The 57,671-nt window shown below is 62.5% G+C and carries 45 protein-coding genes (1 of these 45 running past the window's edge); 25 read left to right on the top strand and 20 right to left on the bottom strand.

Annotation, left to right across the window (positions count from 1 at the left end):
* Together ABD919_RS13375 and ABD919_RS13370 are read left to right on the top strand one after the other, a co-directional pair.
* On the top strand, positions 1 to 461 hold the 3' portion of the coding sequence (locus ABD919_RS13375) for a DUF1990 domain-containing protein (protein ID WP_345236526.1). It extends 262 nt beyond the left edge of the window; only the last 461 of its 723 coding nucleotides appear in the window; its start codon lies off the left edge, out of view; it ends in the stop codon at positions 459 to 461.
* Between the two features lie 189 nt (positions 462 to 650).
* Positions 651 to 1,694 (top strand): NAD(P)-dependent alcohol dehydrogenase, encoded by a 1,044-nt coding sequence (locus ABD919_RS13370; protein WP_345236525.1) that lies wholly within the window; start codon positions 651 to 653, stop codon positions 1,692 to 1,694.
* A 50-nt stretch (positions 1,695 to 1,744) separates the two neighbouring features.
* On the opposite strand, the gene ABD919_RS13365 is transcribed toward ABD919_RS13370, so the two are convergent.
* On the bottom strand, positions 1,745 to 3,283 hold the full coding sequence (locus tag ABD919_RS13365) for a serine hydrolase (protein WP_345236524.1): 1,539 nt from the start codon (positions 3,281 to 3,283) through the stop codon (positions 1,745 to 1,747).
* A gap of 37 nt (positions 3,284 to 3,320) precedes the next feature.
* Complete coding sequence (locus tag ABD919_RS13360; protein WP_345236523.1) at positions 3,321 to 4,145, bottom strand: 3'-5' exonuclease; 825 nt, start codon at positions 4,143 to 4,145, stop codon at positions 3,321 to 3,323.
* Positions 4,146 to 4,238: 93 nt separating this feature from the next.
* Between ABD919_RS13360 and ABD919_RS13355 the strand changes: the two genes are divergently transcribed.
* The 4 genes from ABD919_RS13355 (at position 4,239) to ABD919_RS13340 (ending at position 8,633) form a co-directional block, all read left to right on the top strand.
* Entirely contained in the window at positions 4,239 to 5,150 is a 912-nt protein-coding gene (locus tag ABD919_RS13355) for a hypothetical protein (protein WP_345236522.1), read from the top strand.
* A 41-nt stretch (positions 5,151 to 5,191) separates the two neighbouring features.
* Complete coding sequence (locus tag ABD919_RS13350; RefSeq protein WP_345236521.1) at positions 5,192 to 5,497, top strand: helix-turn-helix domain-containing protein; 306 nt, start codon at positions 5,192 to 5,194, stop codon at positions 5,495 to 5,497.
* 99 nt (positions 5,498 to 5,596) lie between these two features.
* Positions 5,597 to 5,968, top strand: a complete 372-nt coding sequence (locus ABD919_RS13345; RefSeq protein WP_345236520.1) for a hypothetical protein — start codon at positions 5,597 to 5,599, stop codon at positions 5,966 to 5,968.
* Between the two features lie 175 nt (positions 5,969 to 6,143).
* A complete protein-coding gene (locus tag ABD919_RS13340) occupies positions 6,144 to 8,633 on the top strand; it encodes a TonB-dependent receptor (protein WP_345236519.1) in 2,490 nt (829 codons plus the stop codon).
* Between the two features lie 101 nt (positions 8,634 to 8,734).
* Here ABD919_RS13340 and ABD919_RS13335 read toward each other — a convergent pair whose 3' ends face one another.
* Entirely contained in the window at positions 8,735 to 9,478 is a 744-nt protein-coding gene (locus tag ABD919_RS13335) for a LytR/AlgR family response regulator transcription factor (protein ID WP_345236518.1), read from the bottom strand.
* Positions 9,475 to 10,572 carry a sensor histidine kinase gene (locus tag ABD919_RS13330; protein WP_345236517.1) on the bottom strand — a complete coding sequence of 366 codons (1,098 nt, stop codon included), beginning with the start codon at positions 10,570 to 10,572 and terminating at the stop codon, positions 9,475 to 9,477. Before ABD919_RS13330 ends, ABD919_RS13335 begins: the two co-directional genes overlap by 4 nt.
* 173 nt (positions 10,573 to 10,745) lie before the next feature.
* On the opposite strand from ABD919_RS13330, the gene ABD919_RS13325 reads away from it, so the two are divergent.
* The 3 genes from ABD919_RS13325 (at position 10,746) to ABD919_RS13315 (ending at position 16,307) form a co-directional block, all read left to right on the top strand.
* Entirely contained in the window at positions 10,746 to 11,213 is a 468-nt protein-coding gene (locus tag ABD919_RS13325) for a peptidase associated/transthyretin-like domain-containing protein (RefSeq protein ID WP_345236516.1), read from the top strand.
* Between the two features lie 356 nt (positions 11,214 to 11,569).
* Positions 11,570 to 12,469 (top strand): ABC transporter ATP-binding protein, encoded by a 900-nt coding sequence (locus ABD919_RS13320; RefSeq protein WP_345236515.1) that lies wholly within the window; start codon positions 11,570 to 11,572, stop codon positions 12,467 to 12,469.
* Between the two features lie 187 nt (positions 12,470 to 12,656).
* Positions 12,657 to 16,307 carry an ABC transporter permease/M1 family aminopeptidase gene (locus tag ABD919_RS13315; RefSeq protein ID WP_345236514.1) on the top strand — a complete coding sequence of 1,217 codons (3,651 nt, stop codon included), beginning with the start codon at positions 12,657 to 12,659 and terminating at the stop codon, positions 16,305 to 16,307.
* A gap of 268 nt (positions 16,308 to 16,575) precedes the next feature.
* Here the strand turns inward: ABD919_RS13315 and ABD919_RS13310 are convergent, their stop codons facing one another.
* The 4 genes from ABD919_RS13310 to ABD919_RS13295 form a co-directional block, all read right to left on the bottom strand.
* On the bottom strand, positions 16,576 to 17,052 hold the full coding sequence (locus ABD919_RS13310; RefSeq protein ID WP_345236513.1) for a peptidase associated/transthyretin-like domain-containing protein: 477 nt from the start codon (positions 17,050 to 17,052) through the stop codon (positions 16,576 to 16,578).
* 246 nt (positions 17,053 to 17,298) lie between these two features.
* A complete protein-coding gene (locus ABD919_RS13305) occupies positions 17,299 to 17,679 on the bottom strand; it encodes a hypothetical protein (protein WP_345236512.1) in 381 nt (126 codons plus the stop codon).
* A gap of 103 nt (positions 17,680 to 17,782) precedes the next feature.
* Positions 17,783 to 18,394: an RNA polymerase sigma factor gene (locus ABD919_RS13300; RefSeq protein WP_345236511.1), complete on the bottom strand. Its 612-nt coding sequence runs from the start codon at positions 18,392 to 18,394 to the stop codon at positions 17,783 to 17,785.
* 371 nt (positions 18,395 to 18,765) lie between these two features.
* Positions 18,766 to 26,460: a T9SS type A sorting domain-containing protein gene (locus ABD919_RS13295; protein WP_345236510.1), complete on the bottom strand. Its 7,695-nt coding sequence runs from the start codon at positions 26,458 to 26,460 to the stop codon at positions 18,766 to 18,768.
* A 412-nt stretch (positions 26,461 to 26,872) separates the two neighbouring features.
* Here ABD919_RS13295 and nuoK point away from each other — a divergent pair, with 412 nt between their 5' ends.
* From nuoK to ABD919_RS13280, 3 genes are all read left to right on the top strand, one after another.
* The gene (nuoK, locus tag ABD919_RS13290; protein WP_345236509.1) at positions 26,873 to 27,205 is read left to right on the top strand and encodes an NADH-quinone oxidoreductase subunit NuoK; all 333 of its coding nucleotides are present in this window, start codon (positions 26,873 to 26,875) and stop codon (positions 27,203 to 27,205) included.
* A 111-nt stretch (positions 27,206 to 27,316) separates the two neighbouring features.
* Positions 27,317 to 29,266: an NADH-quinone oxidoreductase subunit L gene (gene nuoL / locus ABD919_RS13285; RefSeq protein ID WP_345236508.1), complete on the top strand. Its 1,950-nt coding sequence runs from the start codon at positions 27,317 to 27,319 to the stop codon at positions 29,264 to 29,266.
* Positions 29,267 to 29,593: 327 nt separating this feature from the next.
* Complete coding sequence (locus tag ABD919_RS13280) at positions 29,594 to 31,174, top strand: OmpA family protein (RefSeq protein ID WP_345236507.1); 1,581 nt, start codon at positions 29,594 to 29,596, stop codon at positions 31,172 to 31,174.
* 216 nt (positions 31,175 to 31,390) lie between these two features.
* Here ABD919_RS13280 and ABD919_RS13275 read toward each other — a convergent pair whose 3' ends face one another.
* A complete protein-coding gene (locus ABD919_RS13275) occupies positions 31,391 to 32,110 on the bottom strand; it encodes a DUF72 domain-containing protein (protein ID WP_345236506.1) in 720 nt (239 codons plus the stop codon).
* Positions 32,111 to 32,482: 372 nt separating this feature from the next.
* Positions 32,483 to 33,655 (bottom strand): extracellular catalytic domain type 1 short-chain-length polyhydroxyalkanoate depolymerase, encoded by a 1,173-nt coding sequence (locus tag ABD919_RS13270; RefSeq protein ID WP_345236505.1) that lies wholly within the window; start codon positions 33,653 to 33,655, stop codon positions 32,483 to 32,485.
* A 211-nt stretch (positions 33,656 to 33,866) separates the two neighbouring features.
* On the opposite strand from ABD919_RS13270, the gene ABD919_RS13265 reads away from it, so the two are divergent.
* On the top strand, positions 33,867 to 35,204 hold the full coding sequence (locus tag ABD919_RS13265; protein ID WP_425556415.1) for a pectate lyase family protein: 1,338 nt from the start codon (positions 33,867 to 33,869) through the stop codon (positions 35,202 to 35,204).
* Positions 35,205 to 35,602: 398 nt separating this feature from the next.
* On the opposite strand, the gene ABD919_RS13260 is transcribed toward ABD919_RS13265, so the two are convergent.
* Together ABD919_RS13260 and ABD919_RS13255 are read right to left on the bottom strand one after the other, a co-directional pair.
* A complete protein-coding gene (locus ABD919_RS13260; protein WP_345236503.1) occupies positions 35,603 to 36,154 on the bottom strand; it encodes a hypothetical protein in 552 nt (183 codons plus the stop codon).
* A 40-nt stretch (positions 36,155 to 36,194) separates the two neighbouring features.
* The gene (locus ABD919_RS13255; RefSeq protein ID WP_345236502.1) at positions 36,195 to 37,766 is read right to left on the bottom strand and encodes a glycosyltransferase family 39 protein; all 1,572 of its coding nucleotides are present in this window, start codon (positions 37,764 to 37,766) and stop codon (positions 36,195 to 36,197) included.
* 189 nt (positions 37,767 to 37,955) lie between these two features.
* Between ABD919_RS13255 and ABD919_RS13250 the strand changes: the two genes are divergently transcribed.
* From ABD919_RS13250 to ABD919_RS13230, 5 genes are all read left to right on the top strand, one after another.
* Entirely contained in the window at positions 37,956 to 40,433 is a 2,478-nt protein-coding gene (locus ABD919_RS13250; protein ID WP_345236501.1) for a prolyl oligopeptidase family serine peptidase, read from the top strand.
* Positions 40,434 to 40,559: 126 nt separating this feature from the next.
* Positions 40,560 to 40,955, top strand: a complete 396-nt coding sequence (locus tag ABD919_RS13245; protein WP_345236500.1) for an NUDIX hydrolase — start codon at positions 40,560 to 40,562, stop codon at positions 40,953 to 40,955.
* Positions 40,956 to 41,023: 68 nt separating this feature from the next.
* Positions 41,024 to 41,560, top strand: coding sequence for a hypothetical protein (locus ABD919_RS13240; protein WP_345236499.1), 537 nt, complete (start codon positions 41,024 to 41,026; stop codon positions 41,558 to 41,560).
* A 128-nt stretch (positions 41,561 to 41,688) separates the two neighbouring features.
* Positions 41,689 to 43,029: a PQQ-dependent sugar dehydrogenase gene (locus ABD919_RS13235; protein ID WP_345236498.1), complete on the top strand. Its 1,341-nt coding sequence runs from the start codon at positions 41,689 to 41,691 to the stop codon at positions 43,027 to 43,029.
* A 200-nt stretch (positions 43,030 to 43,229) separates the two neighbouring features.
* Positions 43,230 to 45,419 (top strand): prolyl oligopeptidase family serine peptidase, encoded by a 2,190-nt coding sequence (locus ABD919_RS13230; protein WP_345236497.1) that lies wholly within the window; start codon positions 43,230 to 43,232, stop codon positions 45,417 to 45,419.
* A gap of 69 nt (positions 45,420 to 45,488) precedes the next feature.
* On the opposite strand, the gene ABD919_RS13225 is transcribed toward ABD919_RS13230, so the two are convergent.
* Complete coding sequence (locus tag ABD919_RS13225; protein ID WP_345236496.1) at positions 45,489 to 46,322, bottom strand: ion transporter; 834 nt, start codon at positions 46,320 to 46,322, stop codon at positions 45,489 to 45,491.
* A 155-nt stretch (positions 46,323 to 46,477) separates the two neighbouring features.
* On the opposite strand from ABD919_RS13225, the gene ABD919_RS13220 reads away from it, so the two are divergent.
* On the top strand, positions 46,478 to 46,669 hold the full coding sequence (locus ABD919_RS13220; RefSeq protein ID WP_345236495.1) for a hypothetical protein: 192 nt from the start codon (positions 46,478 to 46,480) through the stop codon (positions 46,667 to 46,669).
* Positions 46,670 to 46,695: 26 nt separating this feature from the next.
* Here ABD919_RS13220 and ABD919_RS13215 read toward each other — a convergent pair whose 3' ends face one another.
* Together ABD919_RS13215 and gntA are read right to left on the bottom strand one after the other, a co-directional pair.
* On the bottom strand, positions 46,696 to 47,292 hold the full coding sequence (locus tag ABD919_RS13215; RefSeq protein ID WP_345236494.1) for a DUF1989 domain-containing protein: 597 nt from the start codon (positions 47,290 to 47,292) through the stop codon (positions 46,696 to 46,698).
* Complete coding sequence (gntA, locus tag ABD919_RS13210) at positions 47,255 to 47,977, bottom strand: guanitoxin biosynthesis heme-dependent pre-guanitoxin N-hydroxylase GntA (protein WP_345236493.1); 723 nt, start codon at positions 47,975 to 47,977, stop codon at positions 47,255 to 47,257. The genes ABD919_RS13215 and gntA overlap by 38 nt, the downstream gene beginning before the upstream one ends.
* Positions 47,978 to 48,240: 263 nt before the next feature.
* Between gntA and ABD919_RS13205 the strand changes: the two genes are divergently transcribed.
* Positions 48,241 to 48,810 (top strand): class I SAM-dependent methyltransferase, encoded by a 570-nt coding sequence (locus tag ABD919_RS13205; protein ID WP_345236492.1) that lies wholly within the window; start codon positions 48,241 to 48,243, stop codon positions 48,808 to 48,810.
* Positions 48,811 to 48,826: 16 nt separating this feature from the next.
* On the opposite strand, the gene ABD919_RS13200 is transcribed toward ABD919_RS13205, so the two are convergent.
* From ABD919_RS13200 to ABD919_RS13185, 4 genes are all read right to left on the bottom strand, one after another.
* On the bottom strand, positions 48,827 to 49,339 hold the full coding sequence (locus ABD919_RS13200) for a DUF2243 domain-containing protein (protein WP_345236491.1): 513 nt from the start codon (positions 49,337 to 49,339) through the stop codon (positions 48,827 to 48,829).
* Complete coding sequence (locus ABD919_RS13195) at positions 49,323 to 49,547, bottom strand: hypothetical protein (protein ID WP_345236490.1); 225 nt, start codon at positions 49,545 to 49,547, stop codon at positions 49,323 to 49,325. The genes ABD919_RS13200 and ABD919_RS13195 overlap by 17 nt, the downstream gene beginning before the upstream one ends.
* Complete coding sequence (locus ABD919_RS13190) at positions 49,547 to 49,930, bottom strand: hypothetical protein (RefSeq protein WP_345236489.1); 384 nt, start codon at positions 49,928 to 49,930, stop codon at positions 49,547 to 49,549. The genes ABD919_RS13195 and ABD919_RS13190 overlap by 1 nt, the downstream gene beginning before the upstream one ends.
* Positions 49,931 to 50,270: 340 nt before the next feature.
* Positions 50,271 to 51,191, bottom strand: coding sequence for a pirin family protein (locus tag ABD919_RS13185; RefSeq protein ID WP_345236488.1), 921 nt, complete (start codon positions 51,189 to 51,191; stop codon positions 50,271 to 50,273).
* Positions 51,192 to 51,339: 148 nt separating this feature from the next.
* Between ABD919_RS13185 and ABD919_RS13180 the strand changes: the two genes are divergently transcribed.
* Together ABD919_RS13180 and ABD919_RS13175 are read left to right on the top strand one after the other, a co-directional pair.
* Complete coding sequence (locus tag ABD919_RS13180) at positions 51,340 to 51,486, top strand: hypothetical protein (protein ID WP_345236487.1); 147 nt, start codon at positions 51,340 to 51,342, stop codon at positions 51,484 to 51,486.
* Between the two features lie 15 nt (positions 51,487 to 51,501).
* Positions 51,502 to 52,245, top strand: coding sequence for an arylamine N-acetyltransferase family protein (locus tag ABD919_RS13175; protein ID WP_345236486.1), 744 nt, complete (start codon positions 51,502 to 51,504; stop codon positions 52,243 to 52,245).
* Between the two features lie 38 nt (positions 52,246 to 52,283).
* Here ABD919_RS13175 and ABD919_RS13170 read toward each other — a convergent pair whose 3' ends face one another.
* Positions 52,284 to 53,186 (bottom strand): hypothetical protein, encoded by a 903-nt coding sequence (locus ABD919_RS13170; RefSeq protein ID WP_345236485.1) that lies wholly within the window; start codon positions 53,184 to 53,186, stop codon positions 52,284 to 52,286.
* 103 nt (positions 53,187 to 53,289) lie between these two features.
* Between ABD919_RS13170 and ABD919_RS13165 the strand changes: the two genes are divergently transcribed.
* The 3 genes from ABD919_RS13165 (at position 53,290) to ABD919_RS13155 (ending at position 57,476) form a co-directional block, all read left to right on the top strand.
* Entirely contained in the window at positions 53,290 to 53,823 is a 534-nt protein-coding gene (locus tag ABD919_RS13165) for an NUDIX hydrolase (RefSeq protein ID WP_345236484.1), read from the top strand.
* Between the two features lie 277 nt (positions 53,824 to 54,100).
* On the top strand, positions 54,101 to 54,667 hold the full coding sequence (locus ABD919_RS13160) for a hypothetical protein (RefSeq protein WP_345236483.1): 567 nt from the start codon (positions 54,101 to 54,103) through the stop codon (positions 54,665 to 54,667).
* A gap of 181 nt (positions 54,668 to 54,848) precedes the next feature.
* A complete protein-coding gene (locus ABD919_RS13155) occupies positions 54,849 to 57,476 on the top strand; it encodes a TonB-dependent receptor (RefSeq protein WP_345236482.1) in 2,628 nt (875 codons plus the stop codon).
* The last annotated feature ends 195 nt before the right edge of the window (positions 57,477 to 57,671 follow it).

Below are 57,671 nucleotides of genomic sequence, written 5' to 3'. Positions count from 1 at the left end.
TCTTCCAGCCCGAAGGGCCGCTGGAGAAACGTATTATGCTGCTGCGGGCGCGGTTTCTGTTCTTCACCTTCTGGTTTGGGGTGCGCGTGAGTGGCGTGACCGACGAGCCTGCCCGCGACACGCCCGCCGGCCCGGAGCGGGTGTGGGGCTACGGCTACCGCACCCTTACCGGCCACTTCGAGCGCGGGCAGATTGACTTCACCATTCACAAAAACCTGAACACCGGCGCCGTCGAGTTTCGCATGCACGCCGTGTCGCAGCTGGGTCAGATTCGCAACCCGTTCTACTGGCTGGGCTTTAAGCTGTTCGGGCGCATGCTGCAGCGCCGCTTTGCCCGCGAGTCGCTCCGGCGCATGCGCGAGCAGGTTGATGCCATTCTGCTGGAAGAGCATGGAATGCCCCAACCAGCTGCTACTGGCGCGAGTTTAGCGCAGCAAAGCGTAACTCGTGCCAATTCATGATGCGGGTTTTCAACTCGCCCGCGAGAACTGTTGTCAGAACGGCTGGTTGTTAATCGGTCCAGCGGCGCCGACGGCGGAGGCGCAGCCTCCGGTCATGCAGGGCACGACTTACACTCCACTTCGTCGCGTAAAACTCGCGCCAGCCCCGGCAGAACATCAATAACTCATAATTCATAATTCCCTTCCAACATGCTTCCATCCAAAGCCTATGCGGCGCCCGCCGCCAACGTACCCCTGGCCCCATTCAGCTTCGAGCGCCGGGAGCCAGGCCCCCACGACGTCCACATTGAAATCCTGTTCTGCGGCGTGTGCCACTCCGACATTCACCAGGTGCGCGACGAGTGGGGCGGCTCCATGTTTCCGATGGTGCCGGGCCACGAGATTGTGGGCCGCGTGCGCCAGGTAGGCGCAGAAGTAACCAAGTTCAAGGAAGGCGACCTGGCCGGCGTGGGCTGCATGGTGGACTCCTGCCGCACTTGCCCCAGCTGCCAGGAAGGCCTGGAGCAGTACTGCGAAGTAGGCATGGTGGGCACCTACAACGGCCGCGAGCGCGATGGCTCGCCCACCTACGGCGGCTACTCCAACCAGATTGTGGTAGATGAGCAATACGTGCTCAAGGTCTCGGAAAAGCTGGATTTGGCCCGCGTAGCGCCTCTGCTCTGCGCCGGCATCACCACCTACTCGCCCTTGCGGCAGTGGAAGGTGGGCCCCGGCCACCGCGTGGCGGTAATGGGCCTGGGTGGCCTGGGCCACATGGCCGTGAAACTGGCCGCCGCCATGGGTGCCGAAGTAACCGTGCTCAGCACCTCGCCCAACAAAAAGGCCGATGCCGAAGGCCTGGGCGCCCACAAGTTTGTGGTGACCAAAAACGCCGAGGAGCTGAAGAGCGTCCGCAACTACTTCGACTTCATCATCAACACCGTATCAGCCCCGCTCGACCTGAGCCAGTACGTGAACCTGCTGCGTCGCGACGGCACCATGATTCTGCTGGGTGTGCCCCCGGAAGCGCCGGAGCTGCACGCCTTCGCCCTCATCGGCAAGCGCCGCCGCATTGCCGGCTCCCTTATCGGTGGCATCGCCGAAACCCAGGAAATGCTGGACTTCTGCGCCGAGCACAACATCATGTCCGACATTGAAATGATTGACATTGCTGACATCAACGAGGCCTATGAGCGAATGATGAAGGGCGACGTGAAGTACCGGTTTGTGATTGACCTGGCGACGTTGAAGTAGTAGGAATGATGATGGCGCGGGGCAGAGCCCCGCGCCATCATCATTCCTACTTACTGCTTGCTGAACACATACGGGTCCTGCTCCAGGAACTCATTCACCTTGATTTCCATGGTCTTTACCTGCCCATTCTCCACAGTGAAGGTGGCGGGGTAAATGCCATAGGCCGGGTTGGAGTAGGTGCTGCGGAAGCTTTCGCCGTCCATGTAATCCAGGGCGGCGGTGAGCTTGGGGTGGTGGGAGAAGCGGATGAGCAGCTGCTTGCCTTTGGCTTCCACGGTGACGGGGCCATACACCGGGTTCTGGTAGGTGCCGGCGTAGTCCTGCAGCTTGCGGGCGGGCTTTTTCTTCTGGGCCACGCGCTTGGCTTGCTCGTCTACAGCTTTGTAGGTAGCCAGGTCGCCGGGGTGGGCGATGTTGTAGAGCTGCCGGCTGCGGTCCACGTAGGGCACGCCCAGGTAGGCGTCGAGCAGCTGGTAGCGCAGGGCCTCGAAGAAGCTCTGGTTGTCCTGGTTGGTGAGCACGCTGATGCCCAGGCGCTCCTCGGGCACGAAGCACACGTTGGTGACGAAGCCGTTGGCGCCGCCGGTGTGCCAGTAAATCTGCTTGGCGGCGTAGTCGGCCGTGTACACGCCCAGGGCGTAGATGCGGAAGTGGATGGGCAGGATGGGCGACTTGGTGGTGCTGCTGATGGTGTTGCCCTCGCGGGTGCGGCGCAGCGTGGCCCAGGGCAGCACCTGCCGGCCCTGGTACTTGCCCGAGTCGAGCTGAAACTGCAGCCAGTGGCTCAGGTCGTTCACGCAGGAGGTGAGGCTGGTGGCCGGGCCCAGGTTGTCGATTTCATCGAAGGGCAGCTGCACGGGCGTGGTGCTGTAGGTGGTGGAGTAGGGCAGGGCAATATTCTGGCGCTGGCCGAAGCCGGCCGTGAGCGGCGAGCTGCGGCTCATGCCCAGCGGGGTGAGGATGCGCTGCTGCACGAAGGCTTCCCAGGTTTGGCCATTGTTCACCACCGGAATAATTTCGCCGGCGGTGAGGAAGCCGGCGTTGAAGTAGCCGTACTCCTGACGGTAGGACTGGCTGGGCTTGAGGGTGCGCACCTTCTGCACAATCTCGGCCTTGCTCAGGTTGGAGTCCCAGAAGGTGAAGTCGCCCTGAAAGGTCTTGGTGCCCACGCGGTGGCTCAGAATGTCGCGGATGGTGGCCTGGCGCGTGGTGGTGGAGTCGTAGAGGCGGAAGTCGGGCAGGTACTTGCGCACCGGGTCGTTGAGCCGGAGCTTTTTCTCTTCTTCCATCTGAGCCAGGGCCGTGCCCGTGAACAGCTTGGAGTTGGAGGCAATCATGAACAGGGTGTTGGCATCCACTGGGTCGGGCTTGCCCAAGGCCTTCACGCCAAAGCCCTGGGACACCACCACCTGCCCGTCTTTCACTACCGTCACGGCCAGGCCGGGAATGTTCCAGAGCCGAAGGCCGCGCTGCACGTAGCTGGCCAGGCTGTCGCGGATAAAGGCAGGACCAGTGAGGGTGGGTTGCGTTTGGGCTGCAGCGGGCAGTGCAGCAAAAAGGCTGAGTATGGGCAGGAATCGACGTTTCATGCCGTAATAATACGGCGACCTCTGCCACCCTTGGGTCCTACGCCAGCACCCGCATGGCGGGCACGGCCAGCGGGGGCCAGGGCGTGTGCACCACGGCCTCGTCGCTCCACAGGTCTTTCTGCCCGCTGAAATGCAGGTAGATGCGGGCGGTGGTGATGACGTCCTTCTCGCAGTAGGTGACGATGCGCTTGAGGTTGTTCTCGACCCAGAAGGTGTGGCCTACCTGCGAGCCATCGATGTCGTCTTTGGGCGAGGGAATGCCGAAGATGCCGGCCAGCAGGGGCAGGCTGATGTAGCCTTTGCCGTCGCCGAACTTCCATAAGTCCATGGTGTCGAGCAGGTGGGGCAGGTCCCAGGGCTTATGGCCAGCCACGTCGAGCATGGGCGGAATGCCCTGCCCGCAGATGAGCATGCGCCGGCCCAGGTAGCCGTAGTCGAACTCGCGGCCGTTGTGGGCGCAGAGGTAGAATCCTTCCTTGGTAGCCGTGCTCAGCTTGGGGCGGTACTCGTGGCTGGCCGGGGCAAAGCGCTCCAGAAACTTGCCGAAGCCGCGCAACACCTCGCACTCGTCGGCATCGGCAAAAGACTTGACGCGGAACTCCAGGGTGTCGTCGGTCAGATAGCGGAAAAAGCCCACCGAGATGCACACCACTTTGCCAAACTCGGCGTAGAGGCCGGCGTTGGCATACAGCTCGTCGTGGGTTTTGCCCTCGGCCAGCTCCTTGGCGTGGCGCTTGCCGCAGAATTTTTCCCACAGCGGGCGGTGCGGCTCGGGCAGCTTATCGTGGGTGGCGTGGCCGGGCACGGTTTCGATGTCGACGAAAAAGACGCGGGTAAGGTCGACGTGGCGGAGAATGTGCATAAGGCGGCTGGCGGTAGGGAAGAAGCAGGGCGTTGTTCAAAGCTAAGGCAAAATAGCGGGGCTGCCAAGGCCGCTCCGTGTACTTTCGTGGTCATGGTCTTCTCCTTTGGCCCCCATACTGCGCTGCTGCTGCCCTTTGTGGTGCCGGGCCTGGTGGCGACGGTGTGGCTGCTCGCCCGGGCTGTATGGCGCAGCCAGCTGGCCGATGCGCTACTGGCCCAGCTGGTGCTGCTGCCCACCCTGAGCGTGGCGCAGTGGCTGCTGGGCTACGCCGGCTGGTACGACAGCCACGACGGCTTCACCACCCTAATGTTTTACGTGCCCTGGCAGCTGGGCCTGGCGTTGGGGCCGGCCTACTACCTATACTTCCGCAGCCTCACCAATCAGGCATTCAGCCTGCGCCGGCAGTGGGTGCACCTGCTGCCCGCCCTGGGGCAGGTAGGGCTGTTTGCCCTGGCGGCGGCCTACGACCTGCTGTGGCTGCGCGGGGCGCGGGGGCTGGCTCTGCCCGACCATTTTGGCACCAAAGGGCGCGCCTCGGGCTGGCTCGACCAACTCAATCCGGCGCTGGAGGCGCTGGGCTACGCCCTGCTGCTGGGCTATGGCCTGCGTATGCTGGCCGACTACCGCCGCTACCGCCGCTACCTCAACGACAACTTCTCCGACCCCGAGCGGCTGCGCTTTGCCGGGCTGCGGCAGCTGCTGGTGCTGCAGCTGCTGGCCCTGGCCCTCAGCCTGAGCGTGTCGGGGCTGGAGGCGCTGCTCGGGCCTTTCAGCTACGACCAGGCCTGGAATGCCTTTGCCCTGCGCGGCATCCTGATTTATGGGCTTATCGTGGTGGGCCTGCAGGCCAACTACGCGGCGGCGACCAGCCCGCTGCGGTTCGAGGAGGCGGGCCCGGCGGCCCGGTCTGAGGCCGAGGAAAGCACGGCCGCCGCAGTCCCGGCGCAGGCATCGGCTGAGCAGGAAAGGCTGGCCGACGAAAAGCCCGGGCCCGCTCCCTGACGCCCGAGCTGCTGGCCCTGCGCGACAAGCTGCTGGCCCTGATGGGCGACGAGCAGCCCTGGCTGGAGCCCGAGCTGACCCTGACCGAGCTGGCCCACCGCCTGCGCAGCACGCCGGCCGCGCTCTCGCGCACCATCAATGCGGGCTGCGGGCAGAACTTCAACGACTTCGTGAACGGCTACCGGGTAGCCGAAGCCCGCCGCAAGCTGGCCGACCCGCGCTTTGCGCACTACTCCCTGCTAGGGGTGGCTTTAGAAAGCGGATTTAACTCAAAGTCAACGTTTAACCGAGTGTTTAAAAAGCTGGATGGGCGGGCGCCGGGGGAATTGGAGCGGCTCAAAACATAATCTGGGACGTCCCAGGCCATAAGTTGGAGCGACGTGGATGGGGTGAAAACAGACCTTTGGGCCATTCATCGCACATCACTTAGTCCTCCGCTTACACGCATGAAAAAACGCTTGATAGCCGCCCTGTTTTGCTTGGCCCTGGCCCTGCCTGCCGCCGCACAGTCCAACCTCAAATCGCACCTCCTGGTCGATGCCGGCAAGCAGTTTGCGCTGGGCGGAGGCCAGCCGGGAAGCTTCACCGTGGCGGGCCGCAACAGCGGGCCCGTGCCCGTGGAGGTGGCAGAGCGGCCCCGCAGCGGTGCGGTGGTGTCGCGGGGCACCCTGGCGCCCGGCCAGCGTGCCCGCCTGCGGTTTGCCGAGGGCTCTACGGCCCTGGTAGTAAACCGCAGCGCCCGCCAGGCCGTGCTCGACCTCACGGTGCGCGGCGACACGCGGGCATTACAAATGGTGTACGAACCCGCTTCCCGCTAGCTGGCAGGCGCTGAGTGCGGCCTCCGCTGAGTGCGCGGGTAGGGAATAAAATGCGCTGCCGCCCGTTAGCGCCCTGTATAAGCCTGATTATTCTTTCATGAATTATGTCGGGCGTAAGCAACCCCATGGCACCAAGGGCTATCTACTCTTCAATTCGCCCTTCTTTCCACCTTACATGACGCATTCTACTCGCTGCCTTCTTGGCGGCCTGCTGGGGCTGCTGGCTGGCGCCGGCCAGCCCGCCGCAGCCCAGGCTCCCGCTGCCCCGGTTACCCCGCCCGTAAGCACGGGCAGCCTCAATGGGGCAGTGCTCGACTCGCTGGGGCGGCAGCCAGTGGCGTATGCCACCGTGGTGCTGCTCCCTGCCGAAGGCGACAAGCCCATTACCGGTGTGGCGGCCGATGATGCCGGCAAGTTTACCTTAACCAAGCTGGTGCCCGGCAGCTACCGCCTGCGGGCCAGCTACGTGGGCTTTGCCACCCGCACCCGGGCCGTGACCGTGACCGACGGCGCCAGCCAGGTGTCGGCCTTCTACCTGCCCACGGCGGCCACCGCGCTGGGCGAGGCCGTGGTGGTGGGCACCAAGCCCGTGGTGGAAGTGCGGCCCGACCGCCTGGTGTACAACGCCGAGCAGGACGTGAGCAATGCCGGAGGCACCGCTGCCGACGTGCTGCGCAAAGCCCCGCTGCTGAGCGTGGACGGCGACGGCAACGTGAAGATGCGCGGCTCGGGCAACTTCAAGGTGCTGGTGAACAACAAGCCCTCGCCCACCCTGGCCAGCAACCTGGCCGAAGCCCTCAAAGGCATTCCGGCCGAGCAGATTCAGAGTGTGGAAATCATTACCACGCCGCCGGCCAAGTACGACGGCGAAGGCACCGCCGGCATCATTAACATTGTGCTGAAGAAAGGCGTGAACCGGGGCCTGAACGGGCGCCTGAGCGGCAGCACCGGCAACCGGAACAGCAACGTGAATGCCTCGCTCAACTTCAAGAAAGGCAAGGTGGGCATGACGTCGTCGCTGGGCACGGGCCGCTGGTACGGCCCCCAGGCCTCGGAGCGGGAGCGTACCGACTACTCGGCGGCCGGCGTGGGCCGCCTCACCCAGCTGGGCGAAGGGGAGTACGGCGGCGGCTGGTACTACGGCAACGTGGGCTTCGACTTCGACCCGGCCGAGCACCACAGCCTTTCGCTTACCGGCTCGGTGAGTGGCTACGGCGGCGACAACGAGCAGAACATGGTGAACCGCTACGTGGCCCCGGTAGCGGCACAAAACCAGCTGTTTACCCGCCGCACCACCAGCTTGTTCAGCGGCTACACTGGCGAGCTGACGGGCACGTATACCCGCACCTTTGCCCAGCCCCGGCGGGAGTGGAGCGTGCTGGGCCAGTATGCGTACCGCGACGGCACCTTTGGCTACGACTTCGACCAGTTTGAAAACAGCGACCGGGCGCTGGATACCCGCCTGGCCAGCTACCGCGAACGCAGCCGCGGCCGCACACCCGGCAGCGAAACAACCCTGCAAACCGACTTCACGCAGCCTTTCGGTGAGAAACAAACCCTGGAAGTGGGCCTGAAAGGCATTTTCCGGCGCACGACCTCCATTGCCGAGGTAGATGCCTTCCGGCCCGGCAGCACGTCCGACTTCGTGCGCCTGCCCGGCCGAACCACCGATTTTGCGTACGACCAGGACGTGCAGTCGGCCTACGCCACGTATTCCTTCGCGCTCAGCAAAAAGCTGAACCTGAGCCTGGGCGGCCGGGCCGAGCGCACGGCTATTACTGCTGATTTTCGGACCACGGAGTCGGGCTTCCGGCGTTCTTTTCTTACGGTGCTGCCCAACGGCAGCGCCCAGTACGGCATCAGCGAGGCCAGCAGCCTGCGCCTGGCGTACAGCCGCCGCATCACCCGGCCGTTTATCGACTTCCTCAACCCGTTTGTGGACCGCTCCGACTCGCTCAACATCAGCTACGGCAACCCGGCCCTGGACCCGGAGCTGACCGACTCCTACGAGCTGAGCTACAATACCATGGTGAAGAGTGCCACGTTGAGCGTGTCGGGCTCGGTGCGGCGTACCGACAACGCCATTGAAGGCATCCGCCTGCCCGGCGCCCGGCCCGGCATCACGGAGCAAACCTTTGCCAACGTGGCTTCGAATGTGTTTTACCAGCTCAATATCTACACTTCGCTCAAGCCCCTGCCCGACTGGGAGCTCAGCGGTGGGCCCGACGTGCAGTACGTCACCCGCCGCAGCCCGATGCTGAATACCGAGCGCCGCGGCTTCACTGCCGGCCTGAACTTCAACACCTCCTATAAGCTGTCGAAAAGCTTTACGGTCAATGCCTTTCTGTATTCGTCGCTGCCTTCGCCCGACCTGCAGGGCCGCGGCTCGGCCAATCTGTACTATGGCTTTGGCGCAAAAAAGAAGCTGTTCAAAGACAAAGCCGACCTGACCCTGAACATTGCCAACCCCTTCAACGACTACTGGCCCTACCGCAACACCATCAGCACGCCCCTGTTTGAGGAGCGGCAGGAATACCGCGCCTACCAGCGGGCGTTCCGGCTGTCGTTCAGCTACAGCTTTGGCCAGGAGCAGCAAGGCAAGCGGCGCAAGTCCATTTCCAACGACGACGTGAAAGGCGGCGGCAGCCGGCAGGGCGGGCAGTAAATTTTGAGACGTCAGACCTTAGACGTTAGACATGAGAAAGTTCTTCTGTCAGAACTATTCTAACATCTCATGTCTAACGTCTAAGGTCTGTTTAAAAGGCTTTACCGCAAATGCAGCTGGCGCAGCACTTCCTGGCGGTAGGTACTGCCGACGGGCACTTCGCGGGCGCCCACCCGCAGCACGTTGCCGCTGAGGCGCTCCACGCCAGCCAGGTTTACCAGGTAAGACTTGTGGGTGCGCATGAACTGGGCGGCGGGCAGCTGGCTTTCCATGTGCTTCATGGTTTCGGCCGTGAGCAGCACCCGGCCCGTGGCCAGGTGGCACTTCACGAAGTTGCCGTAGCCTTCCACCACCAGCAGGTCGGCAAAGCGCACGCGCTCGGTGCCAGCGTCGGTTTTCAGGAAAAGGGAATCGGTGGCGGGAGCCGCGGCCGGTGCGGCGGGCGGCGGAGGCAGAGCCGGGGCGGGCGTGCTGCTGCCCGCGTGCAGGCGGTTGACGGTTTTGATGAAGCGCTCGAAGCGGATGGGCTTGAGCAGGTAGTCGACCACACCCAGGTCGTAGGCGTCGATGGCGTGGGCGGCGTGGGCCGTGCACAGCACCACGGCCGGCGGCTGGGGCAGGGCCCGCAGCAGCTCCAGGCCGGTCAGCTCGGGCATGTCGACGTCCAGAAACAGCACGTCGACGGGCGTGCTGCGCAGGAAGGTGAGGGCCTCCACGGCGCCGTAGCAGCTGCCGGCCCAGGTTACCAGGCCCGGCAGGCGGTCGAGGTAAGTGCGCATTACGGTGTGGGCCAAAGGCTCATCGTCGACCAGCAGGCAGCGTAGGGGAGCAGAAGCGGAAGTCATAAAACCAGCTGAAGCGTGGCAGTGTAAGACGTGTCGGTGGCCTGTACCATGAACTGATGGCGCTTGTTGGGGTAGAGCTGGGCCAGGCGGGCCCGCAAGTTAGGCAGGCCCAGGCCCGAGGGGGCCGGCCGGAAGTGCGGCGGAATGCTGTTGTGGGTGCGCAGGCTAAGGCCCACGTCGGTCTGGGTGAGGCGAATGCTGATGGAATTCTCCCCGCTGGGGCCAATGGCGTGCTTAAAGCAGTTTTCCACCAGCGGCAGCAGCAGCAGCGGGGCCAGGGGCTGCTCGGGGTAGGGTAGGTCCACGGTGAACTCCACCTGGGTGTTCTGGCGCAGGCGCAGCTTTTCCAGGCCGATGTAGTTGCTCAGGTACTCGGCCTCGGTGCCCACCGTCACGGTGCGCTGCCGGGAGCTGTCGAGCTGGTAGCGAATGAGGCCGGCCAGCTGCAGCAGGGCCTCGGGCATCTGGTCGGGGGAGGCCAGGCTCAGGCCGTAGAGGTTGTTGAGGGTATTGAACAGGAAGTGCTGGTTTACCTGGGCTTTGAGCAGGCTGAGCTCGGTTTCGAGCTGTAGGGCCCGCAGCTCCTGCATCTGGATGTGGCTCACGATGCCGCGGCGCAGGTAGCGCACCACGGTAGAAGCGAATAGGACAAACAGTATGTTGGCCCCGCTTTCCAGCCAGGGAGCGGGCTTGTCTTTGTTGCCCACCCCCATTCCTACCTGTGTGCCACTGTCAGGAGGAACTATCCTGGGTTTGTCGCCGCCGGGTTCCAGCTGCACCGTGCCCAGCTTGCCATAGTCGCGGGCTGCGTAGAGCAGCCCTGTGCCGGTGGCGAGCACGGCCGCCAGGCCCAGCACGTAAGCCAGGTAGCGGCGGCGCTCCAGCACATACGTGAGCAAGGCATAGTGCGCATAGATAACGGCGGCGGGTATCAGCAGGAGCAGGGTAGAGTAGGGCACGCCCAGCACCTGCAGGTTGCCCTTGGGCGTGGCCTCCTTCAGCAGGTTGAAGGTGCTGATGATGAATATCCAGGCCAGGACGTGGCGCGTAGCGCGGTGCCGGATAACGGTGCGAAAATGGTGGCTCCAATTCATGCTGCAAAGCTACTGGCCGGCCCCAGGCAGCTAAAATGAAAATGACCAACGCCGTTGGTCCGCGGTTGAAGCGTGTTCGTCACAAAAGGTCCTGGGGTAGTCACAATGATTGGGAGGCCGGGCCGGGGGTGGATGAATTTTGAGCCATCAAACCACCTCACACTCATCTGCTCATGAAATCATTCCGTACCCCCCAGCTCTTTGGCGCCGCCCTGCTCGCCACCACCCTGTTTGCCCTGCCCGCCCGGACCCAGGCCCAGGCCAGCCAGCCCGGCCCGGCCTCGCTCGTAACCCAGATTGTGGACGAGCTTACCCACGCACCCCTGGCCTACGCCAGCATTGGGGTGCTGCACCAGCCCGTAGGGACGGCCGCCGACGACCAGGGCCGGGTGCGCCTGGCAGTGCCCGCCCGGTACGACCAGGATTCCCTGCGCATTACGCTGGTTGGGTACGCCCCCATCACGGTGAAAGTAGCTGCGTTTCGGCAGCAGCTGGCCCGCAACGGGGGGCGGGTGCTGCTGCGGGCCGTGCCCGTGCAGCTGCCCGAAGTGGTGGTGACGGCCCGAAGCACACAGCGCGGGCTCATCAGCAAAATCACCCTGCCAGCCCCGCAGCAGCAGGGCCTGCCGGTGGCAAACTAGGCAAGAGGCTGCCAGCGCCCCCAGGCCGGGCTGATGGCTGAGGCAGCACGCCACCCATTAGTCCCGTCATATGGCAGCCGCCGGCGCGTTATTGTCGCAGGTGCTCTGCTACTTATATATGGGAATAATTTGCCTGCGCGCATTCAGCTTATGCATGATTTGCCGGAGCTTCAATATCAATAGTTTGCAAAGCCACCGTGGAACTTCTTACTATTGCTGATTAGGCAACCCGGGCACTGTTTCTTTCATCTGTGGAAAGACTTTGTAATGCCCGAAAGCTTCCCGCGATTTAACCCGTGTACGGCTCCATCCCTTAAAAACAAACCATCAATCCTTCACCAAACCACCGCTTCTGTATGGCCTTAGTAATCGACAACCTCTCCAAAACCTACGCCAATGGGACGCAGGCCCTGAAAAGCGTCAGCCTGACCATTCCCAAAGGCATGTTCGGCCTGCTCGGGCCCAACGGCGCCGGCAAAAGCTCGCTGATGCGCACCATAGCCACGCTGCAGGATGCCGACACGGGCAGCATTTTCCTGGACGACCTCGACGTGCTGCGGGAAAAGGAGGCCGTGCGCCGCGTGCTGGGCTACCTGCCCCAGGAGTTTGGCGTGTACCCCCGCGTGAGTGCCGAGGAGCTGCTCGACCACCTGGCCGTGCTCAAGGGCATAGCCAACAAGGGCGAGCGCAAGGCCATTGTGGAGGCCCTGCTGCAGCAAACCAACCTCTGGAATGCCCGCAAGAAAAACCTGGGCGGCTACTCCGGCGGCATGAAGCAGCGCTTCGGCATTGCCCAGGCCCTGCTCGGCAACCCCCGCCTCATCATTGTGGATGAGCCCACCGCCGGCCTCGACCCCGCCGAGCGCAACCGCTTCCACAACCTGCTGAGTGAGATTGGCGAGAACATCATCGTGATTCTGAGCACCCACATCGTGAGCGACGTCACCGATTTGTGCCGCAACATGGCCATCATCAGCCAGGGCCAGGTGCGCCTCACCGGCGACCCCCTCACCGTGATGGAGCAGCTGCGCGGGCAGGTGTGGTGCAAGCTGGTGAGCAAAGACGAGGTGGCCGCCCTGCAGGCCCAGTACCACGTCATCAGCTCCCGCCTGTTTGCCGGCCAAACCATTGTGCACGTGCTCAGCGACTACCGCCCGGATAGCGGGTTTGAGGAAGTAAACCCCGATTTGGAAGACGTGTACTTCGCCCAGATTTCTGAAAGTAATAAGAAGAAGGAATTAAGTACAGGGTACTAGCGCGCTGCCGGCGCAACCCCACCCCCGGCCCCTCCCCGATGGGAGAGGGGTGCGTTCTAGAACAGCAGTCGTCTGGCTCCCCTCCCCCGGAGGGGAGGGGCCGGGGGTGGGGTAAAACGACTCCGCCGACTGGCAAACACACCAAAAGTTGTTTCACTACTCACTACTGAGTACTTACTACTAACCCATGTTCTTACCAATATTCCTCTTCGAGCTGAAATACCGCCTGCGCCGGCCGGCCACGTGGATATACTTTGGGCTGCTCACCCTGATGGCCGGTTTGCTGGTGTTTGGCGCCGGCGGTGGCTTTGGCTCCGGCACCAACATCAGCCTGGGCGGCGATGGTGGCCGGGTGCACATCAATTCGCCAACTTCTACCATTGTAACAATAGCCCTGCTCAGTGCGCTGGGCATGCTCATCACCTCGGCCATCATGGGCAACCCGGTGTACCGCGACTTTGAGCACCGCACGCATTCGCTGTTCTACACCACCCCCATCACCAAGTGGGGCTACCTGGGCGGGCGCTTTTTCGGCTCGCTGGTTATCTGCCTGCTGGTGTTCAGCGGCGTGGTGCTGGGCTGCTGGCTGGGCGCCATCATGCCCGGCGTGGAGGCCGATAAGCTGGGGCCTTTCCACTTCAGCTACTACGCCTGGCCGTTTCTGCTGATGGTGCTGCCCAACCTGCTGTTTTCGGGGGCCATCTTCTTCACCCTGGCCACGCTCACGCGCAACGTGCTCAGCATCTACATCGGCTCGGTGCTGCTGCTGATGGTGTACCTTATTGCGCAGTCGCTGATTGGCGACCTCGACAACAAGCTGCTGGCCGCCGGGCTCGATGCCTTTGGCATGACGGCCATGCGCTACACCGCCCGCTACTGGACGGCCGCCGAGAAAAACACCCAGCTGCTGCCCCTGAGCGAGTACATTCTGCTCAACCGCGCCATCTGGCTGAGCTTCGGGCTGGGGCTGCTGGCGTTCTGCTACGCCCGCTTCCGCTTCTCGGCCTTTGCTTCGGACAAGGCACCTTCCAAGGCTAAGAAAGCTGCCGCTGCGCTCGAGGTACCCACGGCGGTAGCCGGCATGGGCGGCCGGCTGCTGCTGCCTCGCGTGGCCCAGCTGTTCACGGGCGGCATGCACCTGAGCCAGTGGTGGAGCCTGGCCAAGCTGGAGTTTCTCAGCATCGTGCGCAGCACCTACTTCGCGGCCATTGCGGGCGCGGGCATCATCTTCGTGCTGGTGGTGGGCTGGCAGGCCGGCAAAACCTATGATACCGAAACCTACCCCGTCACCAACGAGATGGTGGGCATCATCAGCGGCAACTTTGCCCTGTTCATCCTCATCATCATCACCTACTACTCCGGCGAGCTGGTGTGGCGGGAGCGCGACGCCGGCGTGGCCCAGATTACCGATGCCCTGCCCGTGCCCAACTGGGTGCCTTTCCTGAGCAAGCTGGCCGCCCTGGGCGGCGTTCAGGTGGTGCTGCTGGGCGTGGTGATGCTGTGCGGCATGCTGCTGCAAACCCTGAAAGGCTACTTCAACTACGAGCCCGGCCTGTACCTGACCACGTTGTTTGGCCTGCAGCTGCCCGACTACCTGCTGCTGTGCGTGCTGGCCATGCTGGTGCAGGTGCTGGTGAACAACAAGTACCTGGGGCACTTCGTGATGGTGGTGTACTACGTGGCCAACATCTTCAAGGGCCAGCTGGGCATCAACCACAAGCTGCTCGACTACGCCGGCAACCCCGAAGTGCAGTACTCCGACCTCAACAAGTACGGCCACTTCCTGGAAAGCTTCAGCTGGTTTAAGCTGTACTGGGCCGCCGGGGCCCTGCTGCTGGCCCTGGTGGCCAACGTGCTGTGGGTGCGCGGCACCGAAGCCCGCTTCGCCCACCGCGCCAGCGAAAGCCGCCGCCGCTGGGGCCGCCCGGCCTGGACGGCCCTGGCCACCGGCCTGGTGATTATGATGGGGGCCGGTGGCTTTATCTTCTACAACACCAACGTGCGCAACCAGTACATCACGCCCAAGCAGCAGGAAAAGCTGCAGCTGGCCTACGAGCAGAAGTACCGCCGCTTCAAAGACCTGGCCCAGCCCCGCATCGTGGCCGTGAACCTGAAAACGGACATCTACCCCGAAACCCGCGGCGTGCACCTGGCCGGCACCTACTGGCTGAAAAACAAGCACGCCCGGCCCCTGGATACGGTGCTCATCACCCTGGCTCAAAGCCCCCGGGTGCGGCAGCTGAGCCTGGGCCAGCCCGCGGCCACGCTGATGCTCAACGACAGCACCGCCCGCCTGCGCATGTACCGCCTGGCCCAGCCCCTGGCCCCCGGCGACTCCCTGCTGCTCAGCATGGCCCTGGACTACCGCGAGCTGGGCTTCCCCAACCAGGGCTCCAACACCGACATTGTGCAGAACGGCACCTTCTTCAACTCCAGCTACCTGCCCGGCATCGGCTACAGCGACGCCGGCGAGCTCAGCGACGACGACGTGCGCAAGCGCAACGGCCTCAAGCCCAAAGAGCGGCAGGCGCCCGCCACCGACCTGAAGGCCCGCCAAAGCAACGGCCTGAGCGGGGGTGCCGACTGGATTCGCTTCGAAGCCGTGGTGAGCACCAGCCCCGACCAGTTGGCCGTGGCCCCCGGCCGCCTGCTGAAGGAGTGGAAAAAAGACGGCCGCCGCTACTTCCACTACAAGATGGAGCAGCCCATGCTCAACTTCTACACCTTCCTCTCGGGCCGCTACGAGGTGTACAAAGACCAGTGGCAGGATTCGGCCGGGCAGCGCGTGGTGCCCATCGAAATCTATTACCAGAAAGGCCACGAGTACAACCTCAAGCGCATGGCCGCCGCCGTGAAAGAGTCGTTCGACTACTACACGGCGCACTTCAGCCCCTACCAGCACACGCAGGTGCGCATCATCGAATTTCCGAAATACCAGAGCTTTGCCCAGAGCTTTGCCGGCACCATTCCCTTCTCCGAAGGCATTGGCTTCATTGCCAAAGTAGACCCCAACGACCCCGAGGACGTGGACTACCCGTTCTACGTAACGGCCCACGAAATTGCCCACCAGTGGTGGGGCCACCAGGTGGTGGGCGCCGACGTACAGGGCAATACCATGCTGGTGGAAACCATGGCCCAGTACTCGGCCCTGATGGTGTTGAAAAAGCACTACGGCGCCCACATGATGGGTAAGTTCCTCAAGTACGAGATGAACAGCTACCTCATGGGCCGGTCAATCGAGCGCAAAAAGGAAGTGCCGCTGGTGAAGGTAGAAGGCCAGGGCTACATTCACTACCGCAAGGGCTCGGGCGTGATGTATGCCCTGCAGGACTACATCGGCGAAGACAAGGTAAACCAGGCCCTGCGCAGCTTCATTACCCAGCACGCCTACGAGTCGGCGCCCTACAGCATTGCACCCGACATGGTGAAGGAGTTCCGCAAGGTGACGCCCGACTCGCTGCAGGGCCTTGTCACGGACCTGTTCGAGCGCATCTCGCTCTACGAAAACCGCCTCACCGACGCCACCGCCACCAAGCTGGCCGATGGCCGCTACAAAGTGAGCCTCACCGTGCAAAGCAAGAAGCTGGTAGCCGACAGCCTGGGGGCCGAAAAGCCCGTGGCCCTCAACGACTACCTGCCCGTGGCCGTGTTTCCGGAGCAGGGCAAGGACAAGAGCAAGCCCGTGCCTCCGCTGCTGCTCACCAAGCAGCGCCTGCAGGCGGGCACCAATAAGCTCGAGTTTGTGGTGGCCCAGAAGCCCGCCCGCGTAGCCGTAGACCCCTACAACGAGCTGGTGGACCGCGTGCTTGATGACAACAGCAAGGAGGTAGAGCTGTAGCCTTTGCTTGTCGGGAAAGAAGCTCCGCTCTGGCCAGGGCGGAGCTTCTTTTTTTGAATGGCGGCTGGACTAGGAATGCCCTTGCTCCCGTTGCTGGGGTATGATTTTATGCAATAAGCCCCAGCCTGTAAGGGCCGGAGCTTATTGGTTTTCATAGCTCGTGCAGAAAAAGGTGCTAGGCAGAAAAAAGGTGGATTTGCAGAATAAAAGGGAAAAGCATGGCGGGCAAATGAGGATAGGGCAGGGGCGCTTGTGGAAAGTGCGCTGCTTACTGAGCGGGGTTCGGTACTTTCTTCACGGTCAGGCCGTACCGCTCTTTGAAGGTCAGGTCCGACACGAAATGCTTGCCTTTGGGCGTCTGGGCCCGGAGCAGGTACACGGTGTTGCTGGGTTCGGCTACGGGTAGGGTCAGCACTTCCTCCTGCAGGCCGGCGTAGCTGCAGGTTATTTCTACTTCGGTGGCGCCCGCAGGCACCGGCAGCTCAAACACCCCATCGGAGTTGGCCACGGCTACGGTGCTGCTGCCATGCAGCCAGACCGTGGCGCCGGGCAGCACGCCGCTCATGCCCTGCACCACGCCGTACATCACCTTGGGGCCTACGGGGCCGGCTGCCACGTTGATATTAGCTGAGAGAAGAATGTCTTCGGGCATTACCACGCGGGTACAGGCCAGCTGGGCCTTGCCAGGGTGGTTCACTAAAAAAGTGGCTGCGAAAAAGAAGGCGGAGGTCAGCAGCGTTTTCATAGCTAATTGTACTTAGGCGTGATTGATTTTAACGATGCAAACATAGGCGGTTATTTTGATTTTCACTCCGTGTGTTCCTAGTAAAGTCAATTTAAATCTGTGATAAGGTCAATAAACAATGCTTGTTATTGCTGGGGTCTTAACCGAAAAAAGCCCCTTCACGTGTAGTGAAGGGGCTTTTTACTGCAAAGTGAAGTGGGGCGCAGGCAAAAAGGCGCTGCTGTAAAATCACCCTTTTATGCGATGTCAGCTCACCTTGCTGGCCGCGCTTTCCGGAGCCTGCTGGCGGTGCATCCAGCCCATGCCGCAGCGGGCCTGCATCTGCTGGCGGAACTTCTCCCGCTCTTCGGGGCTGAGGTGTTCCATGCGGCCGGCCATGCGCTGCCGCCAGGCCTTGCGCTGCCGGGCCCAGTGCTTGCTCCGGCGCCCGCTGCCAAACCCGCCAAACAGGATGCGGCTGAGCAGCAGCAGGCCAAAGGTTTGAGCCAGGGTTATGCTCGGCCCCTTAAAAAGCTCGGGTACCAGCCAGTTCCACAGGTACATGGTCAGGAAAGCAGCGGCGGTAATAAAAAGCGCCGCGAAGAATACAAAGCGAAGGCCGCGCAGCAGCCAGAATTGACGGTCCATGATGGTTACTAGTTAACGGTTTCTAGTTGCTGGTTTCTCGCTTCGGGTTTGGCGTCTGAACGACAACCAGGAACCAGAAGCTGGAAACCAGAAACAGCTTAAATCAATCGGTGAACAATTCGTTGTACAGTTTCTGCAGGCGCTTACGCAGGTGCAGCACGGCGTAGTGCTTGCGCGATATCAGGGTTTTGAGGGGCACGCCGGTTTCTTCCTCCATCTCGCGGAAGGACTTATCCTCCAGCTCATGCCACACAAACACCTGGCGCTGGGCTACTGGCAGCTCGGCCAGGGCGTCGGTGAGGGCTTCCATGAGGGTTTCGCGCAGCAGGCGGTTTTCGGGCGAGTCGTCGGAGGCCGGCAGCAGGTCGGCCAGCAGCAGGCCTTCGCCGTCGGCCTCGGCTTCGGCCGCGCCGAAGGCGGCTTCCAGCGACACAGGCTTTTTGCGCCGGTACAGGTCGGTGATGCGGTTGCGGGCTACGCGGAAAAGCCAGGCGGCGGCCTGCTCCACGGGCTTGAGCACGCGGTAGCTTTCCACCAGCTCGGCAAACACGTCCTGCAGCAGGTCTTCGGCTTCGGCTTCGTCGGGAATGCGCCGCCGGATGAACTGCAGCAGCCGGGGCCGCTGCTGGCGCACGGCTTCAATAATCTGCCGGTCCTGCTGGCTGGCCGTCATCGGGGCGAGGGGGTGGGGGAGCGTAAGGGCTAGGGGTTCCATGCTGGGCAAGCAGACGAAGCCGCTAGCAAAATACTTTAAGTTATCCGTTGGTGGCTGTTAGTTGTCAGTTGTTAGTTGTCAGTTGTTAGTTGTTAGTTGTCGGCCTCTGGCAAGTGTTTGACTGATAAGTAGCAATTAAAGCGAATTCAGGGTGGTGCACTGATTTAAAGAATTAAAAGCTAAAATTCATGCAGGCTGAGTTTTAACTTCTAAAGAGGTACACCACTCTGGAAACTGCTGTAACAACTGACAACTGACAACTAGCAACTGACAACTAGCAACTGCCAACTAACAACTAGCAACTGCCAACAAAAAAAGCGGCCCCAGGGAGCCGCTTTTTTTGTTGGTAGCCCTTGAAAAGGCTGCTGGGTTTATTCCACCACCAGCTTCTGGGTAAAGGTGCCGGCACTGGTTTGCACCAGCACCACGTAGAGGCCCTTGGCCAGGCGCTTGGCCTGGGGCACGGCTACATCGGCCGCCGGGCCGAAGTCGACCACCTGCTGGCTGATAACGTGGCCCAGTACATCAACCACCCGTACCGTGGCCAGGCCGGCCGGCAGGTTGGTAGCCGCCAGGCGGAACTCGGCCCCAGCGTTCGGGTTGGGGTAAGCCAGCACGGCGGGAGCTGCTTCCACGCCCGTGAAGCGCACGGTTACCACCTGGCTGTAGGCGAAGGCGGCATCCGTATCCACGGCGCGCAGACGGTAGTAGGAAGTGCCAGCCAGCGGCTTCTTATCGAGCAGGGCGTAGGCCTGAGGAGCAGTGGTGTTGCCCTGGGCCTGTACCCGGCCAATAGCTTCAAACGTGCGGCCATCGGCCGAGCGCTGCACTTCGAAGTAAGCGCTGTTTTTCTCGCTGGCCGTCGTCCAGCTCAGCTGCACCGCCTGGGCCTGGGGCGTGGCCGTGAAGCGGGTCAGCTCCACCGGCAGCGGGTTGTCTACTTCGTTGGTCGAAGCCAGGGCGAAGAAGGTGTTGGTGCCAATGGTGGTGATGCCCGATACGGCATTGCCGGCCGGGGCGGCGGGGGTGAATACCCCGGCGCCACCCGCGTCGGTCCAGGGGCCGGTGCCGGAGGTGCTGCGCGCGATGCGCAGGTTGCCGGGTACGTTCACAATCTCGTCGGTGGTGCTGTTGGTGTTAAAGCTCAGGCGCACGGTGGGCTGGGAAATGGTGCCCGACAGCGTGCGGATGGCGTAGTAGCGAATCCGCGAGAGGTTGGAGAGCGTGGGGGCGATGGTTCCGGAGGGAATGGAGTTAATCATTTCCACCAGCACCACGGGGCTGCTGCCACCGGTACCGTTCTGACGAATGGTAACCGGGCGGTAGAACTGGGCGTTGCCCACCGGGAACACGCGCGAGGTGTTTACATCGTTGGGGAAGCTGATGGCCAGGCGGCCAGCTACGTAAGCCGTCTGGCTCTGCCCTACAATGGGCTGAATGGCCTGATTTGTCAGGTTCAGGATGTTAGCGCCCGTTACCATGTTGCCGCTTTCCAGGTTGAGGATGTTGGACACCGTGGCGTTCTGCGCCAGCGTCAGCGAGCCTGCCCCCAGCTTGTTGACGGTAAAGAACGTAGTGGTAAGGTTGCCACCCAGGGCGCGGGAGCTGTTGCTTACAAAGCTCACCGTGCTGGTGCCGGGCGTGAAGGTGGCCGAGTTTATCCAGTTGCCCTGCAGCACGACGGTGCCCGAGCCGGCGTTGAAGCTGCCGGCCCGGTTGGCGAAGTTGCCGTTTACGGTCAGCAGGTTGGCGTTGGCCGTGTAGGTGCCGCGGTTGGTGAAGTTGCGCTGCACGGTGATGTTGCCATTACCGGCCTGGAAGGTGCCGCTGGTGAGCAGCGAGTCACCCACGCTGATGGCGCCCTGGTTGGCGTTGAAGGTACCGGTGCTGTTCAGGTTGTTTTGCACCTGCAGGCTGCCCGAGCCGGCGTTGTAGATGCCGGGGTTGTTGTTAAACAAGGTCGTGCCAACCGATACGGCGCCGGCACCAGCTACAATGAGGCCGGAGTTGACGAGGGTAGTTCCGGTGTTGAGGGTGCCCGTGCCCAGGGTCAGGTCACCGGCATTAACCAGGGCGCCGGCTACCTGCAGGCTGCCGTTGCCCAGCTCAAAGGTGCCTTGGTTGATGAAGTTCTGGCTGGCATTGCTCAGCGTCAGGGTCACGTTGCTGGGGTTGCGCACGGTGCCGCTGCTCACCAGCACCTGGCCCAGAACGCCCAGGTTCACGGTGCTCAGCGTTTTGATGCCGGTACCCGAAAACTCCAGGTTGTTGTAGGTGTTGCGGGCCGTCAGGGTATAGTTGATGTTGCCTGCGTACTCTACCGTGCCTGCGCCGCTGCTGGTGAAGGCCGAATAGTTGCCGGCCGGGAACACTGCCGAGGCAATTATCAGGCGGCCGGTGCCGGTTACGGTGTTGAAGTTGTTGGAGGTGTAGTCGCCCAGGTTGAGCGTGCCGTTGAGCTGCAGCGAGGCAGCCCCCCGGGCCGGGGAATTGGTTTTGATGATGTGGCCAGCCAGAATCACCACCGGGTTGCCCACCGAGGGCATGGTCGTGGGCCGGTTGGCCGGCTCCGGGTCGGTGCTGCCATCGGCGTTGAACGTCCAGGAGGTAGCATCCTCCCAGTTGGCTCCGCTGCCGGTCTGCATGGCCGTGCGGGTGTAGTACACGCGCACCGCGCCAAACTCAGCGGCCTCACCGGCGGTGAAGTCACCATCGAAGAAGTTTACGTTCGACAGTGTCAGGGTCTTGGCCGTGGTGTTCACCGTGGCCGTGGGCATGGTCCAGCTGCTGCCCTGGAAGCGGCCCACCACGTAGGCGCTTTCGGTGCCCTGCACGTCGGTAGCCAGGTACTGGTAGGTGTGCGTTACGGTGGGCGTGGCACCGAAGCCGGTGGCCGAGGTCTGCCAGTAGTAGCGCAGCTCGGTGTTGGCCGCGCTGGTGGTGGCCGGGTGGGCCGAGTTGATGGGACGCACGGTGATGGTGCCGCCGGCCCCGCCCGTGTTGGTCACGTTCATGGTTACGGGCGTGTACTTGCTGACGCTGCCTACCGGGAACACGAAGCTGCTGGCCGTGCTGGCGAAGGTTTTCTCCACGCCGGCATCGGCCACAATGCCGTTGGTGCGAATGTAGCGGGTACCGGTGCTGCCCACTACGGCGCTGGCCGAGGGGTTGGTGAGGCGCAGCAGGTAGGAGCCGATGCTGAGCGAGCCATTGGCGTTGAAGGTGAGCGTACCGTCAATCTGCTGGTTAGCCAGCAGGGTTACGCCCACGGTGTTGCTCAGCTGCAGGTTGCCAAAGCGGCCGCTGCCGTTGCCGGCAATGGTTTGCACTACGGAGCTGCTCAGGTTGATGCGGCCGGCGCCACTGTGGCGGGCCGAGTTCACCACGTTGCCTCTGGCCGTGATGGTCTGGCCGTTGTCGGCCAGCTCGCCGGCCTGCAGCGTGAGCAGGTTGTTAACCACCAGGTCCGTATTGGGCTGAAGCTGCACCACGCCGCTGGGGCGGGTGTTGTTCACCACCAGGTTGGCGAAGGCCGTGAGGGCACCGGTGGCGCCGCTCACCTGCTGGTCGTTGCTGCTGCCGTTCAGGGTAGTGGTTTGGGTGCTGCTTTGCACGCGGTAGCCGCCCACGTTCAGCAGGCCCGAGGCGTTGGCCGTGGCGTTGTTGTTCACGAAGTTGCCGGCTACGCTCACGTCAAAGCCGTTGGCATCGAATACCGACTGGCTGTTGGCGATGGTGAGGCCGCCGCGCAGCACCAGCGGGTTCTGCATCAGGGTGGCTGTGTTGGCCGTGGTGCCGGTACCGGGCTCCACGCGCAGGTTAAACAGCGGAATGGTGGTGTCGATGGTAAGGCCGAACGTGCCGCTGCTGGTGGTGGCGTCGCCCAGGGCAATGGTGCCGCCGGTTACGCTGGACGTAGCCGGCTGCAGGTACAGGTCGCTGATTACACCGGCGTTGTTGTTGGAGCGGCGCAGGTTCAGCGTGCCGCCGCTCATGCCGAAGTGGCTGCCGGCGTTCAATACTTCCAGCTGGCCCCGCTCCGAGCCCGTCGAGCCGTTGCCGAACACGGTGACCGTGCCGCCAAACTGTTCGTAGCGCAGGCGGCCCTGGGTGCTGGTGGTGGGGCGGCGAATCTGGCCGGTCACATTCAGCACGCCGCCCGTGCCGATGGTGATGGCCGGCTCGGTGGCCCCCGAGTACTCAATGCTGTTGATGCCAGCCGAGCCAGGCACGCCCACGTTCAGGGTGCCGGTGCGGGCAAAGGCGCGTCCGGCCAGGAACAGCGTGCCGCCGGTCGTGACGTTAATCACCGTGTTGGTGCTGTCCACCTGCAGGGCCGCCGAGCTCACCACGCTGTAGTCGCCCGAGCTCAGGGTGATGGTGGTGTTGGGCTTGGCAAAGCGGAAAGTGCCGCCGAGCAGGGTCAGCCAGTTGTTGGTTGGTACGCTCAGGGTGCCGGTGACGTCCATCGTCAGCACCGGTGCCTGCGTGGTGCCTTTGTCGACGGTCAGGTTGGTGAAGGTGGTGCTGGCCCCTGCCGTGGTGCCGGTAATGCTTTCGTTGCCGGTACCCAGGAAGGTTACCGCCACGCCGCTCATGTTGAAGGTGCCGTTGTTGGTAACGCTGCCCCCGATTTGCAGGGTGTAAATACCAGCCACGCTCACGCCTACCGTAGCGCCCGCGCTGATTTCCACGTTGCGGCCCACGCTCACGCTGCGGGTACCGCCATTAAAGCGCAGGGTGCCGCGCTGCTGGCGCAGGCTGCCGTCAATGGTGAGGCTGGTGGTGGTCAGGTCGCTGAAGCCCGTGAAGCCGGCCAGCGTGCCGCCGCTCAGGTCTTCGTAGATGCGCAGGGCGCCAATGGCGGGCAGGGTGATGGTGCGGCCGGCGGCAGCATTCAGCACCAGGTTGCGGTAGTTTACCTGGCCCGTGGGCAAGGCAAAGGAAACCGAGGCGTTGGTGTAGTACTCCACCGTGCCACCCTGCGGACCAAGGAAGTTGCCGAAGTCGCCGCCGGGGAACTGGGCGGTAGCCAGGTTGGAGGAGATGCGCATACGGCCGGCGCCCTGCACCGTAGCGTTGGGCAGCGAGCCGAAGTTGTGGCCCGTAAGCGTGCCCACATCCAGGGTGGAGCCGTTGGCGACTTCCAGGCTGCCCGAGCGGGCGTTGTTGGCCGTTACGGTGATAATGTGGTTGAACGTGTTGCCGTCGCCGATATACACTGGGTTGCTGGGGCCGGGTACGGCCGCGCTGGCCGGGCCGGCGTGCTTCAGCGTGGCGCTGGTCGACCAGCTGCTGGGGCTTTCCCAGTTGCCCGAGGCCACGCGGCTGTAGAAGGCCGTGATGGGGCCGAACGCTGCGGCTTCGCCGGCCGTGTATTCGCCGTCGATGTTAACGTTGGCGAAGGTGATGTCGAAGGAGCTGGTCGGCGACTTGTCCACGTCGCTCACCCCGCCCACAATGGTCCACTGCGTTGGCGCGTAGTAGCCCGGCACGTAGTTGTTCAGGTTGCCGTTTACCAGGTTTACGCCGGTGCCGTTTTTCGGAGCCGAGAAGCGGTGGGTAATCTTATTGGCGGGCAGGCCAAGGAAGTCGGCGCTGCTCACCTTCCAGTAGTACTGCAGGCCCAGCGTGGCGTTGGTCAGGAAGGGGTTGGCCACTCTGACCGGCGCCACGGTGATTTTGCCGTAGCGGGAAGGCTGGTCGGTGATGCCAATGCTGGCCGGGGTGTACACCGAGGTGGTGCCCACCAGCGTGCCCACCGGGAAAAGGAAGGCTTCGGCGTTGGTCACGCTGAACGCGCCATAGGTTTTGCGCAGGCCGCCGTCGCTCTGGTTGCCGGCGGTGCGAATCATGCGCTGGTTGGAAAAGGCGCCGCCCTGTGTGGCAACGGCGCTCCGGCTGGTTGAGGTGATGGACAGGCGGTGGGTGCCGATGTCGAAGATGTGGCTGCGCAGGAAAAGCAGGGTGCCGCTCACAGCCTGGGCCGAGAGGAGCTGCACGGCTACCTGACCAGCCGCCAGCGTGGGGTTGTCCAGGCTCAGGTTGCCGAATACGCCGTTGCCGTCGCCGGCTATGGTTTGCAGGGCCGTGCCGGCCAGGGTGATGCTGCCCGTGCCGCCCGAGCTGGTGTGGGTGGCCGAATTGGTTACGTTGCCCAGCACGTTGAGCTGCTTGTTGCCGTCGTCGAGTACGCCGCTTTCAATGCGCAGCTCGTTGCGAACCTGGGGGAAGGTAGCGGCGGTTCCGGCCAGCGACAGGCTGCCGGCCGGTTTGTTTACCACCATGTTCCAGAGGCCCGCGCCGGCTACTGTGCCGTCGCCCACGGTGCCATCTACCGTGAAAATGTGGTTTTGCGTGCCCTGGAAGCGGGTTGTGTTGGCACCCGGGGTGTAGCGGGCCGTGCTGCCCACGGTGAAGTGGTTTTGCACCGTCACGTCGCGGCCATTGGCCAGCAGGGTTGGGGTGTTGGGGCCGCTCAGGGTCAGGTTGCGCAGCACCACCAGCGGGTAGGAAGTAGTTACGGTACCCGTGGCACTCAGCGAAAGCACGGAAACCCCGGGGCCGGGCTTGGTCACGGTCAGGTTCCAGAACGGGGCCGTCGACGTCAGGAAGAAGGCCATGTTGAACTTGCTGTCGGAGTTGTCGGGCAGCACGATGTTGACGTCGCCACCCGTAACCGAGAAGTTGCCGGGCTGCACCGCGATTTCAAGGCCGGCGTTGCTGCCCGAGCCGCTGTACTCGGTGTTGTAGATGTTGATGGTGCCCCCGCTCATGCTGAAGGTCTGGGTGGGGTAGGGCACCGAGAAGCGGGCAAAGGCTTTCTGGTTGTTCATGTTGGTGCCGGTGCCCTGCACGTTGAGCGTGCCGCCGGTCATCGTAAACGAGCCCAGGGGCGTGCCCACCTTCACGGGGCTGAACTTCTCCAGGCTTACCGTACCACCTTCGATAAGGTAGCTGCCCACGTCGCCGATTACGCCGCCGTCGTTATTGGTCGAGGTAAAGGTGCCGGCCGTGATGCGGAACATGCCCAGGCTGATAAGGCCGCCGTTCACGTTGGAGGGCAGGGTTACGTCGGCCCCGTCTATCCACAAGCCGGCGCTGGCCGGAATGGTGTAGCCACTGTTGCCGGTGGTGCCGTTGATGAGCGTAGGCAGGCTGATGTTGCTGCCCAGGCGCAGGGTGCCGTTTTGCAGGTTCACCACGCCGCCGCTGGCGGCAGTGTTCACGGTGAGCGTAGCGCCGGGGCCCGAGGTAATGGACTGCACAAACTGCTGCCCGGTACCCTTGTTTACAATAATGCGGTTCAGGCGGGTGGTGCCGTTGTTGGTCAGGGCCCGGTCGGCCGTGCCTACAAAGGTGATGTCGGCCGGCCCGCCGTTCAGGAAGTCGAGCGTGCCGCCCTGGTCAATGGTGACGTTTCCGCTCGACGTGACGTTTTGGAAGCCGCCGCCGCTCAGGCCCATGGTGGTGCCGGCGCCTACGTTCAGGTTGCCCACCAGGGTGAGCGGGCTGGTGCCGGTCAGGTTAAAGGTGAGGGCGCCGGTACCGGTGCGCTGCAGCGTAAGGTTGCCCTGCACCGTCAGGGTACTGCCCAAGGTAGCGGTGCGGGCCGTGGCCGTGGTGTTCACCACGCGCAGGTTGTTGTACTGGCTTACAGTGCCGGGCAGGGATGTGTTGGTGGGCAGGTCGTAGTATTCCACCGTGCCGGTGCCCGGGTCATCAAAGTCGTTGTTGGTGACTATGGGAAACGCCGCGGTGCTCATCCGCAAGGTCCCCTGTCCGCTCAGCGTGTTGATGGCTACCGCGTTGGTAAACGTGAATGTGCGCAAGTCCAGCACCCCACCGGCCTGAATGGTGATGCGCATGTTGTTGTTGGACTGGTTTTGGGCCAGCTGCACCGTGTACCCGTTGAGAATGACCACCTGCTGCGCAGAAATTGGAACGGCCGGGTTTACCTGCGTCGAGCCCGAAGGGTCGGTTGTCCAGGTAGTAGGGTCATTCCAAATTCCGGTAGTGCCGCCCCCATTAAAGGTATAAAGAGTGGTTTGAGCCGAGGCTGCCATACTAAGGACAAATAGTACGAACAGTAGAAGTGATGCTCTCATAGGTAAGTAAGTAACTTAAGTAAAGTACAAGACGAAGTTGGTGATTCTAAGCGAATATGGCAAGGGATTAATTCCTTGAATGAACCTTTTTAATTGTACTAAACGGAGTTTTTTCATGTGTAGAGCCCAGCTTGGAAAGGGGGTGAAACATAGCGCTTAAAAAAGTCCTGATTTTTTCCATTTTTATTTCATTTGCTGTCAATTGCATTTAACGAATACGTGGCGGACCTACGTGCCCTCTGGTGAATTCGGATTTCGCCGCCGGCAATTAGGGTCTGCACGGAGGGCCTGGCCTGGCTTTTCTGGTTTTTCAGGATACCTTTGCCTGCTAAGTCAGGCAGGGCCTGATTCTTCTTTGTTGCCTTCTTGCATGGAAAACACTATTCCGGAAGTAATCCGCACTGTCCCGCTGCAGTACTATGTCTTCTTCGCCACCGCCTTGTTTGCCATTGGCGTCATTGGGGTGCTCACGCGGCGAAATGCCATTATCATCTTTATGTGCGTGGAGCTGATGCTCAATGCCGTCAACGTGCTGCTGACTGCCTTTTCGGCCTACCGGGCCGACCCCAACGGGCAGGTGTTTGTGTTTTTCATCATGGCCGTGGCCGCTGCCGAGGTAGCAGTGGGCCTGGGTATTATCGTCATGATATACCGCAACTTCCAGAATACTGACGTTAACCTGTTGAGCCGCCTTAAATGGTAATTGGAGAGTAGGGACTTAGGGACTTGGGGACTTAGGGTCTTGGTTTCTTGCCAGGACCTCTAGGTGTCAAGGTCCCAAGTCCCCAAGACCCTAAGTCCCCAAGTCCCTATTATGCAAGAAACCGTCCTCCCCGGCGCTACCGCCCCATACCCAACCATTCTCTACGTTCTCATTCCACTGCTGCCCTTTCTGGGCTTTCTGCTGAACGGCCTGCTGAACAAGCGGCTTTCCGGCACAGTGGCCGGCCTGCTGGGCAGCGCCACCGTGCTGGGCTCCTTCCTGATTTCCCTGCTGCTGTTCCTCAACTTCCAGTACCAGTACACGGTCAACCTCTTCGACTGGATTTCGGTAGGCTCCCTGCAGATTCCCTTCAGCTACCAGATTGACCAGCTCAGCCTGATTATGCTGCTGCTGGTGACGGGCGTGGGCTTTCTTATCCACGTGTACAGCATCGGCTACATGCACCACGATGAGAACGTGGGTAAGTTTTTTAGCTTTCTTAACTTGTTTGTATTCAGCATGCTGGTGCTGGTGCTGGGGGCCAACTTCGTCATCCTGTTCATCGGCTGGGAAGGCGTGGGGCTGTGCTCTTACCTGCTCATCGGCTTCTGGAACAAGAACACGGCCTACAACAACGCCGCCAAGAAAGCCTTCATCATCAACCGCGTAGGCGACCTGGGCTTCCTGCTCGGCATCTTCCTGATTTACCTCACCTTCAACTCGGTGCAGTACGCCGAGGTGTTCCAGAAAGCCAGCCTGGGCCAGTTTGGTACCTACGGGGTGGGTGTTTGCACGGCCATTACGCTGCTGCTGTTCGTGGGCGCCATGGGCAAGTCGGCTCAGCTGCCGCTCTACACCTGGCTGCCCGACGCCATGGCCGGCCCCACGCCCGTGTCGGCCCTGATTCACGCCGCCACCATGGTAACGGCCGGCATCTACATGGTGCTGCGCGCCAACGTGCTGTTCACGCTCTCGCCCGACACCTTGGAAGTAGTGGCCATTATTGGTGCCGCTACGGCCCTGTTTGCCGCCACCATCGGCCTGGCGCAGAACGACATCAAGAAAGTGCTGGCGTATTCTACGGTGTCGCAGCTGGGCTACATGTTCCTGGCCCTGGGTGTGCTGGGCTACTCCACCGCCCTGTTCCACGTGCTTACCCACGCCTTCTTCAAGGCCCTGATGTTCCTCGGGGCGGGCTCCGTGATTCACGCCATGAGCAACGAGCAGGACATCCGCCGCATGGGCGGCCTGCGCAAAGCCCTACCCATTACCTTCCTGACTTTCTTCATTGGCTGCCTGGCCATTGCCGGTATTCCGCCCTTCTCGGGCTTCTTCTCCAAAGACGAAATCCTGGCCCACGCCTACGAGCACAATAAAGTGCTGTTCGGCATTGGCCTGCTCACGGCTTTCCTCACGGCCTTCTACATGTTCCGCCTGCTGTTCCTGACGTTCTTCGGCGAGTTCCGCGGCACGGAAGAGCAGCGCCAGCACCTGCACGAGTCGCCGGCTTCCATGACCATGCCGCTCGTTGTGCTGGCTATTCTGGCGGCCGTGGGCGGCTTTATGGGGGCTCCCATGCTGGTGGGCAAGCACTACCTGGCCGACTACCTGGCGCCGGTGTTTACTTACTCGCAGCGCCTGCTGCCGTCGGCCTTCGCGCACGAGCTCGACCACAACACCGAGTACATGCTCATCGGCCTGTCGGTGGCCGCCGGGGTACTGGGCATCATCCTCGCCTATGTGATGTACGTAGCCCGCGCCCAGCGCCCGGCCGGAGACGAGGCCCCGCGCTCGGCTCCCGAAAACCTCGTGTACAACAAGTACTACGTGGATGAGCTCTACAATGCCCTGTTCGTGCGCCCCGTGATGGGTCTGTCCCGCGGCCTCTACTCTTTCGTGGAGCAGCGCGTAATCGACCCCGTGGTGAACGGTTTTGGCCGCATCGTGCTCGGCGGCGGGCAGCTGCTGCGATTTGTGCAAACCGGCGCCGTAGAAACCTACCTGATTCTGATGGTTATCGGCATCGTGCTGATTCTGGCGCTGAACTTCAACCGGTTTTAGTGGCGGAAAATGCTGGTAACCCTGAAGTTATAGGAGCTGAGCCCGGCAGAAGTGCTGCCTGCTAAGTGAAAAGCCACCTGCTGTACAGCAGGTGGCTTTTTTTGTGGGCTTTATTTTCCTCGCTTGCCTGGCTGGTCATGCACGAGTGATGTACTAACTCATTGCACAGGGGATAATAATAGACAGGAAAAACGCTCTAAAGTTCAATTGCTGAGTTGCTATGCAGGAGCTATAGTTATAGATTTTCCGGAAAAACTAACTTTTTCTGAAATGTAAGGTATATAAAGTGTTGTCAAACACCCTCCTTTCCACACTAAATACCTTATTATGAAACTACTTACCAACTGTCTTCGAGCGCTGGCCCTGGGGGCCGTGCTTCTGGCCGGTACTGACGCGCAGGCACAAACAGCCGACAAAAAAACAGCCATTGGCATCAACGGCAGCGCCTACCAGTACAAGGGCAATTTTGCGGATTACTTCTGGGACTTCAGCTCCAGCAACTACGGTCCCGGCTTTCAGATAAACCGCTACATCACCCGCGGCCTCGACCTGGGGCTGCACTTCAACTACGTAGAGCTGAAAGGCTCGCAGGCGGGCAACCCGGCCAACTACTTCAACACCAACCTGGCCACTACGGCCCTGGGCATCAAGCTCAAGCTCAACAACGGCTGGGCCCTGAAGGAAGACGCCATCGTGCAGCCCTACCTGCTGCTGTCGCCGGGCTTTATCTACTCCAGCCGGGAGGGCCGCTACCGCGGCGCTAACACCGAGGGCAACGACTACCTGTTCGACTACTTCGGCGCGGCCGGCATCAACTTCCGCCTGAGCGAATCCATTGGCCTGTACGTGCAAACCGGCCAGCACATTCCCTACGGTGCCAACGTCGACGGCCACCCCGTTCGCGACAACGACCGGGTGGACGACCGGTACCTGCAGCACACCGTGGGCCTGAACATTGCCTTCGGCAAGATGAAGGACGAGGATGGCGACAAGGTGTCGGATAAAAAAGACAAATGCCCCGGCACGCCCCCCGGCGTGGCCGTGGACGCCAACGGCTGCCCCCTGGACCGCGACGGTGACGGCGTGCCCGACTACCAGGACAAGTGCCCGGATGAGAAAGGCGTGGCCGCCCTCGAAGGCTGCCCCGACCGTGATAACGACGGCGTGCGCGATGCCGACGACAAGTGCCCCGACACGCCCGGCAAGGCCGAGCTGCAGGGCTGCCCCGACTCCGACAACGACGGCGTAATCGACCAGAACGATAAGTGCCCCGACACCCCGGCCGGCGTGAAGGTGGACGCCAGCGGCTGCCCGCTCGATAGCGACGGCGACGGCGTGCCCGACTTCCAGGACCGCTGCCCCAACACCCCCGGTCCGGCCTCGAACCGTGGCTGCCCCGAGATGAAGGAGGAAACCAAGAAGGTGCTGAAAGAAGCCACTAAGTACATCAACTTCGAATTCAACAAAGCCACGCTGCTGCCCAGCTCCTATCCCAAGCTGCAGGAGATGGTGCGCATCCTGGGCGAGTACCCCGACTATAGCCTGAGCATTGCCGGCCACACCGACAGCAAAGGCGCCGACGACTACAACCTGCGTCTTTCCTACGACCGTGCCGCTGCCGCCCGCACTTACATGCTGAGCCAGGGCGTGCCCGCCGAGCGTATTGAGTCGCGTGGCTATGGCGAAACCAAGCCCATTGCCGACAACACCACCGATGCCGGCCGCGCCCAGAACCGCCGCGTCGACTTCGACGCCTACCTCACCGGCGACCCCAACCCGGCCGAGCAGAAGTACGGTGCCGCTCCCACCATTGCCGAGCTGAAGCAGACACCCGAAGGCCGGCCCTCGCTGAAGAAAGCCCCGGCTAAAAAGGCCCCGGCCCGCAAAGCTCCCACCAAGCGCCGCTAACGCGCTCCGCTGAAAAGCGGTGAAAAAGAGAAGGCCCGCTCTGTGAAGAGCGGGCCTTTTTTGTGCTATTAGCAAACGAAAAAGAACGTCATGCTGAGCGGAGGCTAAGCATCTCTACCACGAGAGTAAACCAGTAAAAAGGATTATTTCCCCTGACAAGATGCTTCGACTACGCTGCGCTGCGCTCAGCATGACGTTCTTTTATAATACGAGGGCCTACACCATGCCCAGCATCTGCCGGGCATTGGCTATGGCCGAGGCGTCGATGTCGTTGTTGAAGTAAACGTACGCCTCCTGTACGCCAGTCTGTTGCTGTATCTCGCTGGTGATACGGCGTAGGAAATCCTCGGAATAGGGCGAGCGATACAGGTCGGGCACGCCGTGGAAGCGGTAGTAGAGGGTAGGGGTGGTGGCCAGCACGGCGTCGGGCAGCTGGGGGTGGCTCTGCCCGCAGAAGCTGATGCCGCGCTGCCGCAGGGCCTGGTACACCTCCTCCTGCCACCAGCTGGGATGGCGAAACTCCAGCACGTTCACGAAAGAAGGGTCGAGGCTGTCGAGGATGCGGGCCAGGCGGTCGGGGGCGTAGGCCAGGCGGGGCGGCAGCTGAAACAGCAGCGGCCCCAGCTTTTCGAGCAGGCCCCGGCCTACTACGTCGTAGAAGTCGCCCAGCAGCTGCTGCACGTTGTTGAACTGCTTGAAGTGCGTAATCAGCTTGGGAGCTTTCACCGCAAAGCGGAACTCGGGCGGGCTTTGCGCATACCAGTTCGCCAGGAACGACAGCTGCGGAAAGCGGTAGAAGGTGACGTTGAGCTCCAGTGTGCGGAAGTGCTGGCTGTAGAATTCAAACCAGCGCCGCATGGGCAGCTTTTCGGGGTAAAAAACCCCGCGCCAGTGGCGGTAGTGGTAGCCGGAGCAGCCGATGTGAAAGGTAGCCATAGGCGCTGCAAACGCAGGATGCGGCCTTGATGTTGGCTAGCCCAGCGGGAGCAGCAGCTGCATCTGCCGGGCATTTTCGGCCCCCACGGCGCCAAAGCCGTTGTTGAAAAACAGCCAGGCCTGTTTTACGTGTTGGGCGGCCTTCGGGGTAAAACACGCCCTTCCAGTCGCGGAAAGAGAATCCGGAGTTGCCGATGAAGATAGAGGCAGGCATGGGAGGTGGGCAGAGGTAGTCTTAAAGACGTTAGACCTTAGACATGAGACGTTAGAATTGTTCTGCCGTAAGAACTTTCTAACGTCTCATGTCTAAGGTCTAACGTCTCATGTCTAACATCTAACCCCCAAAGCGCCTGCTCAGCCCTCGGCGGAATGCTACTGCTTCACTACTTTCTGCTGCAGCTGTTGTCCGTCAATGGTTTCCAGTGTCAGCAGGTAGAGGCCGGCTTGCCAGCTGCGGGTGTTCAGGCGCAGGCCACTGGCCGGCACCGCTACGGCCGGGCCCAGCGGGCGGCCCAGCGCGTCGCGCACGGTGAGGCGGCCGGGCTGGCCACCGATGCTGAGCTCTTCCGTGGTGGGGTTGGGGGCTGCTACCAGCAGGCGGCGGGCTGCTGCCGGGGCCGCGCTCAGGCTAAGGCGGCTGAGGCGGAAGGGCCGCAGGAAGCGCCAGATTTCGCGGCTGGCGCTGATGTCGCGGTTGGTGACGCCGGTGTTGACGGGCGCGCCCGGCCAGGTATGGCCGCCCCCGATGATGCGGTAATGCTCCACCACGCTGCCGTTGCGCCCGCCCGTCCACAGGCTGCGCTCGGCCGTGCAGCCGTCGGCGGTGTTGATATCGGGCACGGGCGTTACCAGCGGGGTGGGGTTGCAGCCGTTGCGCTGCACCCAGGCATCGAGCAGGGTAGGGATGGCCACAAACTGCAGGGAAGTACCGCCGGTATAAGGCACGGTGTTGTCGGCGGTGCCGTGGATTTCCAGCACCGGCACCGGGCGGCCCGAGGTGCAGCCAGTCAGGCGCCCGGCCGTCATGCTGCCGGTGACGGAGGCAATGGCCGCCACACGGTTGCTGAGCTGGCAGGCCAGCTCGTAGCTCATAAAGCCGCCGTTGCTCATGCCCGTGCTGTAGATGCGGTCGGCGTCGATGCGGTAGTTTAACGCCAGGGTATCAATAAGCGCCGATAGAAAAGCGACGTCGTCGACGCCGCTGCCCCGGGCACCAAAGGTGTTCCAGCCGCGGTTACCGGCCAGGTCGACGGTGCCGTTGGGGTGCACCACCAGGAAGTTGGCGGTGTCGGCAATGGCGCGGAAGTCGCCGTACAGCTCCTGCTGCAGGTTGTTGGAGCTGTAGCCGTGCAGGTTGAAGAGCAGCGGCACGCGGGCCGTGGTCTGGGCGTAGCGGGCCGGCACGTACAGCCGGTACTCCCGCACCAGCCCCCCGTGCCGGATGGTACCGTTGAGGGTGGTTTGCGCCCGAAGCGGGGTAGGAGCCAGGGCGGCCAGCAGGCTCAGCGCAAGCAGGCAGCAGGTGAGGTGGAGGCGGGTTTGCATAGCAGTAAAAAGCAGAATAGTGCTTGGTATGAGCCGCGAAGGTAGGCGAAACGCCACAGCTTGGTTTTTCTGGCGCCTTACGGTAACGTTCCCGGCAACGTTTGCGCGAATAAACATTGTGGTATGCAAATCAATCGTCCCGGTAACCAAGAAATTAGGGGCCAGATAGTCGGCTGTGCTTTGTGCCCGGCCGCCCGCGCCATCTTGGTCCATGCATACAACCAACCCTGCTATTCCTATGAAAAAAACCTTACTCGCTGCCTTGCTTGCTCTTGGCCTGGCCAGCCCCGCGGCCATGAGCCAGACGGTGCAATACGGCCTCTACGGCTACGCCGGCATGACGACCGGCACCACGGGCGGCGCCGGCGGCCCGTCGGTTACGGTGAGCACGGGAAACGCACTGATGGCGGCCATTCGCGGCAATACCAGCAACGCCCCGCTCACGATTTACGTCGACGGCGTCATCACCCCGGCCAACTCGCCTTCTACCCTCGACAAGATTGAAATCAAAGACCGTAGCAACATCTCCATCATCGGGGTGGGCACCCGCGGCGAGTTCAACGGCATCGGGATTTACATTCGGCGGGCGGGCAACATCATCATTCAGAACCTGAAGATTCACCACGTGCAGCTGGGGCCCAAGGACTGCATCGGCATCGAAGGCCCGGCCAACCACATCTGGGTCGACCACTGCGAGCTCTACAACCAGCAGCAGGGTGTGGGCGTGGACGACTACGACGGCCTGCTCGATGCCAAGGACGACTGCGAGTACCTGACCTTCTCCTGGAACTACCTGCACGATGCCTGGAAGGCCAGCCTCTGCGGCTACACCGAAACCGATACGTTCAACCGCAAGATTACCTACCACCACAACCGCTTCGAGAACATCAACTCCCGCCTGCCGCTGTTCCGCGCCGGGCAGGGCCACGTGTTCAACAACTACTACAAGGACATTTCCTCCACGGCCATCAACTCCCGGGTGAATGCCTGCGTGAAAATCGAAAACAACTACTTCGACAACACCAAGAACCCGTACGTGAGTGCCTACAGCAGTGTGGTGGGCTACGGCGACATCTCGGGCAACCTGCTCACCAACAACACCCGTTTCCAGTATAGCAGCGACACCTTCCCGCTGGGAGCCTGCAGCCTGACCGTGCCCTACAGCTACGCCGCCACCCTTAACGCGGCCGCCGATATACCCGCCGTGGTGATTGCCAACGCCGGCGTGGGCCACCTCACGCCCACGGCGCCCACCGCTACCAGCGCAGCCAAAGAGTCGCCCGAGTTCCGCGCCTACCCCAACCCGTTCAAGGGCAGCACCACCCTGGAGTTTGCAGTGCAGAAGCCCGGCAGCGTAAAAATTACCCTCTACAACGTGCTGGGCGCCAAGGTAGCCGACGTGCTCAGCGTGCCCAGCATGAGCGCCGGGCAGCACAGCGTCACCTACGCCAACCCCAGCCTCAAGCCCGGCCTGTATTTCTGCGTGATTAAAGCTGGCAGCCAGACGCTGATGCGTAAGCTGGTTGCGGAANTAGGTATTAGGTATTAGGTATTAGGTATTAGGTATTAGGTATTAGGTATTAGGTATTAGGTATTAGGTATTAGGTATTAGGTATTAGGTATTAGGTATTAGGTATTAGGTATTAGGATTTGACCTGTAAGTCAAACGGGTTGTCTGGAATCCTGCCATTTAATATCTACTGCCATAAAAGTCGTAAGGCACCCAACTTACGAAGCTGCATTGGTGTCGCAGGGTGAGATATGAGGGTATTTCTTCGCTTCATCAATGCTTAAACGCTGCCCCCGCGCATTTCCAACCGGAAATGGTGGGGGCAGCACCTTTTTGTGCCCGAGCCCCGACGCGGGGTAGCAAGGCGAAGCGCCGCCCTGTTTGTCTTCCTTGTCAGCGGCGGCTGGCTGGCTTAACAGGCGCCACCAGGCTGCTTGCTACCAAAGCTCGGCTAGCTGGAGGTCGTCGGCGTAGGCGGGCCCATTGGCTGGGGAAGCGCCGGCGAAGGAGATGGTAAGCTGGCTTTTGAAGCTGAGCTGGGCCGGCAGGTCGAATGCCTGGCGAACGTGTTTCCAGGTGCCAAAGGGGCCAATGTCGCTCAGGTAAACGGTGTGTTGCCAGGCCGGGGGCGTCTTCCCGGCGCTATCGATGGACACGACAAGGGAGGCATCGTCGCCGAAGGCCGGCACCCACACCCAGGCTCCCAGAATAAAGCGGCGAGGGCGGTGCGCGCAGAGCCGGCCCAGCTCGGTGCGGTAGACAGCCTTGTTCTGATGCGCCGCAACATCCAGCCGCAGGGACGATTTACCGGAGTGGGCTTGGGCCGTGGTAAGCGCCGCCGGCACTTCCATGCCCCGGGCCGGCTGCTCAAAATCGAGAGAAAGCAAGGGCCGCTCCTGTACATCGGGCCGGCCATCGCGCGGCTCGCAGCTTGTGAGGGCCAGCAGCACGGCGGGCAGCACCCCCAGGGTATTACGGATAGGTCGCATGGTTAAGGTCCGGGCGGTGAGGCAGGTTGGCGGGAGGCGGCTACCAGGGCCGCTGCCGGTTGCGGCGTTGAAGTATCACGGCGGGCGACTGGCTCAGGAGGCTCAGCTCGGCGGCCAGGGCCGGGTGCTGGGGGGCGAGCCCGGCGTACGCGGAAGGGGCCATGAGCAGGTAGTCGAGGTTGTCGGCCGCCATGCGGTCCAGAATCTCGGTGGCGGTGACGGTAGCCAGGTCCTGCGGCTGCCACACCTGTCCCCGGCGGTCGAAGTAAGCCAGCCCCAGGTTGGGAGCGGGCTCGTTGAACACGAGGATGCTGGCGGCTGCGGGCACCTTCAGGCGCGCCAGCTCGGCCGCGCCGCCGCGCATCCAGAGGTAGTTGCCCGATTCGGCTACCAGGCCCTCGTCGCTCATGCGGCGGTGCAGGCGCTTGTAGCCCTGCACGAGCAGCACCACCACCATTACGGCCAGAATGCCCGTAATGGCGTGGCGTATTTTGCCTTGGTGTCGGGCCACGTTCAGCAGGGCCAGCAGCAGCAACAGCAGCACGGGCGGCACCACGGGGGCTATAATGTAGTAGTCGTGGTCGCGAAACTGGGCCCCCATCAGCTGCACAAACACATAGCCCAGCACCAGGGTGGCCAGCAGCAGGAGGCTAAGCAGCAGGTGCTGGCGCAGGTTGCGCCGCGCATAGCCCACAAACAGCAGCCCACATACGGCCAGCAGGTAGTACTGCAGGGTGCTGGCGTACTGCCCCAGCCAGAAGCCGCGCACGTGCAGCCGCACCTGGTGCAGGGTTTCGGGGTCGGTAATGGGGCGGGTACCGGCCAGAAACAAGCCCGACTGGTAGGTGGCGTTCAGGTACTGTATGCGGAGGAAGTAGGCCGCCGTGGCTCCCAGCACGAGCAGCACCAGCCCGGTAAAGACAAGGCGCTGGCGCCGCGTTAAGAGTTCAGGCTGGAAGAAAGCCCACAGGAACGTGATGCCCAGCACGGCGCCCAGATGCAGCAGGGTAGTGGTCTTGATAAGCGCGGCCAGCCCCAGCAGCAGCACCGCCAGCGGCAGGTCGGAAAAAGCGCGGCGGGTAAAAAAGCGGAGCCAGTAGTAGTAGCCAATAAAGCTCAGGCTCACGCTAAACGGGTCGGGCAGGGTGCTGCCCGCGTAGAACACGAAGACCGGGGAGGAAAGCAGAAAAGCGCCCGGCACCAGCCCCGCCACAAAATGCCCGGTTTGCTCATACACCAGCCGAAACAGGTAGTAGAAACCCAGCAGCACCATGGCCACATCCAGCAGGCGGAAGAGCAGAACGATACTGCTCCGGCCAAACACCACCCCGCCCAGCGCCGCCAGGTAAGCCTGAAACGGGAACTCCACGCCGGTAATACCCCCAATGGATGACAGGTTGTAAGTACGGGGCGTGAACAGCTGAAACCCGTAGTCGTAGTAGCCCAGGGCCAGGGCCAGGCGGTCGGACTGCGCCCAGGCATGGAGGCCCCGGGGCAGCTCGGCTAGGTAGGGCGCATACAGCACGGCCCCCACGATAAGGAAGAAAAGCGCGGCGGCGATGTAAGCCAGGCGTGGCTGGCGCAACCGGCCTAAAGCGTCAGCAAAGGGCATTAAGACAAAAAAGTAGCTTCGTAGACCAGAAGTGGCCAAAAGTACAACAGGCCTGCCGGCAAAAGCGGAGTGCGGCAGCGCTGCGCCCGGGCCGGCCCCTGCACCTGGGGCCTTACCCTTCGTCGTGGGGTTAATTTGCCAATGTATTACTTTCGGTTCCGGCCAGGAAGGCCGCTTTTCTCATCGCCTATGAAACGACTATTGCTTGCCGGTATGCTCCTGCTCGGCTCGGCTCCCTTCACCCAGGCCCAGGAATTTCAGTACCAGACCCCGCCCAAGGCCATACAAGACCTGCTGCTGGCCCCGCCCACGCCCCGCCTCAGCCTCTCGGGCGATGGGCGCACGCTGGCCCTGCTGGCCGTGCAGGACTTCCCCACCGTGGCCGAGCTAACCCAGCCCGAGCTGCGCCTGGCCGGTCTGCGCCTCAACCCACGCACCAACGGACCCAGCCGCGTTAGCTACGCCGTGGGTATCAGGCTCAAGCGCCTGCCCGATGGGGCCGAGGTGCCCGTGAAGAACCTGCCGGCCCAGGCCCGCATCAGCAGCCTGAACTGGGCGCCCGACAATAAAACCATTGCCTTTGCTCTCACTACCGCGCCGGATGGGCCCGGCGCTCCGGGCCGCGTGGAGCTGTGGGTGGCCGACGTCGCCTCTGCCAGCGCCCGCCGCCTGCTGGCCGCGCCGCTAAACGACGTGTTTGGCAGCTCCTTCGAGTGGGTGGCCGACAGCCGCACGCTGCTGGCCCGCACCGTGCCTGCCGGCCGCGGCCCGGCCCCGGCCGCTGATGCAGCGCCCACCGGCCCTACCGTGCAGGAAAGCGGCGGCAGGAAATCAGGCGCCCGCACCTACCAGGATTTGCTGAAAAACCCGGCCGACGAGCGAATTTTCGAGCACTATGCCACCTCCCAGCTCGTGAAGGTGAGCCTGGCCGATGGCGCAACCCAGCCCCTGGGCTCGCCCGGCGTCATTCAGGCAGCGTCGCCCTCGCCCGATGGCCGCTACGTGCTGCTGCGTACCCGCCACCGGCCGTATTCCTACCAGCTGCCCATTAGTAGCTTTCCCCAGCGCATCGATGTGCTCGACCTGGGCAGCGGGGCCGTGGTGAAAGCCGTGGCCGACCTACCCCTGGCCGACAACGTGCCCACCAACTTCGACGCCGTGCCCACCGGCCCCCGGGAGTTTGACTGGCGCGCCGACGTGCCCGCCACCCTGTTCTATGTAGAAGCCCAGGATGGCGGCGACCCCAAGGTGAAGGCCGAGGTCCGGGACCGCGCCTACCTGCTCGCGGCACCGTTTACGGGGGCGGCCCAGCAGCTGGCGGCCCTGCCGCTGCGCTTTGCCGACGTCACCTGGGGCCACGGTACGCTGGCCCTTATCGAGGGCTACCGCTGGGCCGACCGGCACCAGACCACCTGGCAGCTGAACCCATCGGCGCCCGAGGCCCCGCTCACGGTACTCTTCGATGGCTCCTCCCAGGATACCTACAACGCCCCCGGCACGCCCTACACCCACCGCAACGCCCAGGGCCGCCCGGTGCTGCTCACGGGGGGCGCCGGTGGGCAGAGCATCTACCTGCTGGGCAACGGCGCCTCCCCCGAGGGCGACCGGCCCTTTGTGGACGAGCTGGACCTGAAAACCCGAAAAGCCACGCGCTGGTGGCGCTCGGCGGCGCCCTACTACGAGGTGCCGGTGGCCATTCTGAACGCCAGCGGCAAGAAGCGCGACCTGCTCACCCGCCGCGAGTCGGCCGAGCAGAGCCCCAACTACTACCTGCGCGATGCCAGCAGCAAAAAGGACAAGCTCACGCCCATCACCAGCTTTCCCAACCCTTACGCCAGCTTCGGCGGCAGCTTCAAAAAGCAGCTGCTGAAGTACAAGCGCACCGATGGCATCGACCTCACGGCCGAGCTGTACCTGCCCCAGAACTATAAGAAGGCGGATGGCCCCCTGCCTACGCTGATGGAGGCTTACCCGCGCGAGTACAAAGACAAGGGCAACGCCGGGCAGGTGAGCGGCTCGCCCTACACCTTCACCCGCCTGAGCTGGGGCTCGCCCGTGTACTGGGTTACGCAAGGCTATGCCGTGCTGGCCAAGGTAAGCGTGCCCATCGTCGGCGAAGGCAGCAAGGAGCCCAACGACACTTACATCGAGCAGCTCGTGAGCAGCGCCAAGGCCGCCATAGCCGAGGGGGCCCGCCTCGGTGTGGTCGACCCCGACCGTGTGGGAGTGATGGGCCACTCCTACGGTGCCTTCATGACGGCCAACCTGCTGGCCCACTCCAGCCTGTTCAAGGCCGGTCTGGCCCGCAGCGGGGCCTACAACCGCACCCTCACGCCTTTCGGCTTTCAGGGGGAGGAGCGCACTTTCTGGCAGGCCCCGGAGGTATACAACGCCATGTCGCCCTTCAACTACGCCGACAAAATAAAGACGCCCATTCTGCTCATTCACGGCGAGGCCGACAACAACTCGGGCACCTTTCCTATCCAGACCGAGCGGTTCTACGCGGCCCTGAAAGGGCACGGCGCCACCGCCCGCTACGTGGTGCTGCCGGCCGAGAGCCACAGCTACGCCGCCCGCGAAAACCTGCTGCACATGCTGTGGGAGATGGATTCCTGGCTGAACAAGTACGTGAAGAACCCGGCCCCAGCCGCACCCATAGGCAACTAGGAAGGCTGCCTTCTCTGGTTTTAGCTAAAAGTAAAAGTGAAGAGTGAAAAGGTGTTCTGCTTTTAACTCTTCACTTTTAACTACTTCCAAGCATATTCAAACCTTAAACCTGCTCCCTTTTGCATGATGATTGACAAAATAGCCTGGCTGCACCTGCACGAGGGCCAGCTGCTGAGCACCCGCAGCCGGGGCAAAGACCGGTACTACATCCCCGGCGGCAAGCGCGAGGCCGGCGAAACCGACACCCAAACGCTGTTGCGGGAAATCAAGGAAGAACTGACCGTGGACCTGGACCCGGCCAGCCTGCACCACGAAGGCACCTTTGAGGCGCCCGCCCACGGCCATGCCGCCCATGTGCTGGTGCGCATGACCTGCTACGGCGCCCGCTACCGCGGGCAGCTGCAGCCTGCGGCCGAGATTGAGGAAGTGGTGTGGCTGCGCTACCGCCACCGGGAGCAGGTGTCGGCCGTCGACCAGCTGATTTTCGACTGGCTGAAAGAGCAGGGAAGGCTGGCAGATTAAACTCTCTGCAAACACGAAAATCAGCGCGTAATTTCCTGCGGCTGACAGAATATTAGTTGCGCAGAATTATGGGCTTCGGTTTTAATTTATTTTTTATTTTTATCCTGATTCCGGCTATTGTTATTCTGTTGTTAATGTGGGTACTATCCGGTAAAAATGAATTTGGGAAAGCTCTGGGTACAATCTGTGCTGGAATATTCCTGCTAATTGTTTTTTCAACAATAATGCAGGCTTTAACCACTAAAAAGCAGTTGAAGAAGCAGGACTTCTATGGGCAGTATATAATAAATCGGAGCTATTTTCCTGGTCGGCAAGCTAACTGGCAGTATGACAGCTTTCGATTTGAGATAAAAAAGAATGACTCGCTTTATTTCTATGTGCTTCAGCGCGGAAAAATAGCTCAGACTTACAAGGGTGCGATTTCTACGCTGAAGCCATACAGCTCACATCGGCTGGTAGTACAGATGAACCAGCCTACGCACCATGTTATGGAAAGCAACCCGACCATTTACCGGGACGCCTGGGGCTTTTATCTGGTTTTTAACTCGCCCAGATTTGGGAACATGTTTTTTATTAAGGGCAGCTGGGAGGCAAGGGAAATCTAGCTTTCAAAAGTTATGGCTAAGCACAGGGAAAAGGCTCTGCATTGCACCCATATGACCCGGCCCCGGGTAGGATAAGCGCAACCATTGCCGCCGGGAGCCGGTATGAGAGACATACCTTTTCAGTATCTATGTCGTTCAGACTCTCGCTATTCCCAGCCTTTCTCCTGGCGGCCGTGGCCGCCTGCAGCCAGCCCAGCAAGCGCGAAAAGCAGGAGGCCGCCGCCGACAACCCGTCGCAAACGGTGACCACCCCGGCCGGCCAGGCCGTGCCCCTGCCGGCGCCCTACACCAGCAAGTCGGTGCGCAACTTCGTGAAGGTGACGGGCTGGCCCGCGGGAAAAACACCCACTGCCCCGGCCGGCTTTACCGTGACGGAGTACGCCGCCAGCCTGGAGCACCCGCGCTGGGTGTACGTGGCGCCGAATGGCGACGTGCTGGTGGCCGAGTCGGCTACCGTGCCCAAGTCGCTGCCCATGAAGGCCGTGGCCAAGCTCGGGCTGGACAAGTCGAAGACGCTGCGCTCGGAAAGCCCCAACCGCATTACCCTGTTTCGGGATGGCGACGGCGACGGACGGCCGGAGCGGCGCGAGGTCTTCCTCAGCGGCCTGAACCAGCCCCTGGGCATGCTGGTGCTGGGCAGCTACTTCTACGTGGCCAACACCGACGGCGTGCTGCGCTTCCCTTACCAGGCCGGAGCCACTAAAATCAGCGGGGAAGGCCAGAAAATTCTGGAGCTGCCCGCCGGCGGCTACAACAACCACTGGACCCGCAACCTGCTGGCCGCACCCGACGGCCAGAAAATCTACGTGTCGGTGGGCTCGGCCAGCAACGTGATGGAGCACGGCGCCAAAGAGGAAATCCGGCGGGCCAACATCCTGCAGATAAACCCCGACGGCACCGGGGAGAAAATATTTGCCAGCGGCCTGCGCAACCCCGTGGGCATGGACTGGGCCCCCGGCACCACCACGCTGTGGACGGCCGTGAACGAGCGCGACGAGCTGGGCGACGAGCTGGTGCCCGACTACCTGACCAGTGTGCGCGAAGGCGGCTTCTACGGCTGGCCCTACGCCTACTTCGGCCCCAACGAAGACCCGCGCCGCAAAGGCGAAAAGCCCGAGCTGGTGCAGAAAACCCTGGTGCCGGAAGTGCCATTGGGCGCCCATACGGCCTCCCTGGGCCTGGCTTTTTACAACCAAAAGGCTTTTCCGGCCAAATACCACGGCGGCGCCTTCATCGGCCAGCACGGCTCCTGGAACCGCGCCGCGTTCTCGGGCTACAAGGTGGTGTTCGTGCCGTTCAAAAACGGCCAGCCCAGCGGCCCGCCGGAAGATTTTCTAACCGGCTTCCTGGTGGGCAATGGCGACGATGCCTACGGCCGCCCCGTGGGCGTAGCCACGCTCCCCGACGGCTCCCTGCTGGTGGCCGACGACGCCGGCAACAAGGTGTGGCGGGTGAGCGCAGCGAAGTAGGCCGTCGCTATTTCATGCAGGGGTTCGCAGGGTTGTTCCAGAACAACCCTGCGAACCCCTGCGCTTTCTCACCGCGAGCCAGGGCGTGAAAGCGGCCCCACGCAACGGAACCTACACAACGCCGACCTTGTACCGGCGCTGCCGGTAGTAAGCCATCCACCGGCTGTAATTTGCTCCGTTTTCCTACCAACCACTTCTCTATGAAAAGCCTTTATCCTTCGTTGGCCCTGCTCCTGCTTGGAGGGACGGCCCTGGCACAGTCGCCGGCCAATCCCAAGCTCAGCCCCCAGTCGCGGACTTTGCTCGACAAGCAGGGTGCCCCCCAGAATTCCATTAAGCTGCTGCCTTATCCGCAGACGAAAAAGGTGGATACGGTTACCACCTACTTCGGCACCAGGGTGGCCGACCCTTTCCGCTGGCTGGAGAACGACCAGGCCGAGGACACCAAAGCCTGGGTGAAGGAGCAGAACAAGGTAACCCAGCACTACCTGGCCCAGATTCCCTACCGCGACGCCATCCGCAAGCGCCTCGAAACGCTGTGGAACTACGAGAAGTACGGCGCGCCCTTTAAGGAAGGCAAGTACACCTACTTCAGCAAAAACACGGGCCTGCAAAGCCAGTCGGTGCTGTACCGGCAGCTGGGCGAAGGCACCCCCGAGGTGTTTCTCGACCCCAACCAGTTTTCCAAGGACGGCACTACTTCGCTGGCTGGCATCAACTTCACCAAGGATGGCAGCCTGGCCGCCTACCAGATTTCGGAGGGCGGCTCCGACTGGCGCAAAGTCATTGTGCTGAAAACGGACAGCAAGTCCATCGTGGGCGACACGCTGAAAGACGTGAAGTTCTCGGGCCTGGCCTGGAAGGGCAACGACGGCTTCTACTACAGCTCCTACGACAAGCCCAAGGCCGGCAGCCAGCTGGCGGGCAAAACCCAGATTCACAAGCTTTACTACCACAAGCTGGGCACGCCCCAGAGCAGCGACCAGCTGATTTTCGGCGGCGACAAAACCCCGCGCCGCTACATCGGAGCCTCGCTGACGGAAGACGAGCGTTTTCTGGTAATCAGCGCGGCCAACACCACCACCGGCAACGAGCTGTACCTGCAGGACCTGAGCAAGCCCGGCAGCTCCATCGTGCAGATTGTCGACAACGAGAAAAGCAACGTCGACGTCATCGACAACGTGGGCAGCAAGCTCTACATTTCCACCAACCTGAATGCGCCCAACAACCGGGTGGTGACTGTGGACGCGGCCAACCCCGCGCCCGCCAACTGGAAAGACCTGATTCCGGAAACCAAGAACGTGCTGCGCGTGAGCACCGGCGGCGGTAAAATCTTCGCCAACTACCTCAAGGACGCCACTTCGCTGATTGAGCAGTACGACATGAGCGGCAAGAAGGAGCGCAGCATTCAGCTGCCTTCGGTGGGCACGGCCGGCGGCTTCGGTGCCAAGAAAGAGGAAAAGGAAACCTACTACACCTTCACTTCCTACGTCTACCCGCCCACCATCTTCAAGTACGACATCGCCACCGGCAAGTCGACGGTGTACAAGAAGGCCGGCGTGCAGTTCGACCCCACGAAGTACGAGTCGAAGCAGGTGTTCTACAATTCCAAAGACGGCACCCGCGTGCCCATGATTATCACCTACAAGAAAGGCGTGGCCCTGAACGGCAAAAACCCCACGCTGCTCTACGCCTACGGCGGCTTCAACACCAGCCTGACGCCCGCCTTCAGCACCTCCAACATCGTGCTGCTCGAAAACGGCGGCATCTACGCCGTGGCCAACCTGCGCGGTGGCGGCGAGTATGGCGAGAAGTGGCACCTGGCCGGCACCAAGCTGCAGAAGCAGAACGTGTTCGACGACTTCATCGCCGCCGGCGAGTACCTCATCAAGAACAACTACACCTCCAAAGACTACCTGGCTATTTCGGGCGGCTCCAACGGCGGCCTGCTGGTGGGGGCCGTCATGGCCCAGCGCCCCGAGCTGTTCAAGGTGGCCTTCCCGGCCGTGGGCGTGATGGACATGCTGCGCTACAACCAGTTTACGGCCGGCGCCGGCTGGGCCTACGACTACGGCACGGCCCAGGACTCCAAGGAGATGTTTGAGTACCTCTACAAGTACTCGCCCGTGCACGCCCTGAAGCCCGCCAGCTACCCCGCCACCATGGTCACTACCGCCGACCACGACGACCGGGTGGTGCCCGCGCACTCGTTTAAGTTTGCCTCGCGCCTGCAGGAAGTGCAGAAAGGCCCGGCCCCGGTGCTTATTCGCATCGAAACCAACGCCGGCCACGGCGCGGGCCGCTCCACGGCCCAGGTTATCAGCGAGCAGACCGACAAGTGGGCGTTTATGTTCCAGAACATGGGCATTACGCCGTACCAGAGCAATTAAGCTCTAAGCCTCCTGGTTGAGTTAAAAGGGAAGAGTTAAAAGGCAGAACGTCTTTTTAACTCTTCCCTTTTAACTTTTAACTAAATCGTCAGGCTCCCCTCCCTGCAGGGGAGGGGCCGGGGGTGGGGCCGAACGTAAATCCGCCCGTAGCTGCCGCACTTCCTCATGCAGGGCGGCCACGGCCGCCGCACCGGCTACTTCGGCCTCTGGGTTCTCCGCATCGCGGCCCATGAAGAAGGTTGCCAGCGTGGCGGTGAAGTAGCCAAACACCGTGAAGCCATACAGGGCCAGCAGAATGCACAGGGCCCGGCCCTCACTGGTGACGGGCCAGTAGGCACTGCCCATGGTGGTGAGCAGCATGGCCGTCCACCACAGCGCTTCGGGGTAGGTGCTGAGCCCGCCGGGTACGTCTTTCTCAAAAGCGTACATGCCGGCCGCACCCACCAGCAGCACCACGCCGCTGAGGCCGGCTACGTAGCCCGCGCCGCGCCGGCCGAAGCTGGCGGCCAGGGCCTTCATGCCCCGGTTCAATGAGCCTACCACCTTCACCAGGCGCAGGCCCCGCACGGCCCGGGCCGCGCGGAACACCCGCGCCAGCCGGAACAGGCGCAGGGCTGGCACCAGCAGCGAAATCAGCGTTATAACGTTGGCCTTAAGGAAGTCCAGCTTCTGCGGGGCCAGGAAAAGCTTGAGCAGAAAGTCCAGGATAAAAATTACCCAGATGGTGGTGCCCAGCAGCTCCAGCTCCCGCGACAAGCCCCAGATAAGCTCCACGCCCAGCAGCAGCAGCCAGCCGAAGCCCAGCACCAGCATGGGCGTTTCCAGCCAGTCGGTGAGGCGCTGCAGCAGCTCGTGCCGCTCGTGCTGCAGCTGGGCTTCTTCTTCGGGGTTGGGAGTGGGCATGGCAGCTTGAAATGTGCCCTGTAGCTGACAGGGAGTAGCTAAGCCATACGCTGCCGGCTGAGCTGAGTTCGTCTCAGCGACGCGGTGCCCGCCGCCCAAGGGTTTGCGTATAGGGCATAGCAGGCGCCGTCAGTGCCTGGCATTTCGCTTTTCCTATGGCCCTGCTCAAACGCAAAACCCGCAAAGTCCTGCTCAAGGAAGTACACCGCCTGGTGCGCAAGCACGGCTCCGAAACCGCCGTCGGCCTCATCACCGGCTTCCTGACCGAATTCATTGCCGAAGCCATGCTCGACCCGGGCAAGGGTAGCAAGAAAAAGAAGCGGGGCGGGAAAAAGAAGAAGAAGTAGTGCCGGCTGCCTGAGGCGACAGGCCACTAGCCCAGCACCTCATACGCAATGGGCTTGAAGGCGTAATTGTTCGACTGCTCGGCCGAGCAGGCCGTCATGCCCACTATCAGGTCCATTTTGGCTTCCAGAATCACGTAGTCGCCGGCCCGGCTTTTGGGCGGCAGCACGCCTACCTTGCCGGTGTCGCCGTCCACGGTTACGTGCATGAAGATGTTGAAGCAGATGGGAATCTGGTCGGGCAGAATGCCATAGGGCGCCAGGGCCTCGCTCAGGTTGCCAAAGCAGCCGCGGTGGGGGTGCTCGTGCCCGTAGATGATGCGAAACGTGTCGGCCGAGCAGGGCGTGAGCAGGAAGTCGTGCCGGCCCACGGTGTCTTCCAGCAGCTCAAACATCACGTTGCTGCGGTTGGAGTAGAAGGGGTGGCCCACCGTCAGGAAAATGGTTTCAGCGTAGTCGATGGTGCGGCCCGACGACAGGTACTCGGCCTTGTCGTGCAGGTTGAAGCACACGAAGTCCGACACCTGCTCGCCCTGCGGGTCGGTTACTTTCAGGCGCTGGCCCTGGCGCAGAATGAAGGCCGTGCCGCTACGCGGCGGAATGAGTTGCGGGTTGCTGCTGGACATCGGGTTGCGGCTGCTGGAGGTGAGGATTGAGGAAAGGGCATTGCCAGGCCGCATCGTAGGCCTTGCCGGTGTATTGGTAGACTTCCGAAGCCTCCCCAAAGTTTTGCAGCATGGGGTTGATGGAGCCCGAATAGGCCACGTCGCGGGTCCGAATGGTGTCGCGCAGCTTGTCGTAGCGCCCTTCGGCCCGAATCTGCTCGAACTGGGCGTGGGCGTTGAACACCAGCGTGGGGTACTGAAACTGCCGCGCCGGCCGGCTGCTGCCCGGGTGCAGGCCCACCACGAAAAAGGCTTCTTCCTTGAGGCTGAAGCTGAAGTTGGGTGAGGCCGGGTCGGCCACCACGCGCGGGTCGTGGCCGTAGCGGCGGGCGTCGAGGTTGGCCAGGCCCTGCAGGCGCTGCCAGAACAACTCCTCAAACAGGGCCTCGCTGGGCGCCGTGGGCCCCCGGAAGATGAGGGCCGCGCTGTGGTAGAGCTTGTCCGACTGCCGGTAGCCGTCCACGAATTCGTAGAGAAACTCCAGGATGGCCGCGTCGTCTTTGGGGCAGGCCATGTGGTCGACCACCAGGCACTTTATCTGTTGCCAGGTCAGGGCCGTCTTGGCCGCTACGCAGGGAAACGCTTTGTTATTTATAAACTCAAAATACGCCCTGACTTCTTCATTTTCTGTTTCTGGAATAGACATGATATAAACCGAGTTAGCCGCCCGCTACTGTGTGATACTTGCATAGGTTGTGCTTGGCTTACGGTTGAGTATAGCTTTTTGTTGAGAAAAAATAGGATTAAAGTTAAACAGGTAAGAGTTTAGCTGAGCATTTTCAGGGCAAATTGGATGTAGCTCAAGAAGTAAAGAAGCGAGCACCTGTTGGAAAAAAAGGGAGCACCGCTGGGCCACCGCTGCCGTACAAGCGCAGGCCGGGCTTGGTCTAGAAGCCGGCTTCTATGCGTATGCTTTCCCCTTTTGTTGAAGAATTTTTGCGCAACCCCGCCACGGTAGGCTCCCTCATTCCCAGCTCCCAAGAGCTAACCGACAAGGTGATGGAGCCCATCGATTTCGCTACCGCCCGGTGCATTGTCGAGTACGGGCCGGGCACCGGCGTATTTACCGACCTCATCATCCGGCGCCGCCAAGCTGATACGGTAGTGCTGCTGATAGAAGTAAACCGCCGCTTCTGCCGGCTATTGCAGCAGCGCTATTCCGGGCAGCCCAACGTGCACGTCATCCACGGCTCGGCCGACAAAACCGGCGACTACCTGGCCGGGCTTGCTGCCCCGCCCGTCGACTACGTAGTGTGCGGCCTGCCATTTTCCTCCCTGCCGCGCCGGCAGGGCTGGCGCATCCTCGAGCACACCCGTCAGGTGCTGCAGCCGAGCGGCAAGCTCATTCTGTTTCAGTACTCGCTGCAAAATAAAAAGCTGTTCGGCAAGTTCTTCCGCCTGCTCGACGACAGCCATGTGCTGCTGAACCTGCCACCGGCCCACGTGCTGCTGTACGAGCCGCTGCAAGATGGAAAGTAAGGTAGCAGCTGTACGTTCAACGGTGGGTAGGGGCAGGCCCTGCCCCTGCATCCCGCTTGCCAGCCTTTACCAGGGCCCAGCCGGCCAGCAGTAGCAGTACGCCTAAACCCAGGAAGCCCAGGTTCCAGGGCTGGGGGTCGGGTGCGTACTCGCGCACGTTGTGCAGCTTCAGCAGCTGGTGGTCGATAATGCCCTCGACGAGGTTGAACAGGGCCCAGCCCAGGAGCAGCGCACCCGAAAAAGTGCGGCCGGAGCGGGGCACGTCGGGGCGGGTTACAGCAGCCCAGAGCAGGCGCAGCCCCAGGGCCGTCATCACCCACACGGCGGCGTGAAACATGCCGTCCCAGTACATGTTCACCTTGGCGTTGACCAGGGTATCGGGCGGCAGCTGGTTCGAGAGCATGTTGTGCCACTGCAGAATCTGGTGCAGCACAATGCCATCGACAAAGCCGCCCATGCCGGCGCCGATGAGAATGCCGGCGGCAATAAGCGGGGTGCGGGTTAGGGGTGCGCTAGGGGTGGGGGGCATGGGGCAGGCGAGATGATGAAGTGAGTTTGTCCCAGTAAAACAGGCCGAGCCCCAGGCCCAGCAGCAGCCCTACAGGCAATAAAAGCAGGGCCAGGTTGGCCGCGTAGTCGGCATTGTGAATGCCGGCTTCTACGCGCGGGCGGCACACCGTACAGGCCAGGGCCGCGGAGCCCGGCAAGAGCAGCAGGAGCAAGCACAGGGCCTTCATTACTGAGCTTCGGGAGTGGAGATGTCGCTGAGGCCGTTCAGCACGATGGGTACCACGCCCCAGAAAATGACGGCCGCCCGCTCCGGCGCCGGCATGTTGGGCAGCAAGCCCAAAGCCAGGAACAAGGGCCCGCCCACCTGCCCCACGCGCACGTGCTGGCGGAAGCTCAGCAGCGGTACCAGCCCGATTGGGAAGCGCGTGAAGCAGCCAATGGCACCTTCACCCAGGGCATTGGCCAGGATAATGGCCGCGGCCTTCTTGCTGCGGCGGGCTGCCCAAGCGGCGCAGCCCAGCATAATGGGCAGGCACAGGCGGTCGATGATGGCATGGGCGCGGGGCGATACCAGGTCGGTACGGCGGGCAGTAGGCTGGGTAGAGCTCATGGCTGAGGCTGGCTGAGGTAACACAGCCTAAGCCTACGCGGGTAGGCAGGGTGGGTTTCCCACAAGCAGAACCGTCAGGCGGTTTTTAACAGCAGATTTCCGATTGGCGTCCCATTCCGCCTTGTTACCCCACCCCACCGCTCACTGCCTGATGCGCGAAACCCTCCGGGAGAAGGGAGCCAGACAACATCTGTTCTGGAACCGGCACCCCTCCCCCTTCGGGGAGGGGCTGGGGGTGGGGTAACACGGCTGGAGCCAGGTACACGGTCTCGGTAACCGCTCTAATCCTGCTCAAGTTTAAACCCAAAAGACGTCGGGTAGGGCTTTAACTGCCTTACAATCAGGACAGCGCCTCCGGAGCCGGGGAGGGGCCACCAGCGGGCCGCGACTTGTCCGGGGGCAGGGGCACAAACTCGGCGTTGTCGTTGGGCGGCAGGGCGATGCGGCCGGCCTCCCAGTCGGCCTTGGCCTGCTCAATCCGCTCGCGGCGCGACGACACGAAGTTCCACCAGATAAAGCGCGGGCCCAGGGGCTCGCCGCCCAGCAGCATCAGCGTGCTGGCCTCGCGGGCCACAATAACCGGGTCTTGCCCGGGGGTGAACACCAGCAGCTGCCCGGGGCCGTAGGGGCGGCCGGCCACTTCCACCAGCCCTTTGGCTATGTAGGCGCCGCGCTCGGGGTAGCCGCGGGGCAGGCCGAAGCGGGCACCGGGCTGCAGTGCCACGTGCAGGTAAAACAGCGGCGAGTGGGTCTTTACCTCGTTTTTCAGGCCGAACGCGTCGCCGGCAATCAGGCGCATCCACACGCCGCCGTCGGTGAAGATGGGCAGCTGCTGGGGCTGGTAGTTGGTGAAGGCGGGCGCAGCCTCCTCGTCTTTTTCGGGCAGGGCCACCCAGGTCTGTATCATCTCCAGGGCCCCACCGGCCAGGGTGGCGGGGTCTTCAAACCGCTCGGAGTGGGCAATGCCCGAGCCGGCCGTCATCCAGTTTACTTCGCCGGGGCGGATGATTTGCTCCACGCCCAGGCTGTCGCGGTGCGTCACCTGCCCGCCAAAGAGGTAGCTCACGGTGCTCAGCCCAATGTGGGGGTGGGGCAGCACGTCGAGGGTGGGCAGTAGCTCCGGGCTCAGGTTCACCGGCCCGGCGTGGTCCATGAAAATAAACGGGCCCAGCATGCGGCGCAGGCGGTAGGGCAAGATGCGCTTCACTTCAAAGCCGGGGCTAAGGGCGGCGGGGCGGGCATCGATAACAAGGTCGAGCATGGCGCTGGAAAGTATGGAGAGAGCCGAAAGTTATAGCTATCCGGAAATAAATGCAGGCCTGGCAGCAGCGCCACCTGGCTTGCCTGGGCTCGTTCGCCCGGCTTATTTTGAAGCAGGGCTGCGGCTTTCCCAGGCCCTAACTTGCAGAATGAAATTTACCGTGGCTTATCCGGCGATTTCCCTCTGGGGGGTGGGGCCCTTCACGCCGGCCCAACCGGGCGGCCGCCCCGTGGTCCTGAAAATGCGGGTGCGGGTGCCGTTCACACCCAACCCCGGCTCCACCGACAAGAAGTAAGCTTTGCCGGCCACCATGAAACAGCAGTACCTGGCGCGAATTGGCTACAGCGGCGACTGCACGCCCTCGCTGGCCGTGCTGCGGGCCCTGCAGCGGGCTCACCTGCTGCAGGTGCCCTTCGAAAACCTCGACATTCACCTGGGCCGCCCCATCGTGCTGGGGCATAGCTACCACAAGGTGGTGAGCCTGCGCCGGGGCGGCTTCTGCTACGAGCTGAACACCCTGTTTTACGAGCTGCTGCAGGCGCTGGGCTTCGCCGTAAAGCTCATATCCGCCCGGGTATGGGGCAAAAACGACGCGTTTGGGCCCGAGTACGACCACCTGGCCATCATCGCCACTGTAGCGGGCCGCGACTACCTGGTAGACGTTGGCTTCGGCGAGTTTGCTGCCGAGCCCCTGGAGCTTGTGCTGGAGGTAGTGCAGCCCGACCCGCGCGGCGACTTCCGCATCGTTCGGCACCAAGGGCCCTATCTGCTGGTACAGAAGCGGAGTGAGGGAGAGTGGGAGCCCGAGTACTTGTTTACGGTGCAGGCGCGGGCGTTGCAGGAGTTTGCCGAAATGTGCCGCTACCACCAGTCCAGCCCCGACTCGCCGTTTACACAGAAGCGGGTGTGCTCCCGGGCTACGCCCGCGGGCCGGGTCACGCTTACCAACAACCGCCTGCTTACCACGGAGCACGGGCAGGTAAGCGAAACCGTGCTTGAAAGCGAAGAAGAAGTAGGCGAGGTGCTGCGGCGCTACTTCGGCGTGGCGCTGTAGGCCGGGCCGGCCAAGCGGGCTGGTCAGCCACGAAGGCGCTACCAGCCGAAGTAAATCCAGGGGTGGCTGGTGCGCCGGCCTTCCAGCTGTTTTTTCAACGCCGCTTCCTGCTGCGACTGCCCCAGGATGCGGTACAGGCAGGCGAGGTAGTTGCGGGTGTAAATGGTGAGCAGGGAGTCGTCGGCCGGCAGGGCCGTAGCCCCCAGCACTTCGCTGATAAGCTCCCCGTGCTGCTCGCGAAATGTGGCCGTGGCGGTGGAGCGGTTCTCGTTCTGCAGGTCGCTGTACATCTCAATCAAAAACATAAGCTGCAGGAGCCGGCGCAGCCGGTCGTCTTCCACCTGGCTCACGTAGTCGTGCAGGGCCTCCGCACTGCCCAGCCACCGCGGAGTACTGGTCCGGAAGTAGTTGAGGTGAGCCAGCAGATGCGTCGGCACCAGGTGCACGGCATTGGCAAAGCTGGATTCGGCGGCTTCCACTTCGCTGAAGCCCATGTACACCCGCACCAGGCGGGCAAAAGACTCGGCTTCCAGTACCGGGGTGCTGAAGTTGCGGGAGAAGTCGTTGTTGGCTTCGTGCAGGAAGTGCAAAAAGCCCTCGATTTGCTTTTCGGTGAGGGCGGCCCCGTAGCTGCCGGTTCTTCGGGCCCAGGCCAGGTAGAGGTGGTAGGCCCCGGCCACCAGCTGCCTCACCTCCGACGAGCTGGCCGCCAGGTAGCTGCGCAGGGCATCCTCGTACTTGTCGGTCAGGCACAGGCCGTCGAGCAGGCGGGTCAGGTCTTCGCTGTCCAGGCCCATGACGGTGGCTTCGAGGGCTTCCCAGCGCTGCTGCCGCAGCATGGCATCCACGCCCAGGCGGTCAATCAGTCCGTAGGAGTAGTCGGGGTACTTCTTGGCGAACAGCGCCGTGCCGCTGGAAACCAGCTTGTCGAGGAAGCTCATGGAGATGGGAAAAGGTAGATGCGTGAAGGCACAGCTGCCGGCATAATGGCTAAAAGTATGGCAAATTTGCCACTGCGAACCATTCTCCAGGCTAACATTCTCCATGACTACCCCTGTTGCCCTGCGCGAGTCGGCGGTACTGGTGCCGGTGTTCCGCGCTGCCGACGGCGAGCTGCGGGTGGTGCTGGTGCGCCGCGGCGACTTTGGCCCGCACGGCGGGCAGCTGGCCTTTCCCGGCGGCAAGCGCGACCCCGACGATGCTTCCCTGCTGGCCACGGCCCTGCGCGAAACCGAGGAGGAAGTGGGCTTGCCAGCCACTGCCATTACGGTGTTGGCCGCGCTGCCACCCATTCAAACGCGCAGCACGGGCTTTAGCATCGCGCCCTTCCTGGCGCGCATCGTGCCGCCGCCCACCTGGCGCTTTGCCCAGCCGGAAATTGCCGAGGTGCTGGAAGTGCCCCTGCACTACCTGGCCGACCCCGCCAACGCCGCCCGCGAGCCGTGGCAGCTGCCCGGCTGGCCCGCGCCCGAGCTGGTGTCGTTCTGGCGGGTGGGGCCCTACCCGCTCTGGGGCGCCAGCTACCGTATCCTGCGCCCGCTGCTGCCACGCCTGCTGGCAGGGGAGTGGGCGCTATAAGCGGTGGTTTCATGGCCGCCTGCTGGCAGCTGCTGGTTGAGAAAGGCTAAAAAGACGGCTGGTTAACGTGAGACAAGGGTTGGGTAAGCGCCCGCTGGGGTGTAAGCAACAGCGGGGGATAATAACCGTATTAAGTTCTTTGAAATACAAAGTGCTTTTGCTTTCTTTGTGGGCTTGCTCTTTACGCCGGCTTCTTTGATGCCCACCCTGAAGTAGGGCTGCACACGCTGGCTCGGCCTTTTTAACACGTTTTCTTTCACCTTTTCACCCCACCGCCATGACCCTCTCCCAAAGCATTCTACGCCTCTTGCTGGCAACGGCCACTCTGTTGATGATTCCGCTGGTGGCTATGCAATTCACCACGGAAGTCAACTGGACTTTGTCGGACTTCGTCTTTGCCGGTGCCGTCCTGTTCGGGGCGGGCCTGCTGTTTGTGCTGGTGGCCCGCAACTGGAACAACACCACGTACCGGCTGGCGGCGGGCGTGGGAGTAGCAGCGGGCCTGCTGCTGGTGTGGGCCAATGCGGCCGTGGGCCTGGTGGGCAGCGAGCACAACCCCGCCAACCTGCTGTATGGCGCCGTGCTGGCCGTGGCCGGTATCGGCTCCATCGCGGCCCGCTTCCGGCCGCGGGGCATGGCCCGGGCCATGTATGCGGCGGCCTTCACCTATGTGGTCGTCACGGCCATTGCCCTGTTCGTCTGGACGCCCGCCGGCAACGCCGCCGAGCCCCAGGTAGGCCTGCTGAACGTGCTGGGGGCAAACGGGGCATTTGCCGCGCTGTGGGCCGTTTCGGGCTGGCTGTTTCAGCGGGCCGGCGCGGCCGCGGCCAGCCCGGGCCGCTAGCTCGCGGCGGGGCAGAAACACTCAGCTCCTGCGCATAGGCTGGGGGCCGCCGCTTCAAAAAAAGTTGACTTGTAATGCAACATTCCAGGCAGCGATACATCTGTTGGCGGCGTCTACCACCCAGGCCACCGGCCTGCCCACAACCAGAAGCAGCGTTTCTACCCTCCTTTTTTCGCAATTTATGAACAACTCCTTACTGTCGTTCTTGGCCCTGGCGGCCCTGCTAAGCAGCGAAGCCGCCGCCCAGGCCCCGGCTGCCGCACCTGCTCCGGCCCGTCCGGGCGGGCCCGCAGGCATTCCCACGGGCGCGCCGGGTGCACCAAGTGCGCCGGGTACGCCGGCCCTGGTTACCCTGCCCACGGCCAAAGGCAACGGCCGCATCAGCGGCGTGGTGCTGGACGGCGCCACCAAAAAACCCGTGGAGTTTGCCACCGTGGCTTTGCTGGCCGCCACCGGCGACAAGCCCGTGGACGGCACCGTGGCCGACGACAAAGGCCGCTTCAGCCTGCGCGGCTTGGCACCGGGCGAGTATCGCCTGCAGCTCAGCTTTATCGGCTATAGCAACGTAACCCAGCCCGTGACCCTGGCCGAAGGCAGGATGACTGTGGACCTGGGCTCGGTGGAGCTGAAAGCCACGGCCCAGGAGCTGACCGAAGTAACCGTAACCGGGGAGCGGCCCGTGGTGGAAAGCAAGCCCGACCGCTTGGTGTACAACGCGGCCACCGACAACACCAACAAGGGCGGCACCGCGGCCGACGTGCTGCGCAAAGCCCCCATGGTGAGCGTGGACCCCGACGGCAACCTGCAGCTGCGCGGCTCGGGCAACGTGCGCGTGCTCATCAACGGCAAGCCCTCAGCGGTGGTGGCCGGCGACATTGCGACGGCCCTGAAGCAGCTGCCCGGCGACCAGATTAAGAGCGTGGAGGTAATCACCTCGCCCTCGGCCAAGTACGACGGCGAAGGCTCGGCCGGCATCATCAACATCGTGCTCAAGGAAAACAACCTGCAGGGCCTCAACGGCAACGTGGGCCTGGCCATCGGCACGCGCAACTCCAACGGCAACTTCACCCTGAACGGCCGCAAGGGCAAGCTGGGCCTCACGGCCGGCTTCAACGGCTTTGCGTTTTACGCGCCCGGCGACCAGGAAGTAGACCGCGTGGACCGGGGCATCCGGACGGAGGTAAACGGGCAGCAGGTCACGACCACGGGCCGGCTGTTTCAGCGCAACGAAGGCCAGGGCATGGGCGGGGGCGGGCAAGGCCGCATCGGGCTGGAGTTTGAGCCGGCTGCGAACCACGCCCTCAGCCTGAGCTTCAGCTCCAACCTGTTCACCAACCGCTTCGATATCGACATCAACAACCGCTACACCCTCGACCAGGGACAGCCCTCGACCACCAACCCCCTGTTTGGCAACTACACCCGCGACCAAGTGATGGAAAACACCGTGTACGCCTACGACCTGCTGGGCTCGTACACGCGCAGCTTCGGGGCTAAAAGCCGGCGCGAGTTTACGGTGCTGGCTCAGCACAGCCGCAACCGCGCCCAGCGCGACTACGACGTGCGCCAGTACCCGCTGCTCAGCCCCGACTTCAGCAACCCCCAGTACCGCGAGCAAAGCCCCAACCTGGCCCGCAACCTGGAAAGCACCCTGCAAACCGACTACGTACACCCCATCGGCGAAAAGCAGACCGTGGAAGTGGGCGCCAAGGTGATTCAGCGCAAGGTGTACAGCGACTACGAGGTGTACCGCACCAACCTGGGCACCGGCGTGTTTGGGCTGGAGCCGGGCCTGACCAACAAGTTCGACTACGACCAGGACGTGCTGGCCGGCTACGCCACCTACGGCACCAGCCTGGGCAAAAAGTACAGCGCCCGCCTGGGGGCCCGCGTGGAGCGCACCGACCTGCGCGGCAACTTCCAGGGGCAGGACAACGAGTTCCGCCTGGGCTACACCAACGTGCTGCCCAACGTGGCCCTCACGCGCAACCTCAAGCAGCCGGGCTCCTCGCTGCGGGCCACCTACTCGCGCCGCATTCAGCGCCCCAGTATCTTCTACCTCAACCCCTACCGCAACGAGAGCGACCCGCGCAACATCACCGAGGGCAACCCCGAGCTGGACGCCGAGTTCACCGACAACTACGAGCTGAACTGGAACACCTTCGCCAAGGGCACCAGCATCAACATCTCGCTCTACTCGCGCCAGACCAACAACGCCATCGAGCGGGTGTACAACACCGACCCGGCCGGGCGCGTGGTAGCCACCTTCGGCAACGTGGCCCGCAACCAGACCTACGGCATCAACCTCTTCGGCTCGGCCAAGCCCCTGCCCAAGTGGGACATCAGCGGCAACATCAGCGCCTTCTACGTGTACCTGAGCAGCAAAACGCTGAACACCAGCAATAGCGGCGTGGTGTACTCGGCCAACCTCAACTCGGGCTACAAGCTGGGCAAGGGCTTCAGCGCGCAGCTCTTTGCCATGCTCAACTCGCCGCGCATTCAGCTGCAGGGCCGCAACTCGCCCTGGCAGATGTACTCGCTGGGTTTGCGCAAGGACCTGTGGAAAGGCAAGGGCGACCTGACGCTGAACGCCGACAACCCCTTCAACTCCTACATCGCGCTGGCCAACGATTTCGACAACGGGCAGTCGGTATCCACCAACACCACTTACGTCTACAACCGCGGCGTGCGCCTGGCTTTCGCCTACCGCTTCGGCAAGCTGGAAAACAAGCCCAGCAAGCCCAAGCGCAGCATCCGCAACGACGACCAGAAAGCCGGCGACGGCGGCGGCAACGGGCAGGGCGGCAACTAGCGCCAAGTATTAAGCAGTCGGTAGAAGCCAAGGCTCAAAATGCCGCTGGCTGTGCGACGCAAAAACAACTAAAAAAGAACGTCATGCTGAGCGCAGCGAAGCATCTTTACTACGAAGCTGTTTAGGAAGTCGGGGTTGGGGCGATTTTGCGCAGCAACAGGACGGTAAAGGCGAGCCAGTGCCAAGCCAGCCAGT

It is taken from the genome of Hymenobacter saemangeumensis (assembly GCF_039541835.1).
Taxonomy (GTDB): domain Bacteria; phylum Bacteroidota; class Bacteroidia; order Cytophagales; family Hymenobacteraceae; genus Hymenobacter; species Hymenobacter saemangeumensis.
This window is presented reverse-complemented; position numbering and strand designations above follow the sequence as displayed.

Coding starts and splice junctions, on each gene's coding strand:
- ABD919_RS13370 (WP_345236525.1), top strand. CDS start 651: ATGCTTCCATCCAAAGCCTATGCGGCGCCCGCCGCCAACGTACCCCTG.
- ABD919_RS13365 (WP_345236524.1), bottom strand. CDS start 3,283: ATGAAACGTCGATTCCTGCCCATACTCAGCCTTTTTGCTGCACTGCCC.
- ABD919_RS13360 (WP_345236523.1), bottom strand. CDS start 4,145: ATGCACATTCTCCGCCACGTCGACCTTACCCGCGTCTTTTTCGTCGAC.
- ABD919_RS13355 (WP_345236522.1), top strand. CDS start 4,239: ATGGTCTTCTCCTTTGGCCCCCATACTGCGCTGCTGCTGCCCTTTGTG.
- ABD919_RS13350 (WP_345236521.1), top strand. CDS start 5,192: ATGGGCGACGAGCAGCCCTGGCTGGAGCCCGAGCTGACCCTGACCGAG.
- ABD919_RS13345 (WP_345236520.1), top strand. CDS start 5,597: ATGAAAAAACGCTTGATAGCCGCCCTGTTTTGCTTGGCCCTGGCCCTG.
- ABD919_RS13340 (WP_345236519.1), top strand. CDS start 6,144: ATGACGCATTCTACTCGCTGCCTTCTTGGCGGCCTGCTGGGGCTGCTG.
- ABD919_RS13335 (WP_345236518.1), bottom strand. CDS start 9,478: ATGACTTCCGCTTCTGCTCCCCTACGCTGCCTGCTGGTCGACGATGAG.
- ABD919_RS13330 (WP_345236517.1), bottom strand. CDS start 10,572: ATGAATTGGAGCCACCATTTTCGCACCGTTATCCGGCACCGCGCTACG.
- ABD919_RS13325 (WP_345236516.1), top strand. CDS start 10,746: ATGAAATCATTCCGTACCCCCCAGCTCTTTGGCGCCGCCCTGCTCGCC.
- ABD919_RS13320 (WP_345236515.1), top strand. CDS start 11,570: ATGGCCTTAGTAATCGACAACCTCTCCAAAACCTACGCCAATGGGACG.
- ABD919_RS13315 (WP_345236514.1), top strand. CDS start 12,657: ATGTTCTTACCAATATTCCTCTTCGAGCTGAAATACCGCCTGCGCCGG.
- ABD919_RS13310 (WP_345236513.1), bottom strand. CDS start 17,052: ATGAAAACGCTGCTGACCTCCGCCTTCTTTTTCGCAGCCACTTTTTTA.
- ABD919_RS13305 (WP_345236512.1), bottom strand. CDS start 17,679: ATGGACCGTCAATTCTGGCTGCTGCGCGGCCTTCGCTTTGTATTCTTC.
- ABD919_RS13300 (WP_345236511.1), bottom strand. CDS start 18,394: ATGGAACCCCTAGCCCTTACGCTCCCCCACCCCCTCGCCCCGATGACG.
- ABD919_RS13295 (WP_345236510.1), bottom strand. CDS start 26,460: ATGGCAGCCTCGGCTCAAACCACTCTTTATACCTTTAATGGGGGCGGC.
- nuoK (WP_345236509.1), top strand. CDS start 26,873: ATGGAAAACACTATTCCGGAAGTAATCCGCACTGTCCCGCTGCAGTAC.
- nuoL (WP_345236508.1), top strand. CDS start 27,317: ATGCAAGAAACCGTCCTCCCCGGCGCTACCGCCCCATACCCAACCATT.
- ABD919_RS13280 (WP_345236507.1), top strand. CDS start 29,594: ATGAAACTACTTACCAACTGTCTTCGAGCGCTGGCCCTGGGGGCCGTG.
- ABD919_RS13275 (WP_345236506.1), bottom strand. CDS start 32,110: ATGGCTACCTTTCACATCGGCTGCTCCGGCTACCACTACCGCCACTGG.
- ABD919_RS13270 (WP_345236505.1), bottom strand. CDS start 33,655: ATGCAAACCCGCCTCCACCTCACCTGCTGCCTGCTTGCGCTGAGCCTG.
- ABD919_RS13260 (WP_345236503.1), bottom strand. CDS start 36,154: ATGCGACCTATCCGTAATACCCTGGGGGTGCTGCCCGCCGTGCTGCTG.
- ABD919_RS13255 (WP_345236502.1), bottom strand. CDS start 37,766: ATGCCCTTTGCTGACGCTTTAGGCCGGTTGCGCCAGCCACGCCTGGCT.
- ABD919_RS13250 (WP_345236501.1), top strand. CDS start 37,956: ATGAAACGACTATTGCTTGCCGGTATGCTCCTGCTCGGCTCGGCTCCC.
- ABD919_RS13245 (WP_345236500.1), top strand. CDS start 40,560: ATGATTGACAAAATAGCCTGGCTGCACCTGCACGAGGGCCAGCTGCTG.
- ABD919_RS13240 (WP_345236499.1), top strand. CDS start 41,024: ATGGGCTTCGGTTTTAATTTATTTTTTATTTTTATCCTGATTCCGGCT.
- ABD919_RS13235 (WP_345236498.1), top strand. CDS start 41,689: ATGTCGTTCAGACTCTCGCTATTCCCAGCCTTTCTCCTGGCGGCCGTG.
- ABD919_RS13230 (WP_345236497.1), top strand. CDS start 43,230: ATGAAAAGCCTTTATCCTTCGTTGGCCCTGCTCCTGCTTGGAGGGACG.
- ABD919_RS13225 (WP_345236496.1), bottom strand. CDS start 46,322: ATGCCCACTCCCAACCCCGAAGAAGAAGCCCAGCTGCAGCACGAGCGG.
- ABD919_RS13220 (WP_345236495.1), top strand. CDS start 46,478: ATGGCCCTGCTCAAACGCAAAACCCGCAAAGTCCTGCTCAAGGAAGTA.
- ABD919_RS13215 (WP_345236494.1), bottom strand. CDS start 47,292: ATGTCCAGCAGCAACCCGCAACTCATTCCGCCGCGTAGCGGCACGGCC.
- gntA (WP_345236493.1), bottom strand. CDS start 47,977: ATGTCTATTCCAGAAACAGAAAATGAAGAAGTCAGGGCGTATTTTGAG.
- ABD919_RS13205 (WP_345236492.1), top strand. CDS start 48,241: ATGCTTTCCCCTTTTGTTGAAGAATTTTTGCGCAACCCCGCCACGGTA.
- ABD919_RS13200 (WP_345236491.1), bottom strand. CDS start 49,339: ATGCCCCCCACCCCTAGCGCACCCCTAACCCGCACCCCGCTTATTGCC.
- ABD919_RS13195 (WP_345236490.1), bottom strand. CDS start 49,547: ATGAAGGCCCTGTGCTTGCTCCTGCTGCTCTTGCCGGGCTCCGCGGCC.
- ABD919_RS13190 (WP_345236489.1), bottom strand. CDS start 49,930: ATGAGCTCTACCCAGCCTACTGCCCGCCGTACCGACCTGGTATCGCCC.
- ABD919_RS13185 (WP_345236488.1), bottom strand. CDS start 51,191: ATGCTCGACCTTGTTATCGATGCCCGCCCCGCCGCCCTTAGCCCCGGC.
- ABD919_RS13180 (WP_345236487.1), top strand. CDS start 51,340: ATGAAATTTACCGTGGCTTATCCGGCGATTTCCCTCTGGGGGGTGGGG.
- ABD919_RS13175 (WP_345236486.1), top strand. CDS start 51,502: ATGAAACAGCAGTACCTGGCGCGAATTGGCTACAGCGGCGACTGCACG.
- ABD919_RS13170 (WP_345236485.1), bottom strand. CDS start 53,186: ATGAGCTTCCTCGACAAGCTGGTTTCCAGCGGCACGGCGCTGTTCGCC.
- ABD919_RS13165 (WP_345236484.1), top strand. CDS start 53,290: ATGACTACCCCTGTTGCCCTGCGCGAGTCGGCGGTACTGGTGCCGGTG.
- ABD919_RS13160 (WP_345236483.1), top strand. CDS start 54,101: ATGACCCTCTCCCAAAGCATTCTACGCCTCTTGCTGGCAACGGCCACT.
- ABD919_RS13155 (WP_345236482.1), top strand. CDS start 54,849: ATGAACAACTCCTTACTGTCGTTCTTGGCCCTGGCGGCCCTGCTAAGC.